General features: G+C 71.0%; 54 protein-coding genes (2 of these 54 running past the window's edge). 24 read left to right on the top strand and 30 right to left on the bottom strand.

The window, feature by feature from the left end; translation table 11 throughout:
* Window positions 1-811 carry the 5' portion of an amidohydrolase gene (locus SROS_RS06090; protein ID WP_012888011.1) on the bottom strand. Its footprint begins 428 nt before the window's first position, so only the first 811 of its 1,239 coding nucleotides appear in the window; the start codon lies at window positions 809-811; its stop codon lies off the left edge, out of view.
* A 487-nt stretch (window positions 812-1,298) separates the two neighbouring features.
* Here SROS_RS06090 and SROS_RS06085 point away from each other — a divergent pair, with 487 nt between their 5' ends.
* Entirely contained in the window at window positions 1,299-2,714 is a 1,416-nt protein-coding gene (locus tag SROS_RS06085) for a peptide ligase PGM1-related protein (protein WP_012888010.1), read from the top strand.
* Here SROS_RS06085 and SROS_RS06080 read toward each other — a convergent pair.
* Window positions 2,673-2,891 carry an SCO4848 family membrane protein gene (locus SROS_RS06080; RefSeq protein WP_012888009.1) on the bottom strand — a complete coding sequence of 73 codons (219 nt, stop codon included), beginning with the start codon at window positions 2,889-2,891 and terminating at the stop codon, window positions 2,673-2,675. The two genes, SROS_RS06085 and SROS_RS06080, sit on opposite strands and share 42 nt — an antisense overlap.
* A 94-nt stretch (window positions 2,892-2,985) precedes the next feature.
* Between SROS_RS06080 and SROS_RS06075 the strand changes: the two genes are divergently transcribed.
* Window positions 2,986-4,089, top strand: coding sequence for a D-alanyl-D-alanine carboxypeptidase family protein (locus tag SROS_RS06075; protein ID WP_245564568.1), 1,104 nt, complete (start codon window positions 2,986-2,988; stop codon window positions 4,087-4,089).
* A gap of 71 nt (window positions 4,090-4,160) precedes the next feature.
* Here SROS_RS06075 and SROS_RS06070 read toward each other — a convergent pair whose 3' ends face one another.
* The 3 genes from SROS_RS06070 to SROS_RS06060 form a co-directional block, all read right to left on the bottom strand.
* Window positions 4,161-5,096 (bottom strand): YihY/virulence factor BrkB family protein, encoded by a 936-nt coding sequence (locus SROS_RS06070; RefSeq protein WP_012888007.1) that lies wholly within the window; start codon window positions 5,094-5,096, stop codon window positions 4,161-4,163.
* Window positions 5,097-5,226: 130 nt separating this feature from the next.
* Window positions 5,227-6,231 carry a tryptophan--tRNA ligase gene (gene trpS / locus SROS_RS06065; protein WP_012888006.1) on the bottom strand — a complete coding sequence of 335 codons (1,005 nt, stop codon included), beginning with the start codon at window positions 6,229-6,231 and terminating at the stop codon, window positions 5,227-5,229.
* 14 nt (window positions 6,232-6,245) lie between these two features.
* Window positions 6,246-7,847 carry a hemolysin family protein gene (locus SROS_RS06060; protein ID WP_012888005.1) on the bottom strand — a complete coding sequence of 534 codons (1,602 nt, stop codon included), beginning with the start codon at window positions 7,845-7,847 and terminating at the stop codon, window positions 6,246-6,248.
* A 122-nt stretch (window positions 7,848-7,969) separates the two neighbouring features.
* Between SROS_RS06060 and galE the strand changes: the two genes are divergently transcribed.
* Window positions 7,970-8,935, top strand: coding sequence for a UDP-glucose 4-epimerase GalE (gene galE / locus SROS_RS06055; protein ID WP_012888004.1), 966 nt, complete (start codon window positions 7,970-7,972; stop codon window positions 8,933-8,935).
* On the opposite strand, the gene SROS_RS06050 is transcribed toward galE, so the two are convergent.
* The 3 genes from SROS_RS06050 to SROS_RS06040 form a co-directional block, all read right to left on the bottom strand.
* Window positions 8,932-9,750 (bottom strand): DUF11 domain-containing protein, encoded by an 819-nt coding sequence (locus tag SROS_RS06050; protein WP_012888003.1) that lies wholly within the window; start codon window positions 9,748-9,750, stop codon window positions 8,932-8,934. The two genes, galE and SROS_RS06050, sit on opposite strands and share 4 nt — an antisense overlap.
* A 187-nt stretch (window positions 9,751-9,937) precedes the next feature.
* Window positions 9,938-10,915, bottom strand: coding sequence for a malate dehydrogenase (locus SROS_RS06045; protein WP_012888002.1), 978 nt, complete (start codon window positions 10,913-10,915; stop codon window positions 9,938-9,940).
* Between the two features lie 41 nt (window positions 10,916-10,956).
* Window positions 10,957-12,414: an MDR family MFS transporter gene (locus SROS_RS06040; protein WP_012888001.1), complete on the bottom strand. Its 1,458-nt coding sequence runs from the start codon at window positions 12,412-12,414 to the stop codon at window positions 10,957-10,959.
* Between the two features lie 55 nt (window positions 12,415-12,469).
* Between SROS_RS06040 and SROS_RS06035 the strand changes: the two genes are divergently transcribed.
* Window positions 12,470-12,994: a PadR family transcriptional regulator gene (locus tag SROS_RS06035; RefSeq protein WP_012888000.1), complete on the top strand. Its 525-nt coding sequence runs from the start codon at window positions 12,470-12,472 to the stop codon at window positions 12,992-12,994.
* Here SROS_RS06035 and SROS_RS45720 read toward each other — a convergent pair.
* Window positions 12,981-15,239 (bottom strand): protein kinase domain-containing protein, encoded by a 2,259-nt coding sequence (locus tag SROS_RS45720; protein ID WP_052316881.1) that lies wholly within the window; start codon window positions 15,237-15,239, stop codon window positions 12,981-12,983. The genes SROS_RS06035 and SROS_RS45720 overlap by 14 nt on opposite strands.
* 245 nt (window positions 15,240-15,484) lie before the next feature.
* Between SROS_RS45720 and SROS_RS06025 the strand changes: the two genes are divergently transcribed.
* Window positions 15,485-17,041, top strand: a complete 1,557-nt coding sequence (locus tag SROS_RS06025) for a sigma factor-like helix-turn-helix DNA-binding protein (protein WP_012887998.1) — start codon at window positions 15,485-15,487, stop codon at window positions 17,039-17,041.
* Between the two features lie 98 nt (window positions 17,042-17,139).
* Here SROS_RS06025 and SROS_RS06020 read toward each other — a convergent pair whose 3' ends face one another.
* From SROS_RS06020 to SROS_RS06010, 3 genes are all read right to left on the bottom strand, one after another.
* Complete coding sequence (locus tag SROS_RS06020; protein ID WP_012887997.1) at window positions 17,140-18,354, bottom strand: NADP-dependent isocitrate dehydrogenase; 1,215 nt, start codon at window positions 18,352-18,354, stop codon at window positions 17,140-17,142.
* A 113-nt stretch (window positions 18,355-18,467) separates the two neighbouring features.
* Window positions 18,468-18,737, bottom strand: coding sequence for a DUF3017 domain-containing protein (locus tag SROS_RS06015; RefSeq protein WP_169369264.1), 270 nt, complete (start codon window positions 18,735-18,737; stop codon window positions 18,468-18,470).
* Window positions 18,738-18,797: 60 nt separating this feature from the next.
* Window positions 18,798-19,919 carry a citrate/2-methylcitrate synthase gene (locus SROS_RS06010; RefSeq protein ID WP_012887995.1) on the bottom strand — a complete coding sequence of 374 codons (1,122 nt, stop codon included), beginning with the start codon at window positions 19,917-19,919 and terminating at the stop codon, window positions 18,798-18,800.
* Window positions 19,920-20,100: 181 nt separating this feature from the next.
* Between SROS_RS06010 and SROS_RS06005 the strand changes: the two genes are divergently transcribed.
* Window positions 20,101-20,754, top strand: a complete 654-nt coding sequence (locus tag SROS_RS06005; RefSeq protein ID WP_012887994.1) for an FHA domain-containing protein — start codon at window positions 20,101-20,103, stop codon at window positions 20,752-20,754.
* A gap of 4 nt (window positions 20,755-20,758) precedes the next feature.
* Here SROS_RS06005 and SROS_RS06000 read toward each other — a convergent pair whose 3' ends face one another.
* The 4 genes from SROS_RS06000 to purN form a co-directional block, all read right to left on the bottom strand.
* The gene (locus SROS_RS06000; protein ID WP_012887993.1) at window positions 20,759-21,607 is read right to left on the bottom strand and encodes a bifunctional methylenetetrahydrofolate dehydrogenase/methenyltetrahydrofolate cyclohydrolase; all 849 of its coding nucleotides are present in this window, start codon (window positions 21,605-21,607) and stop codon (window positions 20,759-20,761) included.
* Between the two features lie 21 nt (window positions 21,608-21,628).
* Entirely contained in the window at window positions 21,629-21,802 is a 174-nt protein-coding gene (locus SROS_RS50770; RefSeq protein WP_012887992.1) for a hypothetical protein, read from the bottom strand.
* A 164-nt stretch (window positions 21,803-21,966) separates the two neighbouring features.
* Entirely contained in the window at window positions 21,967-23,511 is a 1,545-nt protein-coding gene (gene purH, locus SROS_RS05995; protein WP_012887991.1) for a bifunctional phosphoribosylaminoimidazolecarboxamide formyltransferase/IMP cyclohydrolase, read from the bottom strand.
* Window positions 23,512-23,557: 46 nt separating this feature from the next.
* Window positions 23,558-24,178, bottom strand: a complete 621-nt coding sequence (purN, locus tag SROS_RS05990; protein WP_012887990.1) for a phosphoribosylglycinamide formyltransferase — start codon at window positions 24,176-24,178, stop codon at window positions 23,558-23,560.
* A 79-nt stretch (window positions 24,179-24,257) separates the two neighbouring features.
* On the opposite strand from purN, the gene SROS_RS05985 reads away from it, so the two are divergent.
* Complete coding sequence (locus SROS_RS05985) at window positions 24,258-24,668, top strand: hypothetical protein (protein ID WP_012887989.1); 411 nt, start codon at window positions 24,258-24,260, stop codon at window positions 24,666-24,668.
* A 311-nt stretch (window positions 24,669-24,979) separates the two neighbouring features.
* On the opposite strand, the gene SROS_RS05980 is transcribed toward SROS_RS05985, so the two are convergent.
* The 4 genes from SROS_RS05980 to icmB form a co-directional block, all read right to left on the bottom strand.
* Complete coding sequence (locus tag SROS_RS05980) at window positions 24,980-26,641, bottom strand: cell division protein PerM (RefSeq protein WP_012887988.1); 1,662 nt, start codon at window positions 26,639-26,641, stop codon at window positions 24,980-24,982.
* Between the two features lie 176 nt (window positions 26,642-26,817).
* Window positions 26,818-27,693, bottom strand: coding sequence for a succinate--CoA ligase subunit alpha (gene sucD / locus SROS_RS05975; protein WP_012887987.1), 876 nt, complete (start codon window positions 27,691-27,693; stop codon window positions 26,818-26,820).
* The gene (sucC, locus tag SROS_RS05970; RefSeq protein ID WP_012887986.1) at window positions 27,693-28,874 is read right to left on the bottom strand and encodes an ADP-forming succinate--CoA ligase subunit beta; all 1,182 of its coding nucleotides are present in this window, start codon (window positions 28,872-28,874) and stop codon (window positions 27,693-27,695) included. The genes sucD and sucC overlap by 1 nt, the downstream gene beginning before the upstream one ends.
* A 132-nt stretch (window positions 28,875-29,006) precedes the next feature.
* Window positions 29,007-29,414 carry a coenzyme B12-dependent isobutyryl CoA mutase small subunit gene (gene icmB / locus SROS_RS05965; protein WP_012887985.1) on the bottom strand — a complete coding sequence of 136 codons (408 nt, stop codon included), beginning with the start codon at window positions 29,412-29,414 and terminating at the stop codon, window positions 29,007-29,009.
* Window positions 29,415-29,666: 252 nt separating this feature from the next.
* Here icmB and SROS_RS05960 point away from each other — a divergent pair, with 252 nt between their 5' ends.
* Complete coding sequence (locus SROS_RS05960) at window positions 29,667-30,416, top strand: hypothetical protein (protein ID WP_012887984.1); 750 nt, start codon at window positions 29,667-29,669, stop codon at window positions 30,414-30,416.
* 79 nt (window positions 30,417-30,495) lie between these two features.
* Here SROS_RS05960 and SROS_RS05955 read toward each other — a convergent pair whose 3' ends face one another.
* Complete coding sequence (locus SROS_RS05955; RefSeq protein ID WP_012887983.1) at window positions 30,496-32,925, bottom strand: PQQ-dependent sugar dehydrogenase; 2,430 nt, start codon at window positions 32,923-32,925, stop codon at window positions 30,496-30,498.
* Window positions 32,926-33,194: 269 nt separating this feature from the next.
* Between SROS_RS05955 and SROS_RS05950 the strand changes: the two genes are divergently transcribed.
* The 3 genes from SROS_RS05950 (at window position 33,195) to SROS_RS05940 (ending at window position 36,151) form a co-directional block, all read left to right on the top strand.
* Window positions 33,195-34,052 carry a hypothetical protein gene (locus SROS_RS05950; protein WP_012887982.1) on the top strand — a complete coding sequence of 286 codons (858 nt, stop codon included), beginning with the start codon at window positions 33,195-33,197 and terminating at the stop codon, window positions 34,050-34,052.
* 166 nt (window positions 34,053-34,218) lie between these two features.
* Window positions 34,219-35,082: a hypothetical protein gene (locus SROS_RS45715; RefSeq protein ID WP_012887981.1), complete on the top strand. Its 864-nt coding sequence runs from the start codon at window positions 34,219-34,221 to the stop codon at window positions 35,080-35,082.
* Window positions 35,083-35,245: 163 nt separating this feature from the next.
* On the top strand, window positions 35,246-36,151 hold the full coding sequence (locus SROS_RS05940) for a hypothetical protein (protein WP_043651439.1): 906 nt from the start codon (window positions 35,246-35,248) through the stop codon (window positions 36,149-36,151).
* 86 nt (window positions 36,152-36,237) lie between these two features.
* Here the strand turns inward: SROS_RS05940 and pcrA are convergent, their stop codons facing one another.
* Entirely contained in the window at window positions 36,238-38,490 is a 2,253-nt protein-coding gene (gene pcrA, locus SROS_RS05935; protein WP_425358642.1) for a DNA helicase PcrA, read from the bottom strand.
* Window positions 38,491-38,612: 122 nt separating this feature from the next.
* Here pcrA and SROS_RS05930 point away from each other — a divergent pair, with 122 nt between their 5' ends.
* Window positions 38,613-39,332: a PIG-L deacetylase family protein gene (locus SROS_RS05930; RefSeq protein ID WP_012887978.1), complete on the top strand. Its 720-nt coding sequence runs from the start codon at window positions 38,613-38,615 to the stop codon at window positions 39,330-39,332.
* Between the two features lie 49 nt (window positions 39,333-39,381).
* Window positions 39,382-40,122 (top strand): ABC transporter permease, encoded by a 741-nt coding sequence (locus SROS_RS05925; RefSeq protein ID WP_012887977.1) that lies wholly within the window; start codon window positions 39,382-39,384, stop codon window positions 40,120-40,122.
* On the opposite strand, the gene SROS_RS05920 is transcribed toward SROS_RS05925, so the two are convergent.
* From SROS_RS05920 to SROS_RS05895, 6 genes are all read right to left on the bottom strand, one after another.
* The gene (locus SROS_RS05920) at window positions 40,076-40,945 is read right to left on the bottom strand and encodes a CPBP family intramembrane glutamic endopeptidase (protein ID WP_012887976.1); all 870 of its coding nucleotides are present in this window, start codon (window positions 40,943-40,945) and stop codon (window positions 40,076-40,078) included. The genes SROS_RS05925 and SROS_RS05920 overlap by 47 nt on opposite strands.
* 91 nt (window positions 40,946-41,036) lie before the next feature.
* Window positions 41,037-41,300 carry a WhiB family transcriptional regulator gene (locus tag SROS_RS05915; protein WP_012887975.1) on the bottom strand — a complete coding sequence of 88 codons (264 nt, stop codon included), beginning with the start codon at window positions 41,298-41,300 and terminating at the stop codon, window positions 41,037-41,039.
* Window positions 41,301-41,401: 101 nt separating this feature from the next.
* Window positions 41,402-42,052 (bottom strand): neutral zinc metallopeptidase, encoded by a 651-nt coding sequence (locus SROS_RS05910; RefSeq protein WP_012887974.1) that lies wholly within the window; start codon window positions 42,050-42,052, stop codon window positions 41,402-41,404.
* A gap of 92 nt (window positions 42,053-42,144) precedes the next feature.
* Window positions 42,145-43,614, bottom strand: a complete 1,470-nt coding sequence (locus SROS_RS05905) for a glutamate-cysteine ligase family protein (RefSeq protein ID WP_012887973.1) — start codon at window positions 43,612-43,614, stop codon at window positions 42,145-42,147.
* Between the two features lie 38 nt (window positions 43,615-43,652).
* The gene (locus tag SROS_RS05900) at window positions 43,653-44,291 is read right to left on the bottom strand and encodes a response regulator (RefSeq protein ID WP_012887972.1); all 639 of its coding nucleotides are present in this window, start codon (window positions 44,289-44,291) and stop codon (window positions 43,653-43,655) included.
* A gap of 55 nt (window positions 44,292-44,346) precedes the next feature.
* Window positions 44,347-45,561, bottom strand: coding sequence for an ATP-binding protein (locus SROS_RS05895; RefSeq protein ID WP_012887971.1), 1,215 nt, complete (start codon window positions 45,559-45,561; stop codon window positions 44,347-44,349).
* Window positions 45,562-45,701: 140 nt separating this feature from the next.
* On the opposite strand from SROS_RS05895, the gene SROS_RS05890 reads away from it, so the two are divergent.
* The 3 genes from SROS_RS05890 to SROS_RS05880 are packed head-to-tail and all read left to right on the top strand — an operon-like array spanning window position 45,702 to window position 48,189.
* A complete protein-coding gene (locus tag SROS_RS05890) occupies window positions 45,702-47,369 on the top strand; it encodes a PspC domain-containing protein (RefSeq protein WP_012887970.1) in 1,668 nt (555 codons plus the stop codon).
* A complete protein-coding gene (locus tag SROS_RS05885) occupies window positions 47,359-47,568 on the top strand; it encodes a hypothetical protein (protein ID WP_012887969.1) in 210 nt (69 codons plus the stop codon). The genes SROS_RS05890 and SROS_RS05885 overlap by 11 nt, the downstream gene beginning before the upstream one ends.
* A 45-nt stretch (window positions 47,569-47,613) precedes the next feature.
* Complete coding sequence (locus SROS_RS05880; protein WP_012887968.1) at window positions 47,614-48,189, top strand: CGNR zinc finger domain-containing protein; 576 nt, start codon at window positions 47,614-47,616, stop codon at window positions 48,187-48,189.
* A 45-nt stretch (window positions 48,190-48,234) separates the two neighbouring features.
* On the opposite strand, the gene SROS_RS50765 is transcribed toward SROS_RS05880, so the two are convergent.
* Entirely contained in the window at window positions 48,235-48,393 is a 159-nt protein-coding gene (locus SROS_RS50765; protein ID WP_169369262.1) for a hypothetical protein, read from the bottom strand.
* 92 nt (window positions 48,394-48,485) lie between these two features.
* Between SROS_RS50765 and SROS_RS05875 the strand changes: the two genes are divergently transcribed.
* The 8 genes from SROS_RS05875 (at window position 48,486) to SROS_RS05840 (ending at window position 55,543) form a co-directional block, all read left to right on the top strand.
* Window positions 48,486-48,929 (top strand): VOC family protein, encoded by a 444-nt coding sequence (locus SROS_RS05875; protein ID WP_012887967.1) that lies wholly within the window; start codon window positions 48,486-48,488, stop codon window positions 48,927-48,929.
* Window positions 48,930-48,933: 4 nt separating this feature from the next.
* Complete coding sequence (locus SROS_RS05870; protein ID WP_012887966.1) at window positions 48,934-49,878, top strand: pyridoxamine 5'-phosphate oxidase family protein; 945 nt, start codon at window positions 48,934-48,936, stop codon at window positions 49,876-49,878.
* Window positions 49,878-50,069, top strand: a complete 192-nt coding sequence (locus tag SROS_RS05865) for a ferredoxin (RefSeq protein WP_012887965.1) — start codon at window positions 49,878-49,880, stop codon at window positions 50,067-50,069. The genes SROS_RS05870 and SROS_RS05865 overlap by 1 nt, the downstream gene beginning before the upstream one ends.
* Window positions 50,066-50,491 (top strand): nuclear transport factor 2 family protein, encoded by a 426-nt coding sequence (locus SROS_RS05860; protein WP_012887964.1) that lies wholly within the window; start codon window positions 50,066-50,068, stop codon window positions 50,489-50,491. The genes SROS_RS05865 and SROS_RS05860 overlap by 4 nt, the downstream gene beginning before the upstream one ends.
* A 94-nt stretch (window positions 50,492-50,585) precedes the next feature.
* Entirely contained in the window at window positions 50,586-51,083 is a 498-nt protein-coding gene (locus SROS_RS05855) for a (2Fe-2S)-binding protein (protein ID WP_012887963.1), read from the top strand.
* Window positions 51,080-53,623, top strand: a complete 2,544-nt coding sequence (locus tag SROS_RS05850) for a xanthine dehydrogenase family protein molybdopterin-binding subunit (RefSeq protein WP_012887962.1) — start codon at window positions 51,080-51,082, stop codon at window positions 53,621-53,623. The genes SROS_RS05855 and SROS_RS05850 overlap by 4 nt, the downstream gene beginning before the upstream one ends.
* A complete protein-coding gene (locus tag SROS_RS05845; protein WP_012887961.1) occupies window positions 53,620-54,510 on the top strand; it encodes an FAD binding domain-containing protein in 891 nt (296 codons plus the stop codon). The genes SROS_RS05850 and SROS_RS05845 overlap by 4 nt, the downstream gene beginning before the upstream one ends.
* Before the next feature lie 163 nt (window positions 54,511-54,673).
* Window positions 54,674-55,543 carry an SRPBCC family protein gene (locus SROS_RS05840; RefSeq protein ID WP_012887960.1) on the top strand — a complete coding sequence of 290 codons (870 nt, stop codon included), beginning with the start codon at window positions 54,674-54,676 and terminating at the stop codon, window positions 55,541-55,543.
* A gap of 101 nt (window positions 55,544-55,644) precedes the next feature.
* Here SROS_RS05840 and SROS_RS05835 read toward each other — a convergent pair whose 3' ends face one another.
* Window positions 55,645-56,038, bottom strand: the 3' end of a protein-coding gene (locus SROS_RS05835) for a CU044_5270 family protein (protein ID WP_012887959.1). It continues 728 nt past the right edge of the window; 394 of the gene's 1,122 nt are visible here — the last part of the coding sequence; its start codon lies off the right edge, out of view; its stop codon occupies window positions 55,645-55,647.

Genomic DNA, 56,038 nt, shown 5'->3' with positions numbered 1-56,038 from the left:
CATCCTCGTCCAGGCAGCGCACGGTGCCCTCGGCGACCCCGTCGTCCGGGATCGCGTTGGCCACCGAGCCCGCCTCGACCCGGCCCCAGACCAGGCTCAGCGACGAGCGCGGGTCCACCCGGCGCGAGAGCCCGGCCGGCAGCTCCGTGAGGATCTTGGCGAGGGCGAAGACCAGATCGGCGGTGAGATGGGGCCGGGCGGTGTGCCCGCCGGGGCCGCTCACCCGGATCGAGACCCTGTCGCAGGCGGAGGTGATCGGCCCGGTCTTCAGGCCCACCTTGCCGACGTCCACCCGGGGGTCGCAGTGCAGGCCGAAGATCCGGTCGACGCCGCTGATGCCGCCCGAGGCCATGACCTCCAGCGCCCCGCCGGGAAGCTCCTCGGCGGGCTGGAAGATCAGCCGGACCCGGCCGGGCAGCAGCCCGGCCGCCGCCTGCTGGGCGAGGAAGAGCGCGGTGCCGACCAGGATGGTGGTGTGCACGTCGTGACCGCAGGCGTGGCAGACGCCGGGGACGGTGGAGCTGTAGGGCACGTCCTTCTCGTCCGGCACGGGCAGCGCGTCGATGTCGGCCCGCAGCGCCACGGTCGGCCCGTCACCGCTGCCGACCTCGCAGATCAGGCCGGTGCCACGCGGCAGGATCGAGGGCACGAGACCGGCGGCCGTCAGGCGGTCGGCGACGCGCTGCGTCGTGCGGTATTCGGCGAACGCGAGCTCGGGGTGCATGTGCAGGTCACGACGGAAGTCGATCAGTTCCTGCTCACGCCCGGCGAGGAACGTGTCGAGTTCTCCCCGAAAATTACGCCCCCGCATTGGTCACCGTCCTATCCGCGCCAGCGGCCTGAATCCTCGACGCACCGTGCCACTGCCCAGAATCACGTGATCCATGAGACAGCCCGAAAAAAAGTGATCGCCGCACCGATGGGCCGGGGTGGGTGACATGGGCCACGCCAGTGCGACTGATGAACCGTCGGCACAGGAGCGGCGGACCAGTGTGAGGCCACCGGGCGTGCTGACGATGACATCGACTTTATCTCTCCTCCACGGCCCCTCGCCGACATCTGAGCCAAATGTTTTGCCGTCCCATCCCCTACTCCTGTGACTCCTGACCCACACGGACCAGAGGCGATGGCCCGGATGGGCTAGGGGTGGTAGCCGTACCGGGTGGCGCCGCGGCGGCGATGGCCGCTTCCGGCCCTGTTGAAACATCGGCGACCTGGCAATTTACGTGACCTCAGGTGCCAGTCATCGAACCCGAGGGAGTGATGCAAACCGGAAGAATGCGTGCTTCACTCCGCATATGATCACTAATATCCCGTTCGGGGAGAAGCATTCCAGATTAAGCATCTTCGAACCGAACGAGGGGACCCTGGTGGTCATCCCGTCACTCTCGCTTCCCCAGGACGAGCTGCGCAGGATCACCGGCGCCCTGTGCTACGAGGAGCGGCTGCTGTTCCTCCTGCTCACCCTCAGGCAGCCGGACGTCGAAGTCGTCTACCTGTCCTCCGTTCCGGTGGACACCGCGATCGTGGACTACTACCTGGGCTTCCTCGACGACCCCGACGAGGCGCGCACCCGCCTGCAAATGATCAGTTTGGACGAGCCGCGCACGGGGCCGCTCACCATGTCGCTGCTGCACCGCCCGGATGTCATCGCGCGGATCCGCGCGGCGCTCGGCCGTACGGCGGGCGCCTGGATGGTGCCGTTCGTGGTCAGTGAGGCCGAGGAGCGGCTCGCCGAGATCCTCGGCCTGCCGATCTACGGCCCGGCCACCTCGCTGGCCCACCTCGGGTCCAAGAGCGGCGGACGCATGATCGCCGAGGAGGCGGGGGTGCCGATGGCCCGGGGCTTCGCCGACCTGCGGTCGCTGACCGAGGTGGAGCACGCGGCCCGCGCGCTGAGCCCCAGGTCCAAGCTGATGGTCAAGCTCAACAACAGCTACTCCGGGCTGGGCAACGCCGTCGTGATCAAGGACGAGCGGCCGCTCACCGCCTGCCACACGAGCTTCTCGGCGGCGGACGAGAACTGGACGACGTTCGCCGAGAAGATCGCCGAGCGGGGCGCGGTGATCGAGGAGTTCATCGAGGACCGGCCGCTGCACTCCCCCAGCGCCCTGGCCAGGATCACCCCCGGCGGCGCCTATGACGTGGTCGCCACCCACGAGCAGCTTCTCGGCGGCCCGAACGGCGACCTCTACCAGGGCTGCGCCTTCCCCGCCCGGCCGGAGTACCGGGCCCAGGTGGGCGAGTGCGCCGAGCGGATCGCCCGGGTCCTCGCGGGCCGGGGCGTGGTGGGCCTGTTCGGCATGGACTTCTTCGCCGTCAAGACCGACGCCGGCTACCGGGCCCTGCTGTGCGAGATCAACCTGCGGATCGGGGGCACCACGCACCCGTTCGGCGCCGCCCTGCTCACCACCGGCGCCTCCTACGATCCCGGCACCGGCACGCTCGTGCACGGCGGCCGGTCGAAGTACTACGTGGCGACCGACAACTGCACCGCCGCCTGCCTGCGGGGCCGTACGCCCGCGGAGGTCGTCAAGCTGATCGACGACAGGGGTCTCGGCTTCGACCGCGAGGCCCGCACGGGCAACGTGCTGCACCTGCTCGGCGCGGTCCCGGAGTACGGCAAGCTCGGTTTCACCAGCATCGGCGACTCGGCCGAGGAGGCCGCCGAGCTACACCGGAGGACCCTGCGGGCGCTTAACCAGTCCGCGTAGGCCGATCACGCCCAGCACGATCGCCAGGATGATGTTCACGGCGACCAGGATGCCGTGCACCACGTAGAAGGCCGTCGGGTGACCGTCCGCGAGGTTGAAGCCGAGGTTGACCCACTCGAAGATCATGAAGGCGGCGAGGGCGACCAGGAATCCGGCGATCTTTCGCGACATTTGCATGACATCAGTATTCCGTTGCCTGTTCTGTCCCCAGGTCAGCGTGTGGGTCACCGCATACGAATCGGCACGAAGCTACCCTGAGATCACTATGGGGATGAAATACGTCGCGCCCGTCGGGGTGCTGCTCGCGGCGACCACCTTCCTGGGCGTTTCCGCGCATGCCGAGAACGGGCCGGTCGGCGGCAAGGATCTCGGCGGCCGGGGCCTCGTCAGCCCGGCGGGAGTGAAGGCGCCGCCGAAGACGGCCGCCAAGTCCTACGTGGTCGCGGACGCCGAAACCGGGGAGGTGCTCGCCGCCAAGGACCCCCACGGGCGCTACCTCCCGGCGAGCACGCTCAAGGCCCTGACCGCGCTCACTCTCATCCCCAAGCTCGACAAGGACCTGAAGGTCAAGCCGAGCAGCCGTGCCGTGAACGAGGAGGGCAGCGCCGTCGGCCTGGTCTCCAAGCCCATCTACACCGTGGACGACCTGTTCAAGGCGTTGATGCTGGTCTCGGGGAACGACTGCGCGATGGCGCTGGCCGAGGCCAACGGCGGTCTGGCCAAGACGCTGCGGGACATGAACACCGAGGCTCAGCGGCTCCAGGCCTTCGACACGGTGGCCAAGACACCGAGCGGGCTGGACAAGCCGGGCCAGAGCAGCTCCGCCTACGACCTGGCGCTGATCGCCCGGGCCGGGCTGGCCAATGACGATTTCCAGCGATATATCAGCACGAAGGTCGATAAGTTTCCCGCCCCCAAGGGCTACTACGAGATCGGCAACCACAACAAGCTGCTCTGGCGCTACAAGGGCATGATCGGCGTCAAGAACGGCTGGACCTCCAAGGCCCTGGGCAGCTTCGTCGGCGCGGCCAGGCGGAACGGCCACACCATCATCGTGTCGGTCATGCGGCACGAGGGTTACTTCTGGGACGAGGTCGCCGACCTGCTCGACTGGGGCTTCGCCACCCGCGGCAAGGCCGTCCCGGTCGGCCGGCTGGTGGACCCGCTCCCCGCACCCGCCCCCCTGCCGACCGGCCCGGCCACCCCGCTCGCCACCCCCACGCGTCCGGTGACGTCGGCGTCCCCCGCCGGCGACGCCGCGGGAGCCGCGTCCGGCTCCGGCGGGATCCCCGCCGTGGGCCTCTACGCGCTGGGCGCGGGCCTGCTCGGCGGCGTGATCTGGCTGGTGTACGGCATCCGCAGACGGTCCCGCTAGACCTGTCCCCGCCTGTCCCGGTGGGGCGGGCGGGAAGCACGGCCGCCCACCCGCAGGAGGCGGCGGCCGCCCTACTGGAGGGGGACGCTGCCGGTGGGGATCGGAGTGGGCTCGGGCGGAGGGCCGAGCGAGGCGGTCTCCGTCCAGGCCGCCGCGTAGAGGATCACGCGGGCCGAGAGGTTGATCCAGATCAGCAGCCCGACCATCACCGCGAACACCCCGTAGATGGGGTTGTTGAGCGTCCTCGACAGGATCAGCGCGGCGAGCTGCTTGAGCAGACCGAAGGCGAGCGCGCCCAGCAGCGCGCCGCGCAGCACCACCCGGAACGGCTGCCTCGACCGGCCCATCCAGCGCAGGATGATCACGAAGAGGACGGTGTCCGCCAGGATGCTGACGGCCAGGCCGGCGAACCAGATCGAGCCGCTTCCGATCATCGACTGCGACAGGCCCAGCCACTCGGACACGGTCCCGCTGGCCTGGGTCGCGAAACCGCCGACCAGCACCGAGGCGATCATCGTGATGCCGACCAGGATCAGGGCTGCCAGGTCACGGAGCTTGGCCAGGAAGAAGTTGAGGGGCGGCTCGGTGGTCATGGAGATCTCGCGGAGCGCGCCGCGCAGGGCGTCGACGGCGCCGAGCCCCGCGTAGAGCAGGCCGACCAGGCCGATCACCCCGGCGCTGGCCCGGGAGTCGGCGATCTGCTGGATCGGGAGCTGGTCGGCGAGGCCGGGCAGATACTGGTCGATGGCCTGCTGCAGGGTCCTGATGGCGTCCGGCCGGACGGACAGGAAGAAACCGAAGACCGCGAACGCCAGCGCGATGATCGGGAAGAACGACAGGAACGCGAAATAGGTCACCGCCCCGGCCAGCCGGTCACCGGACTGGATCTGGTACCGATGCACGGTCCTGATCAGATGATCGACCCAGGGCCACCGGACCCGGGTGGAGCCGACCTTCGACCGGCCCCACTCGCGGAGCACCTCGATCCGTTCCTGCACGCTCGTCACTCGCGTCACCTACCCAATTACCGCCCCGCCGTACGTGGACGCGACCACGTCATGCGGATGATCTCCGGCAGCGGCGGAGCGGCGGGCGGAACGAGCCCCCGGCGGATCGGCGGACCGAGCCCCCGGCAGGTCAGAGGGTGGGCAGGAACCCCACCCGGTCGCGGACCCTGGTCATGGTCTCGGCGGCCACGGCGCGGGCCCGAGCGGCGCCGACGGCGAGCATCCTGTCGAGCTCGGCCTCGTCGGCCAGCAGCTTCTCGGTCCGCTCCCGGATCGGCGTGAAGGTGTCGACGACGACCTCGGCCACGTCCTTCTTGAAGGCGCCGTATCCCTGCCCGGCGTATCGGGCCTCAAGCTCGGAGATCGGCGTGCCGGTCAGCGCGGACTGGATGCGGAGCAGGTTGGTGACGCCGGGCTTGTTCTCGTCGTCGGCGAGGACCTCCGAGCCGGTGTCGGTGACCGCGCGCATGACCTTCTTGCGGAGCGGCCCCGGCTGCTCCAGCAGGTCCAGGATGCCGCCGGGCGAGGACGACGACTTGGACATCTTGGCCGTGGGATCCTGCAGGTCGGTGATCTTCTCGACGCCCGCGACGATGTGCGGCTTGGGCAGCGTGAAGGTCTCGCCGAAGCGGTGGTTGAAGCGCTGCGCGAGGTCGCGGGTGAGCTCCAGGTGCTGCTTCTGGTCGGCCCCGACCGGGACCTTGTCGGCCTGGTAGAGCAGGATGTCGGCGGCCTGAAGGATCGGGTAGGTGAACAGGCCGACGCTGGCCGAGCTCTCACCGGACTTCGCCGACTTGTCCTTGAACTGGGTCATCCGGCCGGCCTCGCCCATGCCGGTGAGGCAGATCAGCACCCAGGCCAGCTCGCTGTGCTCGCGGACGTGGCTCTGCACGAAGACCGTGGAGCGCTCCGGGTCCAGACCGGCGGCGAAGAGCTGGGCGGCGGCGACCCTGGTGCGCCGGCGCAGCGTCTCCGGCTGGTAGTCCACCGTGATCGCGTGCAGGTCGACGACGCAGTAGAACGCGTCGTGCCCCTCCTGCATCGCGACGTACTGCCGCACGGCACCGAGGTAGTTGCCCAGGTGGAAGGAGTCTGCGGTGGGCTGGATTCCGGAGAGGACACGGGGACTGGCCATAGCACGTAATTGTGTCAGGTGTCCGGAGTGAACGGCGCCTCCGGCCCGAAAGCGGCCGGCGTGTCCGGCGGCGAGGCGCCCGGTGCCCGAGTGCCCGGGGAGGAGGTGCCCGGGGAGGAGGTGCCCGGGGAGGAGGTGCCCGGGGCGGGAGTACCCGGGGAGGAGGCGTCCGGGGAGGAGGTGCCCGGGGCGGGAGTACCCGGGGAGGAGGCGTCCGGGGAGGAGGTGCCCGGGGCGGGAGTACCCGGGGAGGAGGCGTCCGGGGAGGAGGTGCCCGGGGCGGGAGTACCCGGGGAGGAGGCGTCCGGGGCGGGAGTGTCCGGGGTCTCCGGCGGGACGGTCCGGCGCTTGATGCGGACCCGGGAGACCCTGCGGCCGTCCATGTCCGTGACCGACATCTCGAACCCCGGTATCTCCACCCGCTCCCCCAGGGTCGGCAGATGCCCCAGGGCCGCCATGACGAACCCGCCAAGGGTCTCGTAGGGGCCGTCGGCCAGCCGGATCCCGGTCTCGGTCGCCACCTCGTCGAGGTTGGCCAGCCCGTCGAGCTCGACCTCCCCGGCGGGCAGCACGACCTGCTCGTCCTCGACGTCGTGCTCGTCACGGATGTCGCCGATGAGCTCCTCGACCAGGTCCTCCAGGGTGACGATCCCGGCGGTGCCGCCGTACTCGTCGACCACGATCGCCAGGTGGTGCCCCTCCCCGCGCATCTCCGACAGCGTGGCCAGCACCCGCTTGCTGGTGGGGACCAGCTTGACCGGCCGGATCGGCACCAGCTCGCTGATCGGCTCGATCGACCCGGTCAGCACCGGATCCAGCAGGTCCCGGATGTGGACGAAGCCCACGATGTCATCGTAGGAGTCGCGGTAGATGGGGAAGCGGGAGTGCGGCATGGCCGCGGCCAGGACGGCGGCCTCGGCCAGCCGGGTGTCGGCGGACATGAACTCCACCTCGGTGCGCGGCAGCATCACCTCGCGGAGCTGCCGCTTGCCCGCCGCGAAGACCTCCGCGATCAGGTGCCGCTCGTCCAGGGTGAGCTCCTGGTGGCCGACCACCATGTCGCGCAGTTCCTCGGTGGAGATCTCCTCGCGGTCGGCCTCCGGGTTGCCGCCGAGCAGTTTGACCACGCCGTCGGTGGACTTGGACAGGCCCCAGATGATCGGCCTGGACAGCACGGCCATCCGGTCCAGGAACGGCGCGACCAGCAGCGAGATCCCTTCGGCCCGCTGCCGGGCGATCCGCTTGGGCGCGAGCTCCCCCAGAACCAGCGAGGCGTAGGAGATCGCCAGCGTCACCAGCACCAGGGAGAGGGGGGCCGAGACGGCCTCGGGCACGCCCCAGCCGTCCACGACCGGGATGAGGTCCTTGGCGAGGGTGTCGGCGCCGAACGCCGCCGACAGCATGGTCGCCACGGTGACCCCGATCTGCACCGCCGACAGGAACCGGTTGGGATCGCGGGCGAGCTTGGCCGCCCTCGCCCCTCTACGGCCCCGGGTGTCGAGCCTGCGCACCTGGCTCTCCCTGAGGGAGACCATGGCCATCTCGGCGGCGGCGAAGAACCCCCCGATCAATACGAAAAGCATGACCAAGGCGATGTTCGCCAGGACGCTGTTCACGAGACTGTCTCCGTCATGGCCGTCGCCCGTTCCGACTGTGGCCGATATTTGATGTGCCAGCATATGCTGGCAGTAGCCTTACAAAAATAAACACATTCAGACATCATCAAACAGGAGGCTCCGTGAAGCTGCTGGTCACCGGAGGCGCCGGATACATCGGGAGCGTCGTCGCGGCGCAACTCGTCGAGGCGGGCCATCAGGTCACCGTGCTGGACGACCTCTCCACCGGCCACGCGGACGCGGTGCCGGCGGGCGCCCGCTTCGTGGAAGGGTCGGTCACCGAGGCCGCGGACGTGCTGCCCGGGATGGACGGCGTGCTCCACTTCGCGGCGAAGTCCCTGGTCGGGGAGTCGGTGGAGAGGCCCGGACTCTACTGGGCGCACAACCTCGGCGGGACCCTGTCCCTGCTCGACGCCATGCGGACCGCCGGGGTCGGCCGGATCGTGTTCTCCTCCACCGCCGCCACCTACGGCGAGCCGGAGCGCTCCCCGGTCGTGGAGACCGACCCCACCCGGCCGACCAACCCCTACGGCGCGTCCAAGCTGGCGGTCGACACCGCGCTGACCACCTTCGCCGGGATGTACGGCCTGGCCGCGGTGAGCCTGCGCTACTTCAACGTGGGCGGCGCCCACACCGGTGGGGACGGGCGGGTCTACCGCGAACGACACACCGTGGAGACCCACCTGATCCCCAACCTCCTCGCCGTCGCACTCGGCGGGCGCGAGTCGGTCAGCATGTTCGGCACGGACTACCCGACCCCGGACGGGACATGCGTCCGCGACTACATCCATGTGGGCGATCTGGCGCGGGCCCACCTGCTCGCCCTGGAGGCCTGCTCGCCGGGGGAACACAAGATCTACAACCTGGGCAACGGCACGGGTTTCTCGGTGCGGGAGGTTCTGGCGGTGTGCCGCGAGGTCACCGGGCACGAGATCCCGGCGGTCGTGCGCGAGCGCCGGGCCGGCGATCCGGCGGTGCTGGTGGCCTCCTCGGAGAAGATCCAGCGGGAGCTCGGCTGGAAGCCGGAGCATCCGTCCGTCCGGGACATCGTCGCCGACGCCTGGGCCGCCCTGCCCAAGCACGTCTAGCGCAGGTTGATGCGGGCCATGTTGTTGGCGGGGCGGCGGTCGCCCACGTGGGTGGAGTAGACGGTCGCCTTGGCCCTCAGCGCGTGCCTGTGGGCGCGGAAGGCGAGGCGGAGGCTGACCCGCTTGCCGGAACGGACCGCGCGCAGCTTGCAGCCGACGAGGCCGGGATACGACCGGCAGCGCGCCCCCTTCGCCGACAGCAACCGCGCCCTCTTGGTGTGAAAGAAGAGCGCGGCGTCGCGGACCACCCGGGGCCCCCGGTTGCGGACCACGGCGCCCATCATGAACAGCCGGCCGGCACGCGCCCTGCGTGACAGCCGGACCGCCAGGTCCGCCCCCTCGTCCACCGGGGTCATCGTCTGGTCGGAGTTGTTCCCCTCGTTCGCGTCGACGATCTCCGAGGAGAGCGTCGCGGTCGCCTCCAGCGGGCCGCGCGCGCCCGGACGGACCAGGCCGCTGATCGTCACCCCTCCGCTGGTCCCGGCCACGACGTCCTGCTGCGAGGCGCAGACCACCTCGCTGGCCGTCGCGCCCGGACGGCACTCGGCGACGTCGACGCGGAGGATCTCCACCCCCTCGGGCAGGCTGATGGTGAGCAGGGGCAGCACGGCGTCCTCGGGCCCGGTGTTGTGCACCTCTGCTCGGTAGAGAAGCGGCTGCCCCGGTTGCGCGACCCTCGGCGAGGTCTCCAGCCGAACGGACAGATCCGCTCCGCTGACATCCCTTTTCCCCGGCTCCGCCAGCACCGCCTCGGGTGCTCCGACGAGAGCAAGACTGACAATTCCAACGACGACCCGCGCCGCACCATGCGCCATGAACACCGATCCCCCGACCCTCAATGATCATTGAACGCCGGGGCGCCGTCTCGCGGCATGATCGACACGCCGCCAATTCGCCGTACGGGCTCCGTCCCGGCCTGGGTCTCCGGGGCCTCCGGGCACGCGAAAGGGTCCCCGGCGGACCGGGGCCCCTTTCCTCGGGCTCAGCGGAGTTCGCGCGGGCTCAGATGAGACCGAGCTCGCGGACGGCGGCGCGCTCCTCTTCGAGCTCGCGCACCGAGGCGTCGATGCGCTCGCGGGAGAAGGCGTCGATCTCCAGGCCCTGGATGATCTCCCACTTGCCGTCGCGCGAGGCGACGGGGAAGGAGGAGATGAGGCCCTCGGGCACGCCGTACGAGCCGTCGGAGGGGATCGCGGCGGAGGTCCACTCGGTGCCGTTGACCCAGTCGAAGACGTGGTCGATCGCGGCGTTGGCGGCGGAGGCGGCCGAGGACGCGCCCCGGGCCTCGATGATCGCGGCGCCGCGCTTGGCGACGGTCGGGATGAAGGTGTCGCGCAGCCAGGCCTCGTCCACCTGCTCGGCGGCGATCTTGCCGCCGACCTCGGCGTGGAACAGGTCGGGGTACTGCGTGGCGGAGTGGTTGCCCCAGATGGTCATCTTCTTGATCTCGGCGACCGGGACCTGGAGCTTGGCCGCGAGCTGGGACAGCGCGCGGTTGTGGTCCAGGCGGGTCATCGCCGTGAAGCGCTCCGCCGGGACGTCCGGGGCGTGCTGCTGGGCGATCAGCGAGTTGGTGTTCGCCGGGTTGCCCACGACCAGGACGCGGATGTCGTCGGCCGCGTTGTCGTTGATCGCCTTGCCCTGCGGGCCGAAGATGCCGCCGTTGGCCTGGAGCAGGTCGCCGCGCTCCATCCCGGCCGTACGCGGGCGGGCGCCGACCAGCAGCGCGACGCTGGCGCCGTCGAAGGCCTTGTTGGCGTCGTCGGTGACCTCGATGCCGCTCAGCAGCGGGAACGCGCAGTCGTCGAGCTCCATCGCGGTGCCCTCGGCGGCCTTGACCGCCTGCGGGATCTCCAGCAGGCTCAGCTTGACCGGGACGTCGGCGCCCAGCAACTGGCCCGACGCGATGCGGAACAGCAGCGCGTAGCCGATCTGACCGGCGGCGCCGGTGACGGTGACCTTTACGGGAGTCTGGGCCATGACCTTCCCCCACTCGAAGGATGAATTGTGACGCTCGGATGTTACCCGTCCAGCGTCGCCGGTCCTGCGGCGAGTGCCTTGATCCGGCCTCCGGGCAGGGCGACCAGCGCGACGAGCGCGACGAGCGCCCCGCCGACGGCGAGCCAGGGGATGACGCTCGCGGCGGCGGAGGCGTGCGCGGCGCTCAGTCCGTGGACGGGCGCCTCGTCCCTGACCACCGAGGCGTAGAGGGTCCCGGCGAGGGCCAGCGCGACCGAGCCGCCGATCTGCCGGAAGAAGGTCAGGTTCGCGCTGGCGGTGCCGATGAACCGGGGCGGGACCGAATACTGGACCGCCACGGTCAGCCCGGACAGCATCGGCCCCATGCCCAGGCCGAGGAGCGCCATCCACCCCGCGAGGGCCAGGCCCGAGGTCTCGGCGGTGAGCCCGGCGCAGAGCAGCGCCCCGAGCACGATGAGGCCCACCCCGGCGATCAGCCACGGCTTGTAACGCTGGGTCCTGGACATGAGCACGCCGGCGATCCCGCTGCCGGCCACCATTCCGAGCATGAGCGGGTAGATGCGCAGGCCCGACTCGGTGGCGCTCAGCCCCAGGGACTCCTGGAAGTAGCGCGGCAGGAACACCACCCCGGCGTAGAGGCAGAACGCGGTGAGGAACGAGGTCGCGTTGGCCAGCGTGTAGGTCCGGTTGCGGAACAGCTCCAGGGGGATGATCGGCTGCGCCGCCCTGCGCTCGACGAGCACGAACAGCGTCAGGAGCAGGACCGACGTCACAACGGGCCACAGCACGGGTCCGCTGGTCCAGGCATGGTCGTCCAGGCCCTTTTCGGTCAGGCCGAGGAGCAGCGCGCCGATCGCCCCGCTGAAGACCGCGATGCCGAGATAGTCGGGGCGGACGCCGCGCCCCTGACCGGCCACGTGCGGCAGCCGTACCACGATGATCGCGATGAGGACCAGGCCGATGGGGAGGTTGACCAGGAAGGCCCAGCGCCAGCTGGCCTGGTCGGTGAAGACGCCGCCGAGGAACGGGCCGGCGATGTAGCTCAGCGCCATCACCCCGCCCAGCGCGCCCTGGACCCGGCCGCTCTTGTCCGGCGGGAACAGGTCGGCCACCAGTGCCAGGGAGAGCGGCAGCAACGCTCCCGCGCCCAGACCCTGCAGCGCGCGGAAGCCGATGAGCTGGCTCATGTCCTGGGCGAGACCGCACAGGAGCGAGCCGATCAGGAACAGCACGACGCCGGTGAGCAGCAGCGGCTTGCGTCCGTAGGTGTCCGACAGCCTGCCGTACAGCGGGACGGTGATCGTGGAGGTCAGCAGGTAGGCCGTCACGACCCAGGTGTAGAGGCCCGTGCCGCCGAGCTCCTGGGTGATCCGGGGCAGCGCGGTGCCGACGATCGTCTGGTCGAGCATGGCCAGGAACATCCCGCCGAGGACGGCGAGGAGGAGCAGCCCGTTCCCGGGGCGGGTCTCCGTCGGGGAGGTCGATAGGTCATTAGACACATGTTGATAGTTACGTGTCAATTTTTACATGTCAATCCATATATATGATGAGAGCATGTCCCTTCGGATCGCACTCCTCGGCCTGTTGACCGTCTCCGGCCCCGCCAGCGGCTACGACCTGACGAAACTGTTCGAGAGCTCGATCAACAACGCCTGGCAGGCCCGGCACAGCCAGATCTACCCGGAGCTGAACAAGATGGCCGCCGAGGGCCTGGTGACGGTCGAGGAGGAGGGACCGCGCGGCCGGAAGACCTACACGATCACCGAAGACGGCGCGCGGGAGCTGCGCACGTGGCTGATCGAGAAGGAGCCGTCACGGTCGCACCGCAGCGAGGGGGCGCTGCGCGCCTTCCTGCTGCCCACGCTGGAGCCGCACGAGGCCGCGGCGCTGCTGCGCGCGGAGGCCGAGTCCTACGGCGTCAGGCTGGCCGAACTGGAGGCGATCCGCGCGGCCAAGTCCTCGTGGAAGGAGCCCGGCTTCGGTCACTACGCCCTGGACCTGGGCATCCGCCAGACGCGGCTGATGTGCGAGTGGGCCGAGGAGACCGCGGCCGAGATCGAGGGATCTACCCGCAGCTAGCCATGGCCGGGACACCGTCCTCGCGGGTGGCGAAGTCGACCCTGGAGAAGTGCCGGTCGAGCAGTTTCGCCATCGTGCCGCTCTCGTAGAGGTCGGCGATCACACCCTGCACGGCCTTGCACGTGCGCCTGTCGCCCTTCTTCATGGCCACCGCGTAACGCTCGTCGGTCAGCTTCAGGCCGACCACCTTGTAGCCGATGCTCTCCCGGTTGCCGAAGCCGGCCAGCACCAGGTCGTCACCGGGGACGGCGTCGACCTCGCCGGCCAGCAGCTTGTTCATGCAGCCGGTGTAGGTGTCGGCGGGGACCAGGACGAGCCGGTCCACCTCGCCCTGCAGCGCGCGGACCGAGCCGCTGCCCGCGGGCTGGCAGACCCGCTTGCCCTCCAGACCGGCCGCGGAGACGATCGGGGAGCCGTCCTTGACGAGCACGTCGACGTGGGCGAGATAGTACGGCCCGGCGAAGGTGACGTCGTCCTTGTCGTTGATCGAGTAGGTCGAGACGACCAGGTCAAGGTCGCCGGAGGCCAGGAGTCCCGGCCGCTCCTCCCGGCTGGTCGCCCGGAAGGTGACGCCGCTCGCGGGCACCCCCAGCGCCTTGGCGATCTCGGTGGCGAGGTCCACCTCGAACCCGCTCCACCTGCCGCCGCTGTTCAGCGCGACGCCCGGCAGGAAGTCACGCATGCCGACGGTGAGCCTGCCCGTCTTCGCCGCCTTGTCCGCCACGGAGGCGAACGTCGCCGGAGCGGATCCGGTGGGCCTGGACTCGGTGCCGAAACTCGGCGGCCAGCCGGTGGCGGCGACGGCCGCCGCCCCGGCGACCAGCAGCGCGGCGGCGGCCGCGATCCAGCGCCCCCTGTGCGAGCGCCTGGGCGGCGCCGGGTCCGGGATGGTGGCCTGCCAGCTCGGCGGCGGGACGGTCGCCGAAGGCTCACCACTGCCGGGGGAGGACACCTGCCCGCCGTACCCGGGGGACGAAGGGTGCTCGCCATAGCCGGGAGACGACATCTGCCCGCCATAGCCGGGAGACGACGGGTGCTCGCCGTACCCGGGGGAGGATGCGCGGTCACCGTACCCGGGAGACGAAGGACGCTCGCCATAGCCAGGAGACGACACCTGCCCGCCATAGCCGGGGGAGGATGCGCGGTCACCGTACCCAGGAGACGACACCTGCCCGCCATAGCCGGGAGACGACGGGTGCTCGCCGTACCCGGGGGAGGATGCGCGGTCGCCGGGGCCCGGTGACGGCGGGTGCTCGTGCCGGGCCGGGGAGGGGCCGGGGGGCCGGGCGCGGAAGCCCGTGGACGGCACGGGCGGACCGTCCGGGGCGGTCGTGGACGGGGCCCGCATCCGGATGGGGGTGGTGGGCTCTCCCGGGTCCGGACCCGCGATCTGCGCACCTTCGTTGAGGACGGCCGGCGTCGCGTCCACGCTCTCGGGGTGGCCGAGCATCCGCAGCAGGATCTGGTCGGCCGAGGGCCGGGCGGCGGGCGACTTGGTCAGAGCCGAGCGGACCGCGCCGCGCAGCGGCTCCGGCATGACGCCGACGTCCACCTCGTGGTTGAGGATGCGGTTCAGCACCACCGCGATCGAGTCGCCGGCGAAGACCGTCTCCCCGGTCGCGGCGAACGCGATCGTCGCCCCCCAGGCGAACACGTCGGTGTACGGGCCGACGTCGGCGCCGGAGATCTGCTCGGGCGCCATGTAGGCGGGAGTGCCGATGGCCCGGCTGGTGATCGTGCCGGTGGAGTCGATGATGCGGGCGATGCCGAAGTCCACCACGCGGGGCCCGTCGGCGGCGATGAGCACGTTGTCCGGTTTGAAATCGCGGTGCACGATCGCGGCGTGGTGGATCGCGGTGAGCGCGGTGGCCGTGCCGATCGCCAGCCGCTGCAGCGCCACGCCCCGGAACGGGCCGTCGGCCTCCACGACCTCCCGCAGCGATCTGCCCTCGATGTATTCGCTCGCGATGTAGGGGGTGTCGCCTTCGAGGTCGGCGTCCACCACGCCCGCCGTGCAGAACGAGGCGACCCGCTGCGCGGCCCGCGCCTCCCGGGCGAACCGGGACCGGGCGATCGCGTCGCCGGAGAATTTCACGTGCAGCAACTTGATCGCCGCCCGCTCCCCCGACTCCTTCACCCCCAGGTAGACGACCCCCTGCCCGCCCTCACCGATCCGGCCGACGATGCGGAACGGCCCGAGCCGGCGCGGCTCCCCCGCTTCCAGCGGCGCGATCTCCGGCATCATCTTCCCTACGGTGTAGTAAATCTCCGACCAGCAAAACTTTACGATGCCGCAGCTCTTCCACCCGCCGCCTCACCCCAAGTGGCCGCACATTTCCTCCGGCGGGCGCCCCGGCGCCCGCCGGCCCACCGGGGGATGTGGCGGACACACCGACCCACTCAATTACCGACAATCAGCCCAATCTGGCGCTCCAACCGCTTAGATCACTACCGTTGACCGTCCCTCACGCAAGCCGGAGCAAATCCCTCATGCGCCGATATATCGGTTATCGCGAGTTCGTTCAGCGCGATCAGCGTTCCCTCGTCGGCACGGCCCTCCTCCTCACCGGCAGCCACGAGCAGGCCATCCGCCTGACCCTGTGGTCCTTGCGCGCGGTCGGTCTCAGCTGGCCCCCGACCCTCTGGGAGAACTCCACCACGCACGCCCACATCACCCTGTACCGCCGCTTCCTCCACAAGCCGACCGCCGCGGGCGCCACCGCCCTGGTACGGCTCCCTCCCCGGCAGCGCCTCCTCGTCGTGGCCTGCCTCCACGACGGCAGAACCCATGCCGAGATGGCCACCGTCCTCGGCATCCCGGTCGAGACCGTGGAGTCGGAGATCACCGAGGCGGTGGCCGTGCTCACCAAGGGCAACGTGGCCCGGCTGAAGACACGGCTGGCGACGGCGGCGGGCGAGGCGTCGGTCCCCGACCTCACCGCGCAGTCCATGCGCGCGCTACGGCGCCGCCGCAACCGCGGCGCCTTCCTGACGGCGGCCACGGTGTTCCTGTCGGTCTGCCTCGTCACCGCCTTCGTCCTGTTCCCGCAGGGAGAGGTGTGGAACTCGGCTCTGGGCGAGCGGAGCCGGCCCCCTGCGACAGAGGCCCCGGAGGCCGTGGGCGTGATCTCCAGCCCGGCGCCGCGCCCCGGTCTCCAGCCGTGGCAGGCTCCCCGCACCTCCTTCGCGATCCGCTACGCGGTCCCCGGGAAATGTCCCGGCGGCGACCCGGCGGGCGGCGAGGCCGTACCGTCACAGGCGGGGAAGGTCACCTGCGCGGGCTGGACGCTGAAGCTGGCCGGCGGCGGCACGGGCGGCTCGGCGCTCGGCTCGGTGAAGTGCGCGGCCCCGGACCGCTGCGAGTCCACGGTGAGCGTCCCCGACGCGGCGGAGCGGCTGGCGCACGGCGACGGACGGGGCTCCTGGCGGCTGAGTCCCGCCGTCAGCCCCGACGGGCACCGCATCGGCTATCTGAGTGCGGCGGAGGGAAGATACGTCGCCCACGACCTGCACAGCGGCGTGAAGCGGTATCTGTCGCCCGTCCTGACCCCGTCGGACACCGCGACCGGCACCCGGGTGAGCGTCTCGCCGAACGGCCGCCACTTCACCGTCGAACTCGGCTCGCGCAGGCTGCGGACCGACTTCGCCACCGGGACCGTGACGCCGCTGCCCGCCGGGCAGGCGACAGCCGCGGAGAAGGCCGCGGACTGGCTCCGCCGGAGCTACCGCGTCTGGCGCGACTCCCCCAGCGGCAGGCACGCGGCCGCGATCGGGACCGAGGCGTCGGAGACCGACAGCCTCCACATCGTCGACGCCCGGTCGCGGCAGGTGTTCAAGCGCCTCCGGCTCCCCTCCCCGGGCGGCCCCGCCAAGGCGGAGGTCGTCGGCTGGCTGAACAGCCATGAGGTGGTCGTCAAGATGGCCGGGACAGCCGCCGGCCGTCCCGCCGGTTTCTTCCGGATGGACGCCGTCACCGGCAAAACGCGCCGCGTGACCGGCCTCGCCGACGACAGCATGATCGTGCTCGGCGCCGTGACAACCCCCTGACGGCTCCCCGGCGGGAACGAGCCGGAAAAGGCTCCCCGGCGGGAACGGGCCGGAAAAGCGGAAGGGGCCGCCCGGTGGGCGGCCCCTTCCGGTGATGGCTAGGCCATCTTCTTCTTCAGGTTCTCGTCCAGCGCCGCCAGGAAGTCCTGGGTGGTCAGCCACTTGGCGTCGCCGCCGACGAGGAGGGCGAGGTCCTTGGTCATCTGGCCGCCTTCGACGGTCTCGACGCAGACCTGCTCCAGCTTCTCGGCGAAGTCGATCACCGCGGGGGTGTTGTCGAGCTTGCCGCGGTGGGCGAGGCCCCGGGTCCACGCGAAGATCGAGGCGATCGGGTTGGTGGAGGTGGGGTTGCCCTTCTGGTGCTCACGGTAGTGCCGGGTCACGGTGCCGTGGGCGGCCTCGGCCTCGACGGTCCGGCCGTCGGGGGTCAGCAGGACCGAGGTCATCAGGCCGAGCGAGCCGAAGCCCTGCGCGACCGTGTCGGACTGGACGTCGCCGTCGTAGTTCTTGGCCGCCCAGACGTAGCCGCCCTCCCACTTGAGCGCCGCGGCGACCATGTCGTCGATCAGGCGGTGCTCGTAGGTGATCCCGGCGGCCTCGAACTCGGCCTTGAACTCGGTCTCGAAGACCTCGGCGAAGATGTCCTTGAAGCGGCCGTCGTAGGCCTTCAGGATCGTGTTCTTCGTGGAGAGGTAGACCGGGTAGCCGCGGGACAGGCCGTAGCGCATGGAGGCGCGGGCGAAGTCACGGATCGAGTCGTCCAGGTTGTACATCGCCATCGCGATGCCGGACCCGGGGAAGTCGTAGACGTCGAGCTCGATCGGCTCCGAGCCGTCCTTCGGCGTGTAGGTGAGGGTCAGGGTGCCCTCGCCGGGGATCTTCAGGTCGGTGGCGCGGTACTGGTCGCCGAACGCGTGACGGCCGATGATGATCGGCTTCGTCCAGCCGGGGACGAGCCTCGGCACGTTGGACATGATGATCGGCTCGCGGAAGATGACGCCGCCGAGGATGTTACGGATGGTCCCGTTCGGGGACTTCCACATCTTCTTCAGGCCGAACTCCTCGACCCGCGCCTCGTCCGGGGTGATCGTGGCGCACTTGACGCCGACGCCGTACTGCTTGATGGCATTGGCCGCGTCGATCGTCACCTGGTCGTCGGTGGCGTCGCGGTGTTCGATCCCGAGGTCGTAGTACTTCAGGTCGACGTCGAGGTAGGGAAGGATCAGCTGGTCCTTGATGAACTGCCAGATGATCCGGGTCATCTCGTCGCCGTCAAGCTCGACGACGGGGCCCTCTACCTTGATCTTGGGCATGCGTGTGGTTCCCCTTCTGAACTAACACTGGCCAGACAGTCCTTTTGAGGCTCACTGGCCGTTGAGGCTATCGGACGGGTATGAGCGCTTCGCGATCCACCCGTGCATCCGGCTTAAAGCGGCATAAGCGACGGATATTGGAGCACCAGCGAGCCGGCCATCAGCGCGACGCCGAAGGCGGCGAGCGTGACGGTGTCGGTCGTCCTGGTGCGTACGGCGAGCAGTCCGCCGCCGGTCAACCGGAACATGGCCCCCAGCGTCATGACCACGCCGAGGGAGAAGCCTCCCCACTCGACATCGAACAGGACCGCGAAGGTCACGCCGAGAACCGCACCCACCAGCACCAGCGGATACGGTCCCCATCGGTCTTCAGTTGTGCTCACCGTTCCCACCCATGGCCGCCGTTCACTCGGGCACTCATCGGCTCGTCTGCCGCACGCGGCTCATCGCTCGGCGAGCGGCTTCCACTTCTGGCCGCGCTCACCGATGTACTCGCTGTCCGGACGGATCAGGCGGTTGTCGGCGTGCTGCTCGATGACGTGTGCGGTCCATCCTGCCATGCGGCTGACCGAGAAGACCGGGGTGAACAGGTCTGTCGGGATGCCGAGGTAGTGGTAGACGGTCGCCGCGTAGAAGTCCACGTTGGGATAGAGGCCCTTCGTCTCGAAGACGACCTCCTCCATTTCCTTGGACATCCGGTAGTACGTGTCGTCGCCGGAGGCCTCCGCGAGCTCCTTCGACATCTTGCGCAGGTGCGTGGCGCGCGGGTCCTCGGTCTTGTAGACCCGGTGCCCGAAGCCCATGATCTTCTCGCCGGCGGCGAGCCTGTCGCGCACGGCCTGGGCGACGGCGGCCGGGTCGAGCGACTCCAGGGTCCGCATGACCTGCTCGTTGGCCCCGCCGTGCAGCGGGCCCTTGAGGGTGCCGATGGCCGCCACGATGGCCGAGTGCATGTCGGAGAGGGTCGCGGCGCACACGCGGGCGGCGAACGTCGAGGCGTTCATCGTGTGGTCGGCGTGGAGGACCAGGCAGGCGTCGAAGGTCTCGACCTCGTGCTGCCCGGGGGTCCGGCCGGTGATCTGGAGCAGGAAGTTGGCCGCGATGCTCAGCTCGGGGTCCGGCTCCGGGATCGTGGTGCCCGTCCTGGCCGCGTGGTAGCGGGCGACGAGGATCGGCTGCTGCGCGGTCAGCCGGGCGGCCTTGCGCAGGTTGGCCTCGGGACTGTTGGAGTCCTTGTCCGGATCGTCACCCCCGGCCAGGGAGACCAGCGTGCGCAGCGCCTCCATGGGCGCCTGCTTCTCCGCGATCTCCGCGATGTTCGCTTCGGCGAGAGCGCCGAGCTTACGGCCCCCGACGAGCTCGGCCCCGTAGGCGGCCAGTTGCTCCCCGGTGGGAAGGCCGCCGTGCTGCAGCAGGTGGGCGATCTCTTCGAAGGTGGTACGGCCGGCCAGATCGTGGATGTCGTAGCCACGATAGAAAAGGAGACCGGCCTGACCGTCGATGTCACTGAGCGCTGTGGACGCGGCTACGACATCGGCGAGGCCTTTTGTGGGCTTGTCCGCCATGAGTGTTTCCTCCGCTTATCTTCGCCCGAAGTCTACCCGTGAGCAGGGGAAACCCTCCCGGGAGGTCCAGACCAATTTCACGAGGGATTCTCCTTCTGGCAAAGGCGATTCCCCATCACCTCGTTTGGGTAAGCCGGAGCTGTAGGAATAGTTACGGCGGGCTACCTGGGGAGGAACTGCCGTGGAGGGGCCGTTCATACGCATCGAGGACACCGGCGAGGTGGTCCCGTTGCGCCCCGAGATCACGACGATCGGACGTGGCCGGGGTGTCGACATCCGGCTCACCGATCCGAGTGTGTCCCGGCTGCACGCGGAATTCGTCCGGCGCGGACCCTACCTGTATGTCGTTGATCTGGGCCTGTCCCGCAACGGCACGCGGGTGAACGGCAGGCCGATCGCCCGGAGGGTGCTCGACGACGGTGACGTCGTCTCCTTCGGTGCCGCGCGGGGCAGGATCGGCGGAGTCCCGCGTGAGGACTTCGCCCCCGAGGTCGAGCTCCGCCGCGCCGCGGCTCCGGAGCTCACCCGGCGGGAGGTGGACGTGCTGACGTCGCTGTGCCGTCCGGCGCTGTCGGACGAGGCGTTCGTCGCGCCCGCCACCGCACGGGAGATAGCCGACGATCTGGTGGTGACGGAGGCCGCGGTCAAGCAGCACCTGCTCCGCCTCTACCAGAAGTTCCGGATCCCGGAGGGGACCAACCGGCGCACCAGGCTGGCCAACGAGGTGGTCGCCCTGGGGCTGGTCAGGCCCACCCCGGTGGTGCCGCCGCAGCGCGCGGCCGGCACCCCGGAGCCTCAGGCGGCGGCGACCGCGGCGAGCCGCCGGGCGTCCTGAACCGCTAGCCCCGCTTCTCGGCGGCCTCGACCACGTTGGTCAGCAGCAGGGCCCGGGTCATCGGGCCCACGCCGCCGGGATTGGGGGTGAGGAAGCCCGCGACGTCCTCGACGCCGGGGGCGACATCGCCGGCGATCTTGCCGTCGACCCGGGAGACGCCGACGTCGAGCACGGCGGCGCCGGGCTTGACCATGTCGGCCGTGATCAGGTGAGGCACGCCCGCCGCGGCGACGACGATGTCGGCGCGACGGGTGTGGGCCGCCAGGTCCTGGGTGCCGGTGTGGCAGAGGGTGACGGTGGCGTTCTCCGAGCGGCGGGTCAGCAGCAGGCCGAGCGAGCGGCCCACGGTGATGCCGCGGCCGACCACGACGACCTCGGCGCCCTTGACGGGCACGCCGTACTCCTGCAGGAGCAGGACGATGCCGTGCGGGGTGCAGGGCAGCGGCGCGTCGACCATGTGCACCAGGCGGCCCAGGTTGACCGGGTGCAGCCCGTCGGCGTCCTTGGCCGGGTCCATCCGTTCGAGCAGCGCCATGGTGTCGAGGTGGCGGGGCAGCGGGAGCTGCACGATGTAGCCGGTGCACTCCCCGGCGGCGTTGAGCTCGTCGATGACCGCCTCGACCTCGGCCTGCGTGGCCGTCGCCGGCAGGTCCCTGCGGATGGAGGCGATGCCTACCTCGGCGCAGTCGCGGTGCTTGCCGGCCACGTAGATCTGGCTGCCCGGGTCGTCACCGACGAGGACGGTGCCCAGCCCGGGGGTGATGCCGCGCTCCCTCAGCACGGCGACCCGCGCCGTGAGGTCTGCCTTGATCTTCGCCGCGGTGGCCTTGCCGTCCAGGATCTGCGCGCTCATGGGTTCAATCCTTCCACGAGATCATCCGCGCTCCGCTTCACGGCGCTCGATGATCCTGCGCGTGAAGGGGATGAGCTCCACGGCCTTGGCCCCCAGGGGGGCGGCGCCGAAGGCGAAGATGAGGAGCAGCCAGGGGCTCTCCCAGAATCCACTCATGATCACAAAGACGTTCAGGACGGCGTCGAGCAGAGGCATGAGGGAGTCTCCACGGAGGCGGGGGAAGGGATGCGCTTCAGGTTAACCGGGGTTTAAACCTTCTCCGGCCAGAAAATCCTGTCCGCTCCGCCACTTTCCTGTCTCCGGTGTACGGCCGCCACACGCGTGCGGCGGCCGTACACCCTCGTGGAGATCGTCGGGGATCAGTGGAAGAAGTGGCGGGTCCCGGTGAAGTAGAGCGTGACCCCGGCGGCCTCGGCCGCGGCGATCACTTCCCCGTCCCTGATGGAGCCGCCGGGCTCCACGATCGCCTTCACCCCGGCGTCGATGAGCACCTGCGGGCCGTCGGCGAACGGGAAGAACGCGTCGGAGGCCGCGGCGGAACCCCGGGCGCGCTCGCCCGCGCGGGAGACCGCGAGCTGCGCCGAGTCGACGCGGTTGACCTGGCCCATGCCGACGCCGACACTCGCGCCGTCGGCGGCGAGCAGGATGGCGTTGGACTTCACCGAACGGCAGGCCTTCCAGGCGAAGGCCAGGTCGGCGAGGACCTCGGCGGAGGCCGCGGGGCCCGCCTTGAGCTCCCAGGTGGACGGGTCGTCGCCGGGGGCGTTCACCCGGTCGGCGGTCTGCACCAGCAGGCCGCCGTCGATCCGGCGGAACTCGGCCGGGTTGCCCGGCCCCTGCGGGCAGGCCAGCAGCCGGATGTTCTTCTTCTCGGTGAGCACGGCCAGCGCCTCGGCGGTGAAGGCCGGGGCCACCACGACCTCGGTGAACACCTCGGCGATCTGCCGGGCCAGCTCCTCGGTGACCTCGCCGTTGACCGCGATCACGCCGCCGTAGGCGGAGACCGGGTCGCAGGCGTTGGCCTTGCGGTGCGCCTCGGCCACGTCGGCGCCGACCGCGATGCCGCACGGGTTCTGGTGCTTGATGATCGCCACGGCGGGTCCGGCGAAGTCCCAGGCGGCCCGCCAGGCGGCGTCGGCGTCGAGGTAGTTGTTGTAGGACATCTCCTTGCCGTGCAGCTGCTCGGCGTTGGCCAGGCCGTCCTGCCCGCCGGAGTAGAGGGCCGCGCCCTGGTGCGGGTTCTCGCCGTAGCGCAGCGGCGACTTGAGACTCCAGGCGGCGCCCATGTAGCGCGGCCAGGAGTCCTCCTCGGCCGCGTAGACGTCGGCGAACCAGGAGGCCACCGCGGTGTCGTAGGCGGCGGTGTGGGCGTACGCGGCCGCGGCGAGACGGCGGCGCTCGGTGAAGGTGAAGCCGCCCTCGGCCACCGCGGCGAGCACGTCGCCGTAGGCGCCGGGGTCGACCACGATCGCGGCGGTGCCGTGGTTCTTGGCCGCGGCGCGGATCATCGCGGGGCCGCCGATGTCGATCTGCTCGACGCACTCGCGGTCGGAGGCGCCGGAGGCCACCGTCTCCTGGAACGGGTAGAGGTTGACCACCACCAGCTCGAAGGGGTCGATCTCCAGCTCTTCGAGCTGCTTGACGTGGGCGGGGTTGCCGCTGTCGGCCAGCAGGCCGGCGTGCACGCGCGGGTGGAGGGTCTTGACGCGGCCGTCGAGGCACTCGGGGAACCCGGTCAGCGCCTCGACCGGAGTGACGGGGACACCGAACGAAGCGATCTTCGCGGCGGTGCCACCGGTGGAGACGATCTCCACACCCGCGGCGTCGAGGCCGCGGGCCAGCTCCTCCAGCCCGCTCTTGTCATACACAGCGATCAACGCGCGCCGGATGGCGATGCGGGTCACTTCCTGGTCCTCCTGTTTGGTTCCGGTTTCATCCGGGGCGCCCGGCTCATCCACCGGGTCGTCCGAAGCGAAAGGTCCTGTCGGCCACGGTCCAGCCCTCACGGGCCATCCGGCCGACGGTGTCGACGAGCAGGCTCCGCTCGACGGTCTTGATGCGCTCGTGCAGGGATGCCTCGTCGTCGCCGTCCAGCACGGGCACGGCCTCCTGGGCGATGATCGGCCCGGTGTCGACTCCGGCGTCGGCGAGCATCACGGTGCAGCCGGTGATCCGCACGCCGTACGCGAGGGCGTCGCGGACTCCGTGCGCGCCGGGGAAGGAGGGCAGCAGCGCGGGATGGGTGTTGAGAACGGGGAAGGCGGTCAGCGTCGGCGCGCCGAGGATCTTCATGAACCCCGCGCAGACGACCAGGTCCGGCCGGTGCCTGGCGATCCGCGCGGCGATCCCCCGGTCCCAGGCGTCCCGACGCGGGTGGTCGGCCAGCCTTTCGACGAAGGTGGGGACGCCGGCGCGTTCCGCGCGTGCCAATCCCTCGATACCATCGCGATCGGCGCCCACCGCTACGATCCGGGCACCGTACGCCTCGTCTGCCACAGCGTCCAGTAAGGCCTGTAGGTTGGTTCCAGAACCGGACACGAGGACCACAAGCCGAGCGGCCTGGGATGACACCGACGCACTCCATTCGGACGGGGACTCACGCCGCTGCAAGGGTATCGGCCTGTCCACTCACGCGATGCAAGGAGGTCAGGTGACGACTCCCGTCCAGGCACGGCCGGCGGAGGGTGCGGGACGGCGGGCGTTGTGGCTCGCCTTCGCCTCGGTGGTGTTGACTCTGGTCCTCCCCCTCGCGGGGTTCGTCATGTCGCTCTTCGCCCTCGTCGCCTCGGTCCGCGCGATCCGGGCCCTGCGCTCGGTGACGAAGCCGGTGACCTCCGCGATCGTCGGCATCGTCGTGGCGTCGCTGGCACTGCTGATCGCCGCGGGGGTGACCGCGATGCAGTTCTACTTCAGCGACGAGCTGGCGGCCTACACCGAGTGCGGCAGGGGCGCGGGCACCGTCACCGCCCAGAACGAGTGCGTGGACCAGCTCGAACGGGCGATGGAGAAGAAGATGCCCTTCGTCCGCCCCGGCGACGTGCAGTTCCCGTTCCCTCCCTGAGCCCGTCTCCCCGGTGAGCCCGCCCTTCCTGCGAGCGCGGCCCGCCGGTGAACCGTCTCCCCGGTGAGCCCGTCCCTCCTGCGAGCGCGGCCCGCCGGTGAACCGTCTCCCCGACGAGCCGGCCTGCCGGTCCGGCGGAGTCCTGTCCCATGGGTCCCGCTGGAGCGGGTGGCCTCCGACCTCAGGTGGCCTCCGACCGCGGGGGTGCTCCTCGCGGTCGGCGCGCTGCGCGCGGTCTCCGCGAGGTCCGTGTCGCGGCCGGGCATCACCCGTTCGAGCCGGACCGGTCGCGGTCCCGGGCGTAGCGGAGCCTAGTCGCGGTCCCAGGCGTAGGGGTCCAGGTAGATCACGTGGCCGCCCTTGTCGTCGGACTCGTCGACGATGTCGCGCCGGGGCGGGCGCGGCGGTTCGCGGTCGCGGCTCTTCGGAGGGTTCTCCGCCGCCGCCGAGGCGTGCTCGTCCTCCCAGTCGTCCCTGATGACCGGGATCGGCTGGGTGTCGCACTCGGTGGCGTCCAGCCAGTGGCCGGGGAGCATGCAGGGGCCGTCCGGCTCGGCGAGCCCGACCTTGCCCGCCACCGTCCCCGCGGCCTTGGCGATCTTCGCTCCCGCCTTGCGGACCGGCGCGGTGGCCGTGCCGACCTTGGCGGCCGCCTTGGTCACCGCCGCGTTCTGCTCCCGGAAGATCAGCCACCAGTTGGCCAGGCCCGCCGAGATGCCCGCGGCGACGCCCACCTCCAGCGTCACCGAGAGCATGACCTCCCAGGCCGCCGGGCCGACCGCGGAGAGCCTCGCCCCGCCCAGCGAGCCGCCGGACAGCGCGGCCAGCAGCCCGGCCGCCGCACCGGTCGCCAGCCCGCAGACGAACCCCCACAGCGGCGCACCCTCGAACGAGGGCGACGGCGCGATCCTGACACCCAGGACACCCGCCACCGCTCCGGCCGCGAACGGCAGCGCGATCACCACCATCACCCATGCCGGGGTGGGGCCCGCCTCCGGCAGGGCGCCCAGGATCGGCAGGCTCGGCACGGTCCCGAGCTGGACTCCGGTCGGCGCGACCAGCGTGCCGGTGCCGACCGCGAAACCCGGACCGGCGATGTAGGCCATCCCCCAGATGACCGCGTTGAGCAGGTAGAGCCCCTGGACCAGCAGGAGCAGCAGGCCGCCGACGAAGCCGGGCGACAGGACGTCGGACAGCTCCTGGACCTGCTTGAAGTTCACCACGATGGCGCCGAACACCATGACGGCGCCCGCCACCAGCATGATTCCCAGCGCGGCGGCCGAGGCCACCACGACCGAGCGCAGCCGTTCGGGCAGCAGGCGCAGCATCGACCGCCACGGCCCGATCGTCCTGGCGGTGGCCAGCGAGCCGGCGAGGAAGGCCACCACCAGGTGGCTGACCAGCACGTCGCCGAGGAACGGCTGGGTGACCTCGTTCCGGGTGACCAGCGCGATGATCCCGGCCAGCAGCGCGTACGGCGCCGCCAGCGAGATGCCCGCCTGGGCGACCAGCACGAGCTGGGCCCGGCGCCGGGCGTTGGCCTCGTCCTTCGGGCTGTTCTTGGGCAGCCGGGCGGGCAGCCGCAGGCGCAGGTCGGCGTCGCGGGCCATCCAGATCCCGGCCCGGTACAGCAGGAAGGCGGGCAGCACCGTCAGGCCCAGCGGGAGCAGCCCGACCGACCCTCCGGGGATCGCGAACCCCGCGTGGTGGGCCGCCAGCCAGAGCTGGGACGCGGTGCGGAACACCCCCGGCAGGCCCGGACCGAGCGAGCCCTTGGGGGAGGCGATCCAGCCGACCAGGGTGAGAGTGGTGAGCACCGCCAGGCCCACGCCGAGCGTCCACGCGGCGGCGAGCATCCCGGAGACGGGAAGCGGCCGGCGGACGTCGTCGTCGTCACCTGTGACGCCGGGCAGGGGGATACGGCTGAGGACGTTACGGGGAGCCGTCCGGAGCTGATCGAGAAGGGCCGTCACAATAGTCGATGGTCTCAGGATCTTCCGTGTGGGAGAGACTCCTTCGCCCCGCGTGTCGCGTGCCGTATGGGCAACTGTCCGGCGGCAGGCGCATGCCGTACGGGACGCGTGCCGTGAGGGAGGCCGGAGAGCAGGAAAGGCGCCCGGCAGGACATCGGGCGCCTTTCCTGGTGGAACTAGCGGGCCTGCATGACCTCGCGCATCAGGCGGGCGGTCTCGCTCGGGGTCTTGCCGACGCGGACGCCGACCTTCTCCAGAGCCTCCTTCTTCGCCTGGGCGGTGCCGGCCGAGCCGGACACGATCGCGCCCGCGTGGCCCATGGTCTTGCCCTCGGGGGCGGTGAAGCCCGCGACGTAGGCGACGACCGGCTTGGTCACGTGCTGCTCGATGTAGGCGGCGGCGCGCTCCTCGGCGTCTCCGCCGATCTCACCGATCATCACGATCGCGTCGGTGCCCGGGTCGTCCTGGAAGGCCTGGAGGGCGTCGATGTGCGTGGTGCCGATGACCGGGTCGCCACCGATGCCGACGGCGGTGGAGAAGCCGAAGTCCCGCAGCTCGTACATGAGCTGGTAGGTCAGCGTCCCGGACTTCGACACCAGGCCGATGCGGCCGGCGGTGGTGATGTCGGCGGGGATGATGCCGGCGTTGGAGGCGCCGGGCGAGGCGATGCCGGGGCAGTTCGGCCCGATGATGCGGGTCTTGTTGCCCTTGGCGACCGCGTAGGCCCAGAACTCGGTGGTGTCGTGGATCGGGACACCCTCGGTGATCACGACGCAGAGCGGGATCTCGGCGTCGATGGCCTCCTTGACGGCGTCCTTGGTGAACGCCGGGGGCACGAAGACGACCGACACGTCGGCGCCGGTCTCCTTGATGGCCTCGACGACGGTGCCGAAGACGGGCAGACCCTCGTGGGTGGTGCCGGCCTTGCGGGCGTTGACGCCGCCGACGACGCGGGCGCCGGAGGCGAGCATGCGGCGGGTGTGCTTGGTGCCCTCACCGCCGGTCATGCCCTGAACAATGATCTTGCTGTTCTCGGTCAGCCAGATAGCCATTACGCACCTACCGCGGCGAGCTCGGCGGCGCGCTTGGCCGCATCGTCCATGGTGTCCACCAGCTCGACGCCGGAAAGCTTGGCGTCGGCGAGAATCTGACGCCCGAGTTCGGCGTTGTTGCCGTCCAGCCGGACGACCAGCGGGCGGCTGACGGCCTCGCCGCGGCTCTCCAGGAGCTGGAAGGCGGAGACGATGCCGTTGGCGACCGCGTCGCAGGCGGTGATGCCGCCGAAGACGTTCACGAAGATCGACTTCACGGACGGGTCGGAGATGATGATCTCCAGGCCGGCGGCCATGACCTCGGCCGAGGCGCCGCCGCCGATGTCGAGGAAGTTGGCGGGCTTGGGCTGGCCGGGGAAGGCCTCACCGGCGTAGGCGACGACGTCGAGGGTCGACATGACCAGGCCCGCGCCGTTGCCGATGATGCCCACGCTGCCGTCGAGCTTGACGTAGTTGAGGTCCTTCGCCTTGGCCGCGGCCTCAAGAGGGTCCTCCGCGTCCTTGTCCTCGAAGGCCACGTGGTCGGACTGGCGGAAGACCGCGTTGTCGTCGAGGGTGACCTTGCCGTCGAGGGCCTTCACCTGGCCGTCGGCCGACAGGATCATCGGGTTGACCTCGACCAGGGAGGCGTCCTCGTCGACGAAGGCGGCCCAGAGCTTCTCGATGAGCTCCGCGGCGCCGTCGAGCGCGGCCACCGGCAGGCCACCGGCCTCGGCGATCTCGCGGGCCCTGGCGCGGTCCACCCCGTCCAGCGGGGAGACCGGGATCTTGGCGACCTTCTCCGGGGCGCTGTGCGCGACCTCTTCGATGTCCATGCCGCCCGCGGCGGAGCAGATGGCGAGGAAGGTACGGTTCGCGCGGTCGAGCAGGAAGGAGAAGTAGTACTCCTCCGCGATCGCGCTGGCCTCCTCGATCAGGACCTTGTGGACCGTGTGGCCCTTGATGTCCATGCCGAGGATCTGAGTGGCCTTCTGCTCGGCGTCGGCGGCGTCGTCGGCGACCTTGACGCCACCGGCCTTGCCGCGGCCACCGGTCTTGACCTGTGCCTTGACGACGACACGGCCGGTCAGCTGCTCGGCTGCCGCGCGTGCCTCCTCCACGGTGTGCGCGACAACGCCACGCGGCACCGGGATGCCGTACTCCGCGAAGAGCTCCTTCGCCTGATGTTCGAACAGGTCCACGAGGGGTCCGTCCTTGCTTGTCCGGCTGGTGTATAGATGTCGGCGGACCGGCTCCATGATCTGAAGGGGAGCCTGGTGTTTTGCGCCAATGAAGCCTAGCCCCCTGAGGGGCATGAGCAGGTCACCGGGTCCTTAAACGCGGGCGGGAACGACACTCCGCACCCACTCGACGATCTCCTGGGTGGTCGCGCCCGGCGTGAAGACCCGGGCCACGCCCATCCGCCGGAGCTCGGGCATGTCCGCCTCGGGGATGATCCCGCCGCCGAACACCACTATGTCGCCCGCGTCGTCATCCTTCAGCAGTGCGAGGACCTTGGCGAACAGCGTCATGTGCGCGCCCGACAGGATTGAGAGCCCGATCGCCGCTGCGTCCTCCTGGATGGCGGTGCGCACGATCTGCTCGGGCGTCTGGTGCAGGCCGGTGTAGACGACCTCCATCCCGGCGTCCCGCAGGGCCCGCGCCACGATCTTCACACCGCGGTCGTGCCCGTCGAGCCCGGGTTTGGCGATGACGACGCGGATCCTCGGCACGGCATCCATCCAGACCTCCTCGTCCGCGCTCCGCCCGCAACATGAGGGCTGTACGCAGCGTAACCGCCCGCGCGGACGAGGTCCCGTCCGTGCCGGCGTCCTCCCCGGGTCCCCGGGAGCCGGATCTCCGGGATCCGCCCCGGAAGGGCACCCGTTCCGCCGCCTATAAGTATGCTGCGCCGTTTATAAGCATTAAGTCCACATCGCGATACGGCATATCCTAGAGTTTTTGATCTTCTATCCTCAGGAGGAGAACCCCCCATGAAGCGATGGATCATCTTGGTATCCGGCGCGCTGATCCTGCCCGCGACCGCCGTTCCCGCGGACGCCCGGACCGCACCCGCCGATCCGGTGGCCACGCTGAAAGCGCAGTTCGCCGCCCAGCGCGGCGTCAGGATCGTCGAGAGCGCCAGGACCGAGTCCGGCGGAAAGCCCTTCTCCGCGCAGAAGCGCGGCGGCGTCGTGCAGTTCGGCGTCTCGGGTGTGGCGGGATACGACATCCTGACCAAATCCGCTCTCGCCGGGGAGACCGCCAGGCCGGTGCGCACCCTCGCCGTCGGCGGGAGCGTCCACACGAGCGGCGGGGTGATCGGCGAGGGCCTCCCCGAGGGCCGGAGGTGGATGAGTGCGCCCGGCAGCATCCGCGACCTGTCGCCCTTCCTGACGCCGGTTCTCGTCCTGGAGCCGGCCACGCTGAAGACCCTGCTGGCGACCAGCACGGCCAAGAAGCCCGGCGCGAGCCTGCACAGGGGCAAGGTCACCTTCGGCGCGCTCTACCGCGCCTCGCCGTCGTACCGGGCACGCCTCCACAAGAGGCCCAGCGCCAAGATCGCGGCCATGACCGTGACCTGGCGGCTGTGGATGGGGCGCGACGGGCTCCCCAGCAGGCTGGTCACCTCATGGGCGGAGCCGCCGCTCGCCATGAGGGTCACCCGTGTCAGCGACGTGCGGTTCGCCTCGTGGGGGACCCCGGTGAACCTCGCCGCGCCGGTGGAGGAGACGGCCGGCTGACGGCCGCCTCCCACGGGAGACCCCGGTGGGACCCGGCCGGGCCGGATCCCTCCGCCCCGGCCCGGCCGTCCCGGTTCCGTCAGCCGGCCGCGCCGGCGAACTTCAGCCGCACCACGGTGTTGTCGAGGACGGACGGCGTGCCGCCGTTCTTGTCGTTGTTGGTCGAGGTGAGCCAGAGCCCGCCGTCGGGGGTCTTGACGACGGTGCGCAGGCGGCCCCAGCGGCCGTTGAAGAACGCCCGGGGCGTGTCGGTGGTGCTACCGGTGATCTTCATGACCCAGAGCCGCTGGCCCCGGACGGCCGCCATGTAGATCCAGTCGTTGACGATCTCCAGGCCGCTCGGCGACGCGGCGGCGACGTCCCACTGCTGGACCGGGTTGACGTATGCCGAGTTGCTGCACCTGCCCTCGCAGTTGGGCCAGCCGTAGTTCTTGCCGGGCTGGATCAGGTTGAGCTCGTCCAGTGTGGCGTCGCCGAACTCCGACTGCCACAGCCGTCCCTGGGAGTCCCAGGCCAGGCCCTGCGGGTTGCGGTGGCCGAGGGAGTACACCCGCGGCGCGCTCGGGAACGGGTTGCCGGGCGCGCCCGCGCCGGTCGGCGTCACGCGCAGGATCTTGCCGTTGAGCGAGTTGAGGTTCTGCGCCCGGTTGCCGTCCTGGGCGTCGCCGGTGGTGATGTAGAGGAAGCCGTCCGGGCCGAACTTGATCCGGCCACCGTTGTGGAACTTGTTCTTGGCGATGCCGGTGACGAGCGGCTCGCGGGCACCGATCTGCCCGTTCTCGTACGTGAACCGCACGACGCGGTTGTCGGACGCGGCCGTGTGGAAGGCGTAGACGTAGTGGTCGGTGGCGAAGTCCGGCGAGATCGCCAGGCCCAGGAGCCCGCCCTCGCCGCTGGTCGTCACCGCTTCGGTGATCTTTCCGGCCACGGTCTTCTGCCCGCTCCGGGTGACGCGGACGATCTCGAACCGGTCCCGCTCGGCGACCAGCGCGCTGCCGTCGGGCAGGAAGGCGACGCCCCACGGCAGGTCGAGTTTGACGACGTCCCTGTCGTAGCCGGGGTCGCCTCCGCCAGCCGTACCGCTCGTCTTCACCGCCAGTGGCGCGCTGCGCGGCGAGACGTTGCCGTTGGCGTCGAACGCCTCGACGGTGAACGCGTAGGTCGTGTTGGGCGCCAGCCCGTCCGCGGTCGCCGTCAGGTCGGGCACGGTGGCGAACCGCGTGCCGTCGCGGTAGACGTGGTAGCCGGTGACCCCGATGTTGTCGGTCGAGGCGTTCCAGGCCAGCGTGACCGTGCCGGCCGCGACGTTGGTCGCGCGCAGGCCGGCCGGCGTGCTCGGCGGCTGGACGTCGTCGCTCGGCGGCGTGGTGACGTCGACGTTGTTGCCGCCCTGGGAGGCGTTGCCCGCCGCGTCGTAGGCGAGCACGCTCAGCACGTACCTGGTGTTGGGCGTCAGGCCCGGCAGCGTGGTGGCGGTGACGTTGCCGCCCACGGTCATGAGCACGTTGCCGCCGTTGTAGATCTTGTACTGCGACACGCCCACGTTGTCGGTGGACGCGTCCCAGGCCAGGTCGGCCGAGGTCGGCCTGACCTCGCCGACGACGCGCAGGTTCGCGGGGGCGGTCGGCGGCTCGGCGTCGGCCGGCGCCGCCGCGCTCAGCCGGTCGAGGTTGGGGCCGCCGCCCGCGGTGGTGGCGGTGGCCCGGACCTTGTTGGCACCGGCGACGAGGCCCGCGGTGACGGATCTCTCCACCCAGGTGGTCCACGCGCCCGTGCCGGGGAACGACAGCCCGGCCGAGACCGTCACGCCGTTGACGGAGACGTCCATCGGCCTGTCGGTCGCGGTGCCGTTGGCGAAGCGGAACCTCAGGCCGTAGTTTCCGGCGGTCGCCGCGTTGACGGTGAACTCGACGTAGGAGCCGGCGACGTTGGCGTAGTCGACGAATCCGGTGCCGGTGAACCCGGCGTGCTTGGTGTCCACGACCCCCTGGGAGATCGTGGCGTTCTCCGCCTGGTAGTCGTTGCCGGCCACCGTCACCTCGACGTCCAGGAAGTCCAGGTTGGGCGTGCCGCCCGCGGTGGTGGACGTGATCCGGACGGTGTTGGCCCCGGCCCTCACCGGCGCGGTCAGGGTGGAGGTCGCCCAGGTGGCCCAGGCGCCGGTGCCGTCGAACGCGCGGCCGGCCGAGACGACGGTGCCGTTGACGGCGACGTCGGCGGGGCGGTTGACGGTGGTGCCGTTGGCGTACCGGATGGCGATGGCGGCGGATCCGGCCCCGGCGGCGTTGACGGTGAACTCGACGTAGGAGCCGGCGACGTTGTCGGTGTTGACGAACCCGGTGCCGGAGAATCCGGCGTGGTTGGATTCCACGGCGCCCTGGGAGATGGTGGCGGTTTCCGCTTCGTACCTGGTCGGCGCGGCCGCGGCGGGGAGCGCGGCCAGCAGGCCGAGCAGCAGCCCGGCCACGAGCGCGCCGGCCAGCGAACGCGCTCGGATAGGAGATCTCATCGATCCTCCTGCTGTCGTCTTGGGGGGAAGGAGAGCGAGGAGAGCTAGTTAGGAAGCCTTCCTAACTATAGGAGGGATGGGATCATTTCCTCCCCCCACTGTCAATAGAGCCGACAGGGCCCGTGATGTCCGCGCCGGTGGCGGCCGGCGCGGCGCCGTACGGCTCACGCATGCGCAATCCGCAGGCGGGACTTGTTGGCCCACGCCATAGCCGGGGCCCCGGCGGTTGGCTAGCTTGGCGGATCTTGACCCCGGGGAGGGAGATCCCGATGAGACGGTGGATGGCCGCGTTGGCAGCCGTGCTGGCCGGTTCGGTGCTGTCGACGGGGGTGGCGGAGGCGCAGGCCCCACCGTCCCCCGTGCAGCGGCTGAAGCAGCAGTTCGGCGAGCATGTGGGGCTGCGGATCTCCGACCTCGGCCGGGTCTACCAGGACGGCAAGCCGGCCGTCACCATCTGGCGCAAGGGCAGGGTGGAGTTCGACGCGGCCGGGGTGTACGGCACCGACACCGTGGGGCGGACGGAGCTGGGGAAGGGGGTCGTCAGGGAGCTGGAGAACCAATTGGGGCAGCGGCTCGGCTCCACCCGGGTGATCTGCTTCCCGGACGAGGCCTACCTGTCCGGCCCCGGCTACGAGACATGGCTACCGGAGGGCAAGACCTGGCTCGGCCTGATCGGCCCGGCGAACATCAAGCAGACGGCCGCGCTGCCGCAGATCGTGAACATCTTCGAGCCCGCCACCCTGGGCACCCTGCTCTCGCACACCACGTCGAGGAAGAAGGGCTCCTACGGCACGGTCCTCCAGGGCGCCGTCACGCTGCGCACCCTCTACAGGGTCTCCCCCAGCTTCCGCGACCGGCTCGCCGGCCCGCCCAGCGCGCGGAGCGGCCGGATCCCGATCGGCTTCCGGCTCTGGCTCGACCGGACCGGCCTGGCCCGCCGCCTGACCACCACCTGGAAGCAGCCCCTCCCCGGGCGGCCCCGGAGCCACACCACCACGGTCGCCGACACCCGCTACACCGGCTGGGGCTCGCCCGTCACGCTCACCCCGCCGCCCCCGGAGGACACCGCCGACGCCGGCCGCGTCGGCGCCGACTTCCCCGAGCCCGCGGTGCTGCCCATCGGATAGGGCGGAGCGATTTCCCACACCGTGCACGGAGCCGGATTCTGCACGAAATATCCACAAGTCATTCAAGGTAAAACTCCATATACGAGATTTCATCGTGATCTTGATCTGCAATAATTCCGACATCTCTCCCACACGGGGTGGAGGGATTATTCAGGAGGATTTTTCCTTGAAGCGATACATCGCCGGTCTGGCGTGCGCCGCGACGGCCGTACTGAGCGCTCCCGCGCTCGCCTCGACCGCGCATGCCCAGGCCGCCGATCCGATCAGCGCGCTGAAGAGCCAGTTCAGCAGTGGACGCGGCGTGAACTTCGTCGACACCACGAAGACGCAGGGCCCGCAGGGAAACATGGTCCTCGCCAAGCGCACCGGCGCGCTCCAGTTCGGCCCCTCCGGAATCAGCGCCTCCGACCAGACCGCCCAGCTGCGGTTCAAGGCGAGCGATTTCGAAGACCTCACGGAGGGCGAGGAAGACGAGGACTTCTCCAAGTTCTTCAGAGGGCTGGCCAAGCCCGAGCGGGTCGTCCGCATCAAGAACACGACCTATGTCTCCGGTGGCGTCATGGGCGAGTTCATGCCCGCGGACAAGACCTGGGTCCGGTTCCCCGACGGCCTGCTCGGCTTCACCGGCGCCATGAGCCAGTTCGTCAACGTGGCCGAGCCCGCGACGCTCAAGGCCCTGCTGGCGCACGCCACCAAGCACGGCGGAACCTACAGCGGAAAGATCACCTTTGGTGAGCTGAACAAGGTCTCACCGTGGTTCCGGGCCTCCTTGGGCGCCCCGACCGCGAAGACCGCCAAGATTGTGGTGAGCTGGAAGCTGTTCCTCGGCTCCGACCGGCTCGCCAAGCGGCTGGTGACGACCTACTCCACGGCCGGCTCCGCCGAGAGCACGGTGACGGTCGACACCCGCTACACCGGCTGGGGTTCCAAGGTCACGGTCAAGGCCCCGCCCGCCGACCAGGTCGCCGACCTGAAGGATCTGGAGGAGGGCGCGGAGACCGCCACCTCCATCCCCCTGCTCGGCAACTGATCACCCTGCGCTGACCGCATCACCGCGCCCGGCAGGCCCCGCCTGCCGGGCGCACCTTATTGATCAGCTTTTAGCCCGAAATGATGTTAATTGAGCAAGAATCTCGGGTGATCCCTCAGCGACGACGCGAGGACCCATACGGGAGGACCCCTATATGAGGCGAATGATCGCCACTCTGACCGGCGCCACCGCGGCGGCGCTGATCGCCCCCGCACTCGTGGCCGCCGCCGCTCCCGCGAACGCCCAGCCCGCGCAGGCGAGCGTCCAGACCGCGCAGGCCGACCCGGTGTCGGCGCTGAAGAGCCAGTTCAAGCTCCACCGCGGCGTCAAGCTCGCCGAGAACGCGAAGATCATCGGCGAGGGCGAGAACCAGCGATCGATCTTCAACCGGCGCGGCGGCGTGCTGGAGTTCGGCAGGTCGGGCGTGGTGGCCTCGGACGTCACCGACAAGTTCACCCTGCCCGGGGCCGACAAGGAGCTCAAGAACCTGTTCGGCCCCTCCCGCACGATCACGGTGAAGGACACCACCTACACCTCCGGCGGCTTCTACGCCGACTCCATGCCCGAGGGCAAGAAGTGGCTGCGCGCCAAGGGCGGCGCGGTGGTCGTAGGCAACCCCGCGCAGCAGATCCTCAACCCCCTCGAACCCGCCACCCTGAAGGCGGCGCTGGCCCACACGGCGACCAGGCGTCCCGGCGGCACCTGGGACGGCGCCCGGACCGTCGTCCACTCGGGCACGATCACCCTGGGCGAGCTCTACAAGGTCTCCCCCACGGTCCGCGCGCTGCTGGGCGGCAAGCCCTCGGCCGCGTCCGCGACGCTGCCGGTGAGCTGGAAGCTCTACCTCGGCCCCGACCAGCTCGTACGGCGGGCCGTCTCCTCCTGGACGCAGTCCCTGCGGGGCCTGACCAGCCTGGACATGACCTACCTCAACGACAGCCGCTACTCCGGCTGGGGCACGAGGTCGGCCATCAAGGCTCCGCCCGCCTCCCAGGTCGCGGACTTCGACGACCTCGACCTCGGCGAGGAGCAGACCGAGGACCCGTTCGTCCGCGTCTTCAAGGACTGACCCCACTCCGGAGCCGCCCCGTCCCGGACAGTCCCATCCCGGACAGGCCCGGTGAGCCGGAGCTCACCGGGACTGTCCGGCGTCCGTCAGAGCTTCTCCAGCGACGCGTAGGCCAGCAGCAGGGTCTTCTCCCCGCCACTGCCGAAGTCGATCTTCGCCTTGGTCTTCTCGGCCACGCCGTCCACCGACACGACCGTGCCCAGGCCGAACTGGTCGTGGGTGACCCGGTCACCCGGGCTCAGGTTGGGGATGGGCTTCCCGCCGGGCTTCCTGGCGGGAGCCGGACGGGTCTCGCGGCGGGAGGTGCCGGCGCTCCAGGCGTTCTTACCTGGGTCGCCGCGCCAGTCGACCAGCTCCCCCGGGATCTCGGCGACGAAGCGGGAGGCCGGGTTGAACGCGGGCGCCCCCCATGAGCTGCGGACGGCCGCCCGGGAGACGTAGAGGCGCTTCTCGGCCCGGGTGATGCCGACGTAGGCCAGCCGGCGCTCCTCCTCCAGCTCCTTCGGCTCGCCCAGCGAGCGCATGTGCGGGAAGACGCCGTCCTCCATCCCGGTGAGGAACACCACCGGGAACTCCAGCCCCTTGGCGGTGTGCAGGGTCATCAGCGTGACCACGCCCTGGCCGCCGTCGCCCGCCGGGATCTGGTCGGCGTCGGCCACCAGGGAGACCTGCTCCAGGAACTCCACGAGCGTGCCCTCGGGGTTGGCCTCCTCGAACTCCGACGCCACCGAGATCATCTCGTCCAGGTTCTCCAGACGGCTCTCGTCCTGCGGGTCACCCGAGGTCGCGAGCTCCGTCCGGTAACCGGTGCTCTCCAGCACCTCCTGGGCCAGCTCCGACGGCGGCGTGCCGGCGGCCTTGGCCATCAGCTCCTCCATCAGCGCGACGAACTCCCTGATGGCGTTGAGCGAGCGGGTGGCCATGCCCGGCGCCTCGTCCGCCCGGCGGAGCCCCTCCCAGAACGGGATCCGCTCGCGGGACGCGAACGCCTCCACCATCGCCTCGGCCCGGTCGCCGATGCCGCGCTTGGGGACGTTCAGGATCCGGCGCAGCGACACCACGTCGTTGGGGTTGGCCAGCACCCGCAGGTAGGCCAGCAGGTCACGGACCTCCTTGCGCTCGTAGAAGCGCACCCCGCCGACCACCTTGTACGGCAGGCCGGTCCGGATGAAGATCTCCTCGAACACCCGGGAGGCCGCGTTGGTCCGGTAGAAGACCGCCACCTGGCCGGGCACGACGCCCTCGTCGTCGGTGAGCTTGTCGACCTCCTGCGCGACGAACATGGCCTCGTCGTGCTCGTTGTCCGCGACGTAGCCGACGATCTTCGGGCCGGCGCCCTGATCGGACCAGAGGTTCTTCGGCTTGCGGCTCTCGTTGCGCGAGATCACCGCGTTGGCCGCGCTCAGGATCGTCTGGGTGGAGCGGTAGTTCTGCTCCAGCAGGATCGTCTTGGCGTTGGGGTAGTCGCGCTCGAACTCCAGGATGTTGCGGATCGTCGCGCCCCGGAAGGCGTAGATCGACTGGTCGGCGTCGCCGACCACGCACAGCTCGGCCGGGGCGATCGTGCCCTCCCTGACCAGGTCGCCGTCGGCGGTGCGCAGCTCGGGAGCGCCGACGAGCTCGCGGATCAGGGTGTACTGGGCGTGGTTGGTGTCCTGGTATTCGTCCACCATGACGTGGCGCCAGCGGCGCCGGTAGTGCTCGGCCACGTCGGGGAAGATCTGGAACAGCGTGACCGTCAGCATGATGAGGTCGTCGAAGTCCATCGCGCCGGCCTCGGTCAGCTTCCGCTGGTAGTTGCGGTAGGCCTCGGCGAGCGTGCGCTCCAGGTGGCTGGAGGCCTGTCCGGCCGCCGTCTCGTAGTCGATCAGCTCGTTCTTGAAGTTGCTGACCTGGGCGGAGAAGGAGCGCGGCGGGTAGCGCTTGGGGTCGAGGTCCATCTCCCGGCAGACCATCGCCATCAGCCGCTGGGAGTCGGCCTGGTCGTAGATGGAGAAGCTCGACGGGAAGCCCAGCCGCTTGGCCTCGCGCCGCAGGATCCGCACGCACGCGCTGTGGAAGGTCATCACCCACATCGCCGCCGAGCGCGGGCCGATGAGGTTGTCGACCCGGTCCTTCATCTCCCGCGCGGCCTTGTTGGTGAAGGTGATCGCCAGGATCTCCTGCGGCTGCGCGCCCCGCTCGCCCAGCAGGTAGGCGATGCGGTGGGTCAGCACCCGTGTCTTGCCCGATCCGGCCCCCGCGACGATGAGCAGCGGGCTGCCGTGATGCACGACGGCCTCCCGCTGCTGGGGGTTGAGCCCGTCGAGCAACGGGTGGGTCAGGGAAGCGGCTGGGATCGACACGCTCCCTAGGTTATGGCGGTCCGCCGACAACCGGGTCCAGCCGCGGAAAGGAATGCCGACAGACTTGTCAGTAGTTGTGAGAATTGATCGATATGCGGAGAACAGAGGGGCCTCTCATGCTGTCTGAGAACGAGATCAACCGGGTACTCGTGGTGACCGCGCACCCGGATGACGTCGACTTCGCCGCCGCGGGATCGATCGCGCAGTTCACCGACCGGGGCGTCGAGGTGACCTACTGCATCGTCACCGACGGCGACGCGGGCGGCTTCGACCGGGAGCTGGACAACGGGGGCATGGCGGAGCTCCGCCGTACCGAACAGACCAACGCGGCGAAGATCGTCGGCGTGACCGACCTGCGCTTCCTCGGCTACCACGACGGGACCGTGGTGCAGAGCCTGGACCTGCGGCGCGACATCACCCGGGTCATCCGCCAGGTCCGACCCGACCTGGTGATCACTCACACCCCGGAGCGCAACTACGGGTTCATCGCCCCCAGCCACCCCGACCACCGCGCGGTCGGCGGCTCCGCGCTCGACGCCGTCTACCCCGACGCGCGCAACCCCTACACCTTCCCCTCCCTCCTGCTGGAGGAGGGCCTGGAGGCGTGGACGGTCCGGGAGGTCTGGCTCAACGGCGGCCAGACCCCCGACCATCACGTCGACATCACCGGCACCTTCGAACGCAAGCTCTCCGCGCTGCGCGCCCATGTGAGCCAGACCAGCCACATGGAGGGGTTCGACGACTTCCTCCGGACCCGGTTCTCACAGGTCGCGGCCGAGGCGGGCCTCGGGGAGGGCCGTTACGCCGAGGCCTTCCAGCGGGTCCCCACGGCCTGAGCCGGCCGGCGATGAGGAGCGCCCGGCCGCCGGGAGGAGACCCGCCGCCGTGAGCCCCGTCGACCTGTCACCGGTCACCGCCGTCGCCGTCGCCCTCCTGGCCCTCGCGGGCGCCGCCGTCGCCCTGCTCGGCCGCCTCGGGCACGCCCGCGCCGTGCTCACCGCGTGCCTGCGGGCGGCCGTCCAGCTCGGCGCGGTGTCGCTGATCATCGTCTGGGCCGTCGGGCGACCGCTCGCGGTGGCGGCCTTCGTGCTGGTCATGTACGGCGTCGCGAGCCTGACCGCGGGTCGCAGGATCACTTCGGGCCGGGCGGTCCGGTGGGCCGCCGTGCCCATCGCTGTGGGGACCCTGCCGGTCCTCGCACTGCTCGTCGGCACCGGAACCGTCCCGCTGAAGGGCATCACGCTGATCCCCGTCGCGGGCATCCTGCTCGGCGGGTGCCTGACGGTCACCGCGCTCGCGGGACGGCGGGCGGTGGACGAGCTGGTCCAGCGGCGCGGCGAGGTCGAGGCGGCACTCGCGCTTGGCTTCTCCGAGCGGGACGCGGCGCTGGAGATCTGCCGCCCGGCGGCGGCTCAGGCGCTGGTGCCCGCGCTGGACCAGACCTCGACCGTGGGACTGGTCACGCTGCCGGGGGCCTTCGTCGGGATGCTGCTGGGCGGGGCGAGCCCGCTCCAGGCCGGGGTCGTCCAGCTCGTGGTGCTGGTCGCGCTGCTGGCGGCCGAGGCCGCGGCCGTACTCGTCACGATCGAGCTGGCGGCTCGGGGCCGGTTCCGCGCGAGCCGGTGAGACGGCCGCCTCCGGAGCCGGGGTCCGCGGGGGCGAGGCGGGCGAACAGGTAGCCCAGCGAGTTGGTCGCGACATGCAGCAGCGAGGGGGCGGCCAGGCCTCCCCGGCGGCGCAGCTCGCAGAAGAACACCCCGGCGAGCCCCGTGGCGGCCACCGACCCGGCCACCACCCGCGCCGCCTCCCACCGCGACGCCCGCGCCGGCGGATCCTGCGCGGCCCCGTCCTCCCCCCGCCGGTCCTCCTCCAGCGGCCCGTCGCCGGGCGGCTCCCCAGCCGCCAGGCCGCTCAGCGCGGGATTGGCCGCCATCATGTCGATCGCGGGGAGCACGTGCCAGAGGCCGAACAGGGCCGAGGAGACGGCGGTGGCCGTACGGGGGCCGTGGGAGCGGGTGAGGAGGGCGTGGAGGACCCCGCGGAAACCGACCTCCTCCAGCAGGACCGTACCGACCGGCACCTGGAGCAGGGCCTCCTCAAGCGCACGGGCCCGGGAGAGCGACAGCGCCCGCTCGTCGCGGAAGAAGCGGCGGGTGGCCGGGACGGCGATCCCCACGGCGTAGACCCCGGCCACGGCCGAGGCGAGGGTGCCGCCGATCCGCAGGCCGGGCGGGCCTCTGTGGAACCCCAGCTCGGACCAGGACAGCCCGGAACGGCGGGCCAGGGCGAGCAGCGCGCAGGTGGCGGCGGCCGAGGTCAGGGGGGCCAGGCGCGGCGCGACGCGGTTGTTGACGACGTTGGCCGCCGCCAGGACCGCCACCGCGCCCGCGAGCACCGCCCCCCGGTCCGCCTTCACGGCGGCCACCGCGCCCGAGAGCACCGCCGTCACGGCCGCGCCGCCCGGCTCCGCCCGCGCCGCGTCCCGGATCCGCGCATCTTGATCCTCCTCAGCCTCAGGTCCGAGGCTATGCGAGGCGGGCTCATCCCGCGGCGGGCTGCCGCCATCCGGAGGGGAACCGCAGGCGGCGCCGTTCCTGGACGGTGAGGCCGCCCCAGATCCCCTCGGGCTCCCCCGCCCGCACGGCGTAGGCCCGGCAGTCAGCCAGCACCGGGCATCCCGCGCAGACCGCCTTCGCCCGCGCCTCCTGCTCGGCCGACTGCGCCAGTGGAAAGAACAGGTCGGGATCGCTCGCACGGCAGGCGCCCCGTATGGCCCAGCCGATCTCGCGCACCTTCCTCCGCATGGCATCACCCCCTGATGGATCACCGGCCCTCAGACTAGGCGGATCCCAGCGGCGCGACATCAACCTCCCGGTGGATTCAGGGGTAACCGCCGGGGTGTATCTCAGCAGGCCGCGGTGCCCTCGTTGTACCCCTTGGCGAAGAGCGCCTGGCGCTGCTCCGCCGTACCGTGGGCGTCGGGACGGAGCCAGTCGTCGGTGGGGTCTCCCGCCGCCGCGAGGTTGAGGAGCAGCTCGTCCTTGTCGCCCGGCTCCGCCTCCAGCGACCCGCCCTCGACGAGCGCGCCGAGGGTGCCACCCGCGTAGCAGTCGGCCTGGAGCTCCCGCTCCACGTTGAGCCGGAAGCCGCTGTTCAGCTGCGCCTGTACGGCGTGCCCGAACTCGTGCGGGATGATCACGTAGACCGAGCCGTCGCCCATCTCGTCGTACAGCTTGCGCATCCAGCTCTCGTCGTAGGCGATGAAGTGCCCGTCCGCGCAGTAGAAGGCGTTGTTCGGCACCGACGGCCGGCCACCGCAGCCGGGGCCGTCCTCCCCCCGGTAGGCGGTGAAGGCGGTGACCGGGCGGTAGGCCAGCCCGTCGGCGGAGAAGACCTGCCGCCAGTAGGCCTCGCTGAGCTCCTTGGCCAGCCGGATGTCGGACTCGAACGTCTGCCCCAGCGGGGCCGGGCCGGCGGCGCCGGTGCCCGCCCGGTCGCTCCCGCAGGCCGCGACTGTGACCATCAGGAGCAGCAGGAGACAGCGGAAGGCTTTCATGCCCCTCATCCTGACCGGCCGGCCGCTCCCGCGCGACAGATCTCAACTCTCGCGGCCTGCCGGGGCTCCCACCGGAGTCGCCCGGCGAGGGGTCAAGGTGACGGCCAGGTGTGCACGGGCTCGTTGGTGTGCATGTGCTCGATGTAGCGCAGGGTCATCCGGCGCAGCGCCTCGCGCCGGTCGAGGTTCCCCAGCTCCTTCACGGTGTCGATCTGCCAGGTCGCCCCGGTCCTGCCTGTCACGCACCGCTGCTCGATGATCCCCAGCAGCCGGTCCCTGGGCTCGGGGTTCACCCCCCACAGGTCGAGGCCCTCGTAGGCGAGCGGCAGCAGCCGTCGCAGGATCAGTTCGGCGGCGGCCACCTCGCCGAGTCCCGGCCAGTAGAGGCGCGCATCCAGCCCGTGCCGGGCGGCGGAGTGCAGGTTGTCCCCGGCCGCGGCGAAGGACATGCGGGTCCACACCGGCCGTTCGGCGTGGGGAAGCACGCGCATGAGGCCGTAGTAGAACGCGGCGTTGGCGGCGACGTCGGCGACCGACGGCCCGGCGGGCAGCACCCGGTTCTCCACCCGCAGGTGCGGGATGTCGTCGACGACGGCGTAGACCGGCCGGTTCCACCGGTAGACGGTGCCGTTGTGCAGGGTCAGCTCGTCCAGCGCGGGGGTGACGCCGCGGGTCAGCTCCTCACGCGGGTCGGCGTCCTCGCATATGGGCAGGAGCGCGGGGAAGTAGCGCGCGTTCTCCTCGAACAGGTCGAAGACCGAGGTGATCCACCGCTCGCCGAACCACACCCTGGGCCGCACGCCCTGGGTCTTCAGCTCCACCGGCCGGGTGTCGGTGGCCTGCTCGAACAGCGGGATCCTGGTCTCCTGCCAGAGCTGGCGGCCGAACAGGAACGGGGAGTTGGCCGCCACCGCCACCTGGGCGCCCGCGATGGCCTGGGCCGCGTTCCAGTGGGCGGCGAAAGCCGCGGGGCTGACCTGGAGGTGGAGCTGGAGGCTCGTGCAGGCCGCCTCGGGGGTGATGCTGTCGGCGTAGGTGTCGAGGGTCTCCTCGCCGTCGATCGCCAGGTGCAGGTCCTCGCCCCTGGCCTCGAAGATCTGCTCGTTGAGCAGCTTGTAGCGCGGGTTGGCCGACAGCGTGCCCTCGTGCACGTCGCTCTCCCGCAGGGTGGGCAGGATGCCCACCATCACCAGGTGCCCGCCGACCGTGTGGGCCCGGTTCTCCGCGTGGTTGAGCCGGTCCCGCACGACCTTCTCCAGCCGTACGGGGCCGTCCCCCTCAAGGGACTCCGGCAGGACGTTGATCTCCACGTTGAACTGGCCGAGCTCGGTGGCCCAGTCCGGCTCGGCGATCGCCGCCAGCACCTCGGCGTTCTTCATCGCGGGGTCGCCGCGGTCGTCCACGAGGTTGAGCTCGATCTCCAGCCCGGCCTTCGGCCGTTCGCACTCGAACCTCGCCTCGCGCAACATCTGCGCGAAGACGTCAAGACATCGGCGGACCTTGTCCCGGTATCGCCGTCGGTCCTCCCGGCTGAACACCATCGCAGGCACATCGCGACCCATACTTCGCAGAGTCGCATAAAAGTTACAGATAGTACAGGTCAGACCAGGCGTCGTGCGGTGGCCCACCGGGAGAGCTCGTGGCGGTTGGAGAGCTGGAGCTTGCGCAGGACGGACGAGACGTGGGTCTCCACGGTCTTGACCGAGATGAACAGCTCCTTGGCGATCTCCTTGTAGGCGTAGCCCCGGGCGATCAGGCGCAGGACCTCGCGTTCGCGCTGGGTCAGCGAGTCGAGCTCGGGGTCGATCGGCGGAGCCTCGCTGGAGGCGAAGGCGTCCAGCACGAAGCCGGCCAGTCTCGGGGAGAAGACCGCGTCGCCGTCGGCCACCCGGCGGATCGCGTCGGTGAGCTCGCGACCGCTGATGGTCTTGGTGACATATCCCCGGGCACCGCCGCGGATCACGCCGATGACGTCCTCGGCGGCGTCGGAGACCGACAGCGCGAGGAAGCGGACCGAGGAGCCGGAGCCGAGGACGCGGCGGAGCACCTCCTGGCCGCCGCCGCCCGGCATGTGCACGTCGAGCAGGACCACGTCGGGCTGGAGCTCCGCGATCGTCCTGACCGCGGACTCGACGTCCTCGGCCTCCCCGACCACCTCGATGGAGTCGCCCAGCTCGGCGCGGACACCGGAGCGGAACAGCCGGTGGTCGTCGACGATCAGAACCCTGATGGTGCTCACGAGCCCTCCCCCGCCGTCCGCGCTCCCGCACTGCCGTTCTTCCTGGCTCGCTCGCTCACGTCTTCTCCAGCTTCATCGTCAACATCACTTCCGTGCCCTCGCCGGGCTCGGTCCGCAGCCGGGCGCTGCCGCCGTGGCGCTCCATCCTGCCGATGATCGACTGGCGGATGCCCATCCGGTCCTCGGGCACCTGTCCCATGTCGAACCCGACACCGCGGTCCCGGATGAAGATGGTGACCTCCTCCGGCTCCGCCTCGGCGTAGACGGAGACGACCGATGATTCAGAGTATTTCGCGGCGTTGACCATAGCTTGCCGCGCGGCCTGCATCATCGCGGACAATGCCGGAGTCAGCGGGCAGTCGCCGACGCAGACGACCTCGATCGGCACCCCGTGCGCGTCCTCCTCCTCGGCCGCGACCCGGCGCACGGCCGCGGCCACCGAGGCGTCCGCGTCCTGTTTCGGCTGGTAGAGCCAGTTGCGCAGCTCACGTTCCTGGGAGCGGGCGAGCCGCATCACCTCACGTGAGTCATTGGCGTTGCGCTGGATCAGCGTGAGCGTGTGCAGCACGGAGTCGTGCACGTGCGCGGCGAACTCGGCGCGCTCCTCCTGGCGGATGCGCTCGCGGCGCTCCCGCTGCAGCTCCTTCCACAGCGCGGCCAGCCACGGGGCCGCGATCAGCGCGACGCCGCCCACGACCACCAGCGTGAACATGATGCCAGGCTGGGCGCTGCCCAGCTCCTCGGTGACCACCAGGAAGCCGATGGCGCCGACCACGACGAGCGCCAGCCCGGCGAGCGTGCGGACCCGGTTCCGGCGCACCTGGCCGACCGTCGAGTTCATCCAGCGCTGCCGCCGGTCCGGGTCGGCCTGCTGCCACAGGATCAGCGAGCCGATCCCGCCGACCGCGATCGGCCACGCGCCGATCCCGCCGGTCGAGGCCCCGGTGAGCCAGCCGAGGGCCATCAGCGCCAGCCCTATCGCGCCGTAGGCGGCGACCTGGCTCCAGTCACGGGAGGGCTCCCTGCCCTCGTACGGCTCACGCGGGGTGAACATCCACAGCGCCGCGTAGGCCACGGCGCCGATCCCGTCCAGGACGGTGAGCAGCACGAACGCCAGCCGCAGCGCGACCGGGTCGAGCCGGAGCTGGGCGGCGGCGCCCTGGGCCACCCCGGCGACCAGGCGCCCGTCCACCGGCCTGATCAGCCGAGGGAGGGCGGGTTCCTCCGGGGTCGCGGGCGCCGCGTCACGAGTTGTCTGTCGGTCAGCCATATCGTCAGCATCGTCACACGTCGGGGCCCTCTTCGCATCCGGCGTTCCCCTGACGCGACCCTGAGAGGGGCCTTCCCGCTCCGGGAGGACTCAGGGGTCTCCCGGATGCGATCTCCGCCGGGGAAGGCCACGATTGGAACATGACCGACACCGGGAACGCACAGGACCCGGCGAGCACCTCGTCCGACTCGCCGCCCGCATCCCCCCTCAGCGAGGAGCGCGTGCTCCGCCGCGGTGACGAGGGCCGCATGCTCACCGGCGTCTGCGCGGGCCTGGGCCGCTACGCCGGGATCGACCCGGTGCTGTTCCGCGTCGGCTTCGCGGTGCTGGTCCTCGGCTCGGGGATCGGCGTCATGCTCTACATCGCGGCGTTCCTGCTGATGCGGGAGGCGAACGGCGGCCCGGGATACATGGAGCAGTGGACCCGGCGCACCTTCGACAGCGAGACCGTGCTGGCCCTGCTGACCGGCGTGTTCGCCTTCGGGCTGATCATCAACCTGTCCTCGGACGGCATCGGCACCGGCACGGTCGTGGTCGGCACGCTGTTCGCCATCGTCCTGCTCGCCGCCCACGCCCGCGGCGTCGACCTGCTGGCCGTGGCCCGTTCGCTGCCCGAGCGGATCCGCGGCCGCCGCGTTCCCCGCCCGGCCGATCCGCCGCCCGCGGCCTTCGCCCCCGCCCCGCCCGTCGCGCACTCCTATCCGGCCGCGCATCCGCAGACCGGATCGATGTCCACCGCCCCCTACGCGGCCCAGCCCCCGGCCGCCGGTCCGGCGCCGGGCCCCGTCCCGCAGGGCGCGGATCCGGCGCCGGCCGCCGGCATCCCGTCCGCCGGGAGCGCGCCGCTCCCCGCGGACACGCCCCGGGCCGAGGACACGCCGTCACCGGAGCACGCGCCGCCGTACGCGGACACGCCGCTCCCTGCCGGCACGCCGTCAGCAGGCACGGCGTTCCCCGCCGGCACGCCGTCACCGGAGCACGCGCCGCCTTACGCGGGCACGGCGCCGGGCGCGTTCCCGGCCGGGGGCATGCCGCCGCCCCATCCCGCCGCCAGGCCGTCGTTCGACTCCTCCGGCGAGCCGTTCTCGCCCTACGGGCCCTACCGGCCCCTGGACCCCCGCAAGCGGCAGCAGCAGTACTCCCCCTATGACCTCTCCGAGTACGGCGGGCCGGTCCGGACCGCGCCCCGGCCGAGGCGGCGCCGGTCGTTCGTCGGAGGCGTCACCCTATGCCTGGCCATGATCGTTGGAGGGATCATCGTGGCGATCCAAGCCACGTCGGGATCGGTCAACATGACGATCGCCGGCGGCGCGATGCTGATCACCATCGGCGCCGGCCTCCTGGTCGCCGCCTGGTTCGGCCGGGGCGCGGCCCTGGTCGCGGCGGGCACGATCATCTCGATCGCCCTGGTCGCGGGGTCCATGCTGACCGGCATGCCGAAGAGGTTCGGCAGCTACCACTGGGAGCCGACCAAGATGTCGGAGATCGCGAAGGACTACGACGTGGGCGTCGGCGAGGGCACCCTCGACCTCAGCGACCTGACGTTCCCGCCGGGCTCGCGGACCGTCTTCGACGCCTCCGTCTCGGTGGGCCAGATCAGCGTGATCCTGCCGCCGACGGTCCGGGTCGAGGTCAACGGACACACCAAACTGGGCGACGTCAAGATCGACCATGCGGTGGAGGGCGGGGCCGACATCCAGCACAGCAGGGTCCTGGAGCCAGAGATCGCCCCGAAGGGCGACGTGGCGACCGTCGTCCTGAACGTCAAGGCAGGAATCGGAGACGTGGAGGTGCGCCGTGCGGCCTGAGATCGACCGGACGACGGAGCGCGGCAGGCGGCATCGCACGGACTGGATGGCCCTGCTCAGCGGCGTGCTGTTCATCGCGGTCGGGATCGTGTTCATCAGCCGGCCGGGCATCGAACCGGTGATCATGATCCCGGTCGTCCTGGGCGGCCTGGGCTTCGCGGGCCTGGTCGCCATCCTCGTCCGGGCGGTCCGGCGCTAGGCCGCCCTCACGGCATTCATTCAATCCAAGCATTAGACTTGGAGGATGTTGGTCCTGGAGTTCGTCAGTACGATCCGCGCGACACGGAGCGGGCTGCTGGACACGCTCTCGGACGTCGAGGGCATGACCGAGTGGGGCCGGGCCCACGCCGCCGGGCTGGGGCTCACCGCCGGCTTCACCGCCACCGAGGACCTGCGGCGCGAGGTGGTGGAGCTGCGGCAGGCCGTCCGGGCCCTGTTCGCCAGGGCCGTCGCGCCGGGCCCGGTGAGCAGCGCGGACGCCGACCGGCTACCGGACTTCGCCGAGTCGCTCGACCTGGTCAACGCCGCGGCGCTCGCCGCGCCGCTGGCCCCCCGGCTGGACTGGCCGGCCGAGGGCGCCCCGGTGGCCACGAGCGTCCCGGCGGGCGAGAGGGCGGAGTCCCCGCGCATCCGCGCCGCCCTCGCCACGTCGGTGATAGAGCTGCTGGCCGGACCGGCCCGCGAGCAGCTGCGCGCGTGCCCGGCCCCCCGCTGCGTGCTCTATTTCGTCAAGGAGCACGCCCGCCAGGAGTGGTGCTCGATCGGGTGCGGCAACCGGGCCCGCGCCGCCCGCCACTACCGCCAGCACAAGGGCCGGTGATCCCCGGGCCCGCCCGCCCGGCGGGCCGGCGACACCCCCCCGCCCTCACCGCCTGACCAGCCGTACGGCGTGCCCGCGCAGCCGTACGGCCGGCTCCCGCATGCCCGCGCGACCCGTACGGCCGACCGCAGCCGTGCGGGCGCTCCGGCGTGCGGACGGCCGGACGGGATCACCCTGCCTCCCCCTGAGAGTGACTCGGATCACAGTTTTCTAACGTCATAAATCTCATAATTCCGTTAGATTGTTCCTGGGAATCTAACGGACAAATCCGTTGGGAACCGTGATAAGGAGATGAGATGACCTTCCAGACCGGCCATGTCGGCCTCAACGTCTCCGACCTCGACAGGTCCAAAGACTTCTACCTGAAGATCTTCGGCTTCGAGGTCTTCGGCGAGTCGGCCGAGGCGGACCGCCGCTACGCCTTCCTCGGTGCCGACGGCAAGCTGCTGCTGACCCTCTGGCAGCAGAGCGAGGGCCGCTTCGCCACCGGGACGCCGGGGCTGCACCACCTGTCCTTCCAGGTGCCGGACATCGAGACGGTCCACCGGGCCGAGACCGTGATCCGGGAGCTCGGGGCCACGCTCCACCACGACGGCGTGGTGCCGCACGGCGAGGGGGCGTCCTCGGGCGGCGTGTTCTTCGAGGACCCGGACGGGATCCGGCTGGAGATCTTCGCGCCCAGCGGCGCCGACGAGCGGCCCGCCCCGACCGGCGCCGCCCCCACCTGCGGCTTCTTCTAAGCCCATGAGGCACGCGGGAGAGCTGGCTGTGCAGCGGCGGGCCGGGGTGCGGGCCGGGGCGTGGGGTTCGGCCTCGGCCAGGCCGGAGATCCCCGCCGCGGCCGCCGAGTTCCTGGCGCGACAGCGGATGCTGCTGATCGGGGCCGGAGACCGGGACGGCCGGCTGTGGGCGAGCGCGCTGACGGGGGCGGCGGGGTTCGCCGAGGCCGTGGACGAGCGGACGATCGTGATCGACGCGGTCCTGGGCGAGCACGATCCGCTGGCAGGGCTGACCGGCGGCGAGATCGGGATACTCGCGATCGAGCCGCGGACCAGGCGCAGGATGCGGGTCAACGGCACGGTCCGGCGCGACGGCGGGCGCCTGACCGTCCACGCCGAGCAGACGTATGCGAACTGCCCCAAGTACATTCAGAGGCGGGACATCTCAGATGAGCCCGCCACCGGCTCTCCCGCGACCGCCTCGGCCACCGGGACACTCACCGCCGGGCACCGGGCGTGGATCGAGAGCGCCGACACCTTCTTCGTGGCCACCCGGGCTCCGGGTCTCGGCGCCGACCTGTCCCACCGGGGCGGCAACCCGGGATTCGTCCGGGTGACCGGAGGGGGGCGGCTGGTCTGGCCCGACTACGCCGGCAACTCGATGTACATGACGCTCGGGAACCTGGAGCTCGACGAGAGCTGCGGCCTGCTCTTCCTCGGCTGGGAGAGCGGCGAGGCGCTGCACCTGACAGGGCGGGCCCGCGTCGGCTGGGACCCGGGGGACGTCCCGGGGGCGCAGCGGCTGGTCGAGTTCGAGGTGGACCAGGCCGTCCACGTCCGGGGGGCGAGCCCGCTCCGCTGGACGTTCGACGGATACTCCCGCTTCAACCCGCCGGTTCACCCCGCCCACGCGGAGGCGCCGGCCGGTGCGGCCCACACGACGGAACCCGGCCGGGAGGGGGGACAGTGATGAGGGTCATCGTGGATCGGGTGCTGTGCCAGGTGCACGCGCAGTGCGTGTTCGCCGCGCCCGAGGTGTTCGAGCTGGACGACGACGACCAGCTCGTCTACGTCGCCGAACCGGACGACGGGCTGATCGACGCGGTCGAGGAAGCCGCGCGGGCCTGCCCCGTGCAGGCGATATTCCTGGAGGAAGCATGAATTTCACCGAAGAGACGGCCAGGGCCAAGGTGCAGGCCGCCGAGGACGCGTGGAACACGCGGGACCCCGAACGGGTCTCGCTCGCCTACACGCCCGACTCCGTCTGGCGCAACCGGGACGAGTTCGTCACCGGCCGCGAGGAGATCAGGGAGTTCCTCACTCGCAAGTGGGCCAGGGAGCGGGAGTACGCGCTCCGCAAGGACCTGTGGACGTTCGGCGGCAACCGCATCGCCGTACGGTTCCAGTACGAGTGGCACGACGCGGACGGTCAGTGGTGGCGCAGCTACGGCAACGAGCTGTGGGAGTTCGCCGACGACGGGCTGATGCGGCGTCGCGAGGCGAGCATCAACGACGTCCGGATCGACGAGGCGGACCGCCGCATTCTCGGCGACTGCACACCGAAGGAACTTCCACTGGCGTGATACCAGGGGGTTGACCGGGCACAACAGGGGCGTACGTTCACTTTTGTTGGCTCTCACTTCTCCTATGTCCCATGCGGATGTTCTTGGAGGACGTATGCCCCGGATAACCGTCACCGTCGACGGAGTCACCTATGAGGAGGAGGTCGAGCCGCGCCTCCTCCTTGTGCACCTGCTGAGGGATCGGCTCGGCAAGACGGGGACGCCCGTCGGCTGTGACACCAGCAACTGCGGCGCCTGCACCGTGATGCTCGACGGCAGGAGCGCGAAGAGCTGCTCCGTGCTCGCCGTACAGGCCGACGGGAGCGACGTCGTCACGATCGAGGGCCTGGCGCAGGGGGACGAGTGGCACCCCATGCAGAAGGCCTTCCACACCGAACACGCCCTGCAGTGCGGATACTGCACCCCAGGCATGATCATGGCCGCGATCGACCTGCTCAGGGACGACCCGGACCCGTCGGAGGAGGCCGTCCGCGAGGGGCTCGAAGGCAACCTGTGCCGGTGCACCGGTTACTGCAACATCGTCCGGGCGGTACGGCGTGCCGCCCAGGAGATGTCACAGGCCGGGGAGCGGCGGGAAGTGCGGACGCCATGAGCGAGCAACTCGACGCCGGCGTGCTCGCCGAGCAGATCGCCGAGAGCGACCAGCTCGGCGAGCCCTCCGGCACGCACGAGGTGGGCAGGGCCCGCAGGCGCAAGGAGGACGCCCGGCTGGTCACCGGGCGGACCACGTGGACCGACAACATCCAGCTCCCCGGGATGCTCTACATGGCGTTCCTGCGCAGCCCGATGGCGCACGCCCGGATCACCCGGGTGGACACCTCGGCCGCGCGGGCCCGGCCGGGCGTGGTCGCGGTCTACAGCGGCCGGGACCTCGCCGGCGAGCAGGGCAGCCTGCCGTGCGCCTGGCCCGTCACCGAGGACATCGTCATCCCCGACCACCCGCCCATGGCGGTGGACGAGGTCCGCTACGCCGGCGAGGCGGTGGCCTGCGTGGTCGCCACCGACCGCTACAAGGCCGCCGACGCCCTGGAGGCGATCGAGGTCGACTACGAGCCGCTCGACGCGGTCATCGACATGACCGAGGCGCTCGCCGAGGGCGCTCCCCGGGTCCACGAGTCCGGCAACCGGGCCTTCACCTGGAAGTTCGCCGGGGGCGACATCGACGCGGCGTTCCGCGACGCCCCCGTGGTGATCGAACGCACCTACGTGCAGCAGCGGCTCATCCCGTCCGCGATGGAGCCCCGCGCGGTCGTGGCCACCACCGACGGCGACGGCTTCACCCTCTACTCCGCCACGCAGATCCCGCACGTGCTGCGGGTCATGCTCGCGCTGACGACCGGCATCCCCGAGCACAAGCTGCGCGTGGTCGCCCCCGACGTCGGCGGCGGCTTCGGCTCCAAGCTCCAGGTCACCGCCGAGGAGGTGCTCGGCCTGCTCGTCACCAGACGGCTGGGCAAGCCGGTGAAGTGGACCGAGTCGCGCTCCGAGGGCAACCTGACCGTGCACCACGGCCGCGACCAGCTCCAGCGGATCTCCCTGGCGGCTGAGCGGGACGGGCGCGTCAGGGGCGTCCGGGTGGACCTCCTGGCCGACATGGGCGCCTACCTGATGCTGGTCACACCCGGCATACCGCTGCTCGGCGCGTTCATGTACAACGGCATCTACAAGATCGACGCCTACGACTTCACCTGCACCGGTGTCTTCACCACCAAGATGCCCACCGACGCCTACCGGGGCGCCGGCCGCCCCGAGGCCACGTTCGCCATCGAGCGGGCCGTGGACGAGCTCGCGCACGAGCTCGGCCTGGACCCCGTCGAGGTACGGCGCCGCAACTGGATCACCCACCAGGAGTTCCCGTACGACACGATCTGCGGGCTGACCTACGACTCCGGCAACTACGAGGCCGCCACGGAGAAGGCGCTCGCGCTGTTCGGCTACGACAAGCTCAGGGCCGAGCAGTCCGACCGGCGCGACCGGCGCGACCCGGTGCAGCTCGGCATCGGCGTGTCGACGTACACCGAGATGTGCGGGCTGGCGCCCTCGCGCGTGCTGGGCTCTCTCAGCTACGGCGCGGGCGGCTGGGAGCACGCCTCCGTCCGGATGCTGCCCACCGGCAAGGTCGAGGTGGTCACCGGCACGAGCCCGCACGGGCAGGGACACGAGACGGCCTGGAGCCAGATCGTGGCCGACGCGCTGGGCGTGCCGTTCGGCGACGTCGCCGTGCTCCACGGAGACACGGCGATCTCCCACAAGGGGATGGACACCTACGGCTCGCGTTCGCTGGTCGTGGGCGGCGTGGCGGTCCTGGCGGCCTGCGAGAAGGTGAAGGACAAGGCCCGGCAGATCGCCGCCCACATGCTTGAGGCCTCCGCCGACGACATCGAGTTCTCCGCCGGGTCGTTCACGGTGCGGGGCACGGCCGAGGGGAAGACGATCCAGGAGCTCGCGCTGGCCACCTTCGCCGCGCACGACCTCCCCGACGGCGTCGAACCCGGCCTGGACGCCGACGCGACCTTCGACCCGGACAACTTCTCCTTCCCGCACGGCACCCACCTGTGCGCGGTCGAGGTGGACACCGAGACCGGCGCGTGCGCGATCCGCTCCTACGTGGCCGTCGACGACGTGGGCTCCGTGGTGAACCCGCTGATCGTCGAGGGGCAGGTGCACGGCGGCATCGCGCAGGGCATCGGCCAGGCGCTGTTCGAGGAGGCGGTCCACGACGCCGAGGGCAACCTGCTCACCACCACCATGGCCGACTACCTGATCCCGACGGCGGCCGACCTGCCCGGCTTCACCACCGACCGCACCGAGACCCCGGCGACCAGCAACCCGCTGGGCGTCAAGGGCGTCGGCGAGGCCGGCACGATCGCCTCGACCCCGGCCGTGGTCAACGCGATCGTGGACGCGCTGCGCCCGTACGGCGTGCACGACGTGCGGATGCCGTGCACGCCCGAGCGGATCTGGCGGGTGGTCTCCGAGGCGGGGCCTCCGGCATCCGGATCCGGATCCCGATCCGCTTCGGCCGAGGCGCCCGCGGAGACATCCGCGGGGGCGTCCGCAGATGCGCCCGCGTCCACGCCCGGCCCCGGGTCCGGGGAGGCCACGTCCAGCTCCGAGGGAGGCGCCCGATGATCCCCGCGGCGTTCGACTACATCCGGCCCACCTCGCTGGAGGAGGCCTGCCGCGTGCTCGCCGAGGCCGACTCCGCCGGCGACGACGTCAAGGTGCTGGCCGGCGGCCAGTCCCTGCTGCCGCTGCTGCGCCTGCGGCTGGCCTATCCGGCCGCGCTGGTGGACCTCGGGCGGCTGCCGGAGCCACGCGGCGTGGAGGACCGGGGCGACCACGTGTTCGTCGGCGCGCTCACCACGCACGACGAGGTGCTGCGCTCCGGCGTGGTCAGGGAGCAGGTCCCGCTGCTCGCGCTGGCCACCGCCACGGTGGCCGACCCCGCCGTACGGCACCGCGGCACGTTCGGCGGGTCGATGGTCCACGCCGACCCCGCCGGCGACCTGCCCGCCGTCGCCCTGGCGCTGGACTGCGTGTTCGTCGTCAGGTCGAGCGAGGGAGAGAGGGAGATCCCGGCCGACGAGTTCTTCGTCGACTATCTGGAGTCCGCGCTCGGACCCGGCGAGGTGCTGCTCGGCGTCCAGGTGCCCAAGCTCGGCCCCGGCTGGGGCTTCCACTACGAGAAGTTCCACCGGACCGCGCAGGCCTGGGCGATCGTCGGCGTGGCGGCGGCCGTACGGCGCGACGGCGGGACCATCGGGGAGGCGCGGATCGCGCTGACCAACATGGGGCCGACACCGGTGCGGGCGCGGGTGACAGAGGCCGCGCTGCGCGGCCTGAGCCCCGCACCGGCCGGCGGTGCCGGCGACGGCGCGCGGGACCAGGTCAGGGACGCCTGCGGCCAGGCGGACTCCGGCACCTCGCCCCCGGCGGACCTGCACGCCAAGCCCGACTACCGCCGCCACCTGGCCCGGGTGCTGACCTACCGGGCGGTCAGGGCCGCGAGCGGCTGAGCCGCGTCCCACCGGCCGGCCGGGAGCCCTCCGGCCGGCCGGTGGGCGGGCGCCCGTGCCGGTCAGGAGTTCATCACCCGGCCGGTGGGGCAGGCAGAGTTGTGACAGCCGCCGCGCGCGGTCGTAATGTCGCAGAAGCGGCCGATCGACAAGGAGCGGATCGATGGCGATGCGATTCGAGCACGAGTTCACGGTTCCGGTGCCGGTCGAGCAGGCGTGGTCGGTGCTGCTCGACGTCGGACGGGTCGCGCCCTGCCTGCCGGGGGCCACCCTCGACGCGGTGGAGGGCGACTCCTTCACCGGCCGGATGAGGGTGAAGGTCGGGCCGATCACGGTGACCTACCAGGGCGAGGCCACGTTCGAAGACGTGGACAAGGACGCCCACACCCTGACCATAAAGGCTTCCGGCAAGGAGACGCGGGGCGCGGGGACGGCCGGCGCCACGGTCGTCGCCCGCCTGCGCCCCGCGGGCGCGGAGACCCGGGTGAGCGTCGAGACCTCGTTCAACGTGACCGGCCGCCCGGCCCAGTTCGGCCGGGGGGTGATGGCCGAGATCGGCGGCAAGCTGATCGACAGGTTCGCGGCCAACCTGGCCGAACTGCTCGGGGAGAGCCCGGCCGCGGAGCCGGAGGTGTCGCCGGCGGGCGTCTCGGCCCTCCCCTCGCCGGTCCCCGCGCAGGGCACGGCCGAGCAGGTCACCGAGGGCGTGGAGAGCCCGGTGGGGCCGTCGGACCCCACCGCCTCGGAGGGCTCCGACGAGGGCGGCGGGCTCTCCAGGCGGAACGAGCCGGTCCGCCACCTCACCGCCGTGCCCTCCTCACCCGAGGGGGCCGCGGTGGAGAAGGCCCTCGGCCTGGACGCCCACCCGGCGGGCACCTCCCGCACCTCCCTCACCCCCGAGGAGGAGGCGCTCGACCTGATGGAGATCGCCGGCCTGCCCCTGCTCAAGCGCGTCGCCCCGCTGCTGGCCGCCGCGCTGACCGGGATCGTCCTGGTGGGCTGGCTGATCCGCCGGACCCTGCGCCGCCACTGAGCCGGCCCGTCTCCACCGGCCGTGACACGCGTCTCACCCGGGGCGCCCGTACGGCTGAGGCCTGTGACAAGGCGTGACGCCGACGTGTGCGCGCGGCCGGTTCAGCGCAGGCATTCCTCCTTCTGGTACGGACCGCAGCCCTCGGGGATGACAGGCTCGTCGTCGGTCCAGCCGAGCTTCTTGATCACCATGGACATGTAAACAATGCCCGGCGGGATGTTCTCCTGGCCGGCGGTCGGGACGGGCAGCACGTCCTGGGTCGCCAGCAGGTCGCCCGTCTCCCGGTCGATGACGATCTGCTCCTCCCCCTCGCCGTTGGCTCCTCGCAGGATGGCCACCCCCACCCGCCCTTCGGTGTCGCGGACCTCGTCCGCGATCCGCACTCCGGGGAGTCCGGCGAGCATGTGATACACGGCCGCCCGGGTCCCCGGGGTGGTCGGGGCGTCCAGGAGGAGACGTTCGCCCAGCCCCCACAGCCAGTAGTCCTGCTCGGGG

Source organism: Streptosporangium roseum DSM 43021 (genome assembly GCF_000024865.1).
GTDB classification, from domain to species: Bacteria; Actinomycetota; Actinomycetes; order Streptosporangiales; family Streptosporangiaceae; genus Streptosporangium; species Streptosporangium roseum.
This window is presented reverse-complemented; position numbering and strand designations above follow the sequence as displayed.

Excerpts from the sequence above, each read along its gene's own strand:
- SROS_RS06085 (WP_012888010.1), top strand. The coding sequence starts at position 1,299 with ATGATCACTAATATCCCGTTCGGGGAGAAGCATTCCAGATTAAGCATC.
- SROS_RS06080 (WP_012888009.1), bottom strand. The coding sequence starts at position 2,891 with ATGCAAATGTCGCGAAAGATCGCCGGATTCCTGGTCGCCCTCGCCGCC.
- SROS_RS06075 (WP_245564568.1), top strand. The coding sequence starts at position 2,986 with ATGAAATACGTCGCGCCCGTCGGGGTGCTGCTCGCGGCGACCACCTTC.
- trpS (WP_012888006.1), bottom strand. The coding sequence starts at position 6,231 with ATGGCCAGTCCCCGTGTCCTCTCCGGAATCCAGCCCACCGCAGACTCC.
- SROS_RS06050 (WP_012888003.1), bottom strand. The coding sequence starts at position 9,750 with ATGGCGCATGGTGCGGCGCGGGTCGTCGTTGGAATTGTCAGTCTTGCT.
- SROS_RS06045 (WP_012888002.1), bottom strand. The coding sequence starts at position 10,915 with ATGGCCCAGACTCCCGTAAAGGTCACCGTCACCGGCGCCGCCGGTCAG.
- SROS_RS06035 (WP_012888000.1), top strand. The coding sequence starts at position 12,470 with ATGTCCCTTCGGATCGCACTCCTCGGCCTGTTGACCGTCTCCGGCCCC.
- SROS_RS45720 (WP_052316881.1), bottom strand. The coding sequence starts at position 15,239 with ATGATGCCGGAGATCGCGCCGCTGGAAGCGGGGGAGCCGCGCCGGCTC.
- SROS_RS06025 (WP_012887998.1), top strand. The coding sequence starts at position 15,485 with ATGCGCCGATATATCGGTTATCGCGAGTTCGTTCAGCGCGATCAGCGT.
- SROS_RS06020 (WP_012887997.1), bottom strand. The coding sequence starts at position 18,354 with ATGCCCAAGATCAAGGTAGAGGGCCCCGTCGTCGAGCTTGACGGCGAC.
- SROS_RS06010 (WP_012887995.1), bottom strand. The coding sequence starts at position 19,919 with ATGGCGGACAAGCCCACAAAAGGCCTCGCCGATGTCGTAGCCGCGTCC.
- SROS_RS06000 (WP_012887993.1), bottom strand. The coding sequence starts at position 21,607 with ATGAGCGCGCAGATCCTGGACGGCAAGGCCACCGCGGCGAAGATCAAG.
- SROS_RS50770 (WP_012887992.1), bottom strand. The coding sequence starts at position 21,802 with ATGCCTCTGCTCGACGCCGTCCTGAACGTCTTTGTGATCATGAGTGGA.
- sucD (WP_012887987.1), bottom strand. The coding sequence starts at position 27,693 with ATGGCTATCTGGCTGACCGAGAACAGCAAGATCATTGTTCAGGGCATG.
- icmB (WP_012887985.1), bottom strand. The coding sequence starts at position 29,414 with ATGGATGCCGTGCCGAGGATCCGCGTCGTCATCGCCAAACCCGGGCTC.
- SROS_RS05960 (WP_012887984.1), top strand. The coding sequence starts at position 29,667 with ATGAAGCGATGGATCATCTTGGTATCCGGCGCGCTGATCCTGCCCGCG.
- SROS_RS05955 (WP_012887983.1), bottom strand. The coding sequence starts at position 32,925 with ATGAGATCTCCTATCCGAGCGCGTTCGCTGGCCGGCGCGCTCGTGGCC.
- SROS_RS05950 (WP_012887982.1), top strand. The coding sequence starts at position 33,195 with ATGAGACGGTGGATGGCCGCGTTGGCAGCCGTGCTGGCCGGTTCGGTG.
- SROS_RS05940 (WP_043651439.1), top strand. The coding sequence starts at position 35,246 with ATGATCGCCACTCTGACCGGCGCCACCGCGGCGGCGCTGATCGCCCCC.
- SROS_RS05930 (WP_012887978.1), top strand. The coding sequence starts at position 38,613 with ATGCTGTCTGAGAACGAGATCAACCGGGTACTCGTGGTGACCGCGCAC.
- SROS_RS05915 (WP_012887975.1), bottom strand. The coding sequence starts at position 41,300 with ATGCGGAGGAAGGTGCGCGAGATCGGCTGGGCCATACGGGGCGCCTGC.
- SROS_RS05910 (WP_012887974.1), bottom strand. The coding sequence starts at position 42,052 with ATGAAAGCCTTCCGCTGTCTCCTGCTGCTCCTGATGGTCACAGTCGCG.
- SROS_RS05905 (WP_012887973.1), bottom strand. The coding sequence starts at position 43,614 with ATGGGTCGCGATGTGCCTGCGATGGTGTTCAGCCGGGAGGACCGACGG.
- SROS_RS05895 (WP_012887971.1), bottom strand. The coding sequence starts at position 45,561 with ATGGCTGACCGACAGACAACTCGTGACGCGGCGCCCGCGACCCCGGAG.
- SROS_RS05890 (WP_012887970.1), top strand. The coding sequence starts at position 45,702 with ATGACCGACACCGGGAACGCACAGGACCCGGCGAGCACCTCGTCCGAC.
- SROS_RS05880 (WP_012887968.1), top strand. The coding sequence starts at position 47,614 with ATGTTGGTCCTGGAGTTCGTCAGTACGATCCGCGCGACACGGAGCGGG.
- SROS_RS05875 (WP_012887967.1), top strand. The coding sequence starts at position 48,486 with ATGACCTTCCAGACCGGCCATGTCGGCCTCAACGTCTCCGACCTCGAC.
- SROS_RS05870 (WP_012887966.1), top strand. The coding sequence starts at position 48,934 with ATGAGGCACGCGGGAGAGCTGGCTGTGCAGCGGCGGGCCGGGGTGCGG.
- SROS_RS05865 (WP_012887965.1), top strand. The coding sequence starts at position 49,878 with ATGAGGGTCATCGTGGATCGGGTGCTGTGCCAGGTGCACGCGCAGTGC.
- SROS_RS05860 (WP_012887964.1), top strand. The coding sequence starts at position 50,066 with ATGAATTTCACCGAAGAGACGGCCAGGGCCAAGGTGCAGGCCGCCGAG.
- SROS_RS05855 (WP_012887963.1), top strand. The coding sequence starts at position 50,586 with ATGCCCCGGATAACCGTCACCGTCGACGGAGTCACCTATGAGGAGGAG.
- SROS_RS05850 (WP_012887962.1), top strand. The coding sequence starts at position 51,080 with ATGAGCGAGCAACTCGACGCCGGCGTGCTCGCCGAGCAGATCGCCGAG.
- SROS_RS05845 (WP_012887961.1), top strand. The coding sequence starts at position 53,620 with ATGATCCCCGCGGCGTTCGACTACATCCGGCCCACCTCGCTGGAGGAG.
- SROS_RS05840 (WP_012887960.1), top strand. The coding sequence starts at position 54,674 with ATGGCGATGCGATTCGAGCACGAGTTCACGGTTCCGGTGCCGGTCGAG.